This window comes from Buttiauxella sp. WJP83, from assembly GCF_027594725.1.
GTDB classification, from domain to species: domain Bacteria; phylum Pseudomonadota; class Gammaproteobacteria; order Enterobacterales; family Enterobacteriaceae; genus Buttiauxella; species Buttiauxella selenatireducens.
On record NZ_CP110080.1, the window covers coordinates 3510685 to 3568355 of the forward strand.

Genomic DNA, 57671 nt, shown 5'->3' on the forward strand with positions numbered 1-57671 from the left:
TCATCCACGCCACGGTCGCGATTATTCTGATCCACGCCATTCTGATTCATATGTATATGGCGTTCTGGGTGAAAGGCTCGATTAAAGGGATGATCGTCGGCAAAGTGAGCCGCCGCTGGGCGCAGAAACACCATCCGCGTTGGTATCGCGCGATTCTGGCCAAAGAAGCGAAGAAAGAGAGCACTGAAGGGCTGTAATGGTTCAATTCTGCTTCCCCGCCGGGGAAGCAGAAATTTGAATCAGCGGCTATTTTCCCGGACAATGGTTTTTAACAGTCTTACTCATTCCCGGCGAATAATATGAAACACCCTCTGGAAACCCTGATGAGTGCTGGCGGTATTTTGCTGCTGGCCTTTTTCTCTTGCCTGCTGCTGCCAGCCCCTGCGCTGACGCTCGATCTCGCCAAAAAATTGATAGCGACCTTCCATTTGCAGGATTTAAACCAGCTGTACACCATCATCTTTTGCCTATGGTTTTTGGCGCTGGGTGCCATCGAATACTTCGTGATTCGCTTTGTCTGGAAGCGTTGGTTTTCAATCGACAGGGATGCGTAGAGATGAATTTCAGGCGGTGAAATACCGCCTGATTCATGGAGTTTATTGACTGACCATTGGTGCTACACCCTAAATAATTCGAGTTGCAGGAAGATGGCAAAAGAAGGAATCCCGATGAGCTTACTCAAGTAAGTGATTCGGGTGACTGAGAGCCGCCAACGCACCTGCAGCTTGAAGTATGACGGGTGCGGATGTCGTTGCCGGTCGGTGCCTGATGAATACGCAATCCAAACTCATCGACTACAGCAAATATATGCTCGAAGATATCAGCCTGAATGGCTTCATATTCCAGCCACACAACCGTATTGGTGAAAGCATAAATCTCGATGGGTAAACCTTCTGCGCCCGGCGCTAACTGACGCACCATTAAGGTCATGTCTTTACGAATACGCGGATGGTTTTGCAGATATTCTGTCAGGTAAACCCGGAATGTCCCGACGTTTGTCATGCTACGCGCGTTAAGTACAGAAACCCCATCGCTATTATGTGTACGGTTATAATCTTCAATTTCTTTCGTGCGCGAGTCCATATAAGGTTTCAATAGTCTCGCTTTCATTAATCGTGCAATTTCATCTTCAGACAGAAAATGAATACTGGTGGTATCAATATTAATACTGCGTTTAATACGACGGCCACCCGACTGCGACATGCCACTCCAGTTTTTAAAGGCATCTGAAACCAGGGCATAAGTGGGGATCGTGGTAATGGTATTATCCCAGTTACGGACTTTGACGGTGGTCAAGCCAATATCGGTAACCGCACCATCCGCGCCATACTTAGGCATTTCCAGCCAGTCGCCCAATTTCAACATGCGGTTTGCTGAAAGCTGAATACCGGCAACCAGCCCCAGAATCGGGTCCTTAAATACCAACATCAGTACCGCAGCCATCGCGCCCAGACCGCTTATCAGAATAGCGGGTGACTGGCCAATGATGCGTGAGACAATCATGATACCAATAACGATAGAGGCGATCAGTTTCACGCCCTGGAATATTCCTTTCAGCGGGATATTCGACGAAATAGTAAATTTTTGTGATAAATTATAAATAACATCCAATAGAGAAAATAGCGACAGCAAAGAATACAGCATAATCCACAGCTGAGCGCAGATAATCAATATTGTGCTGATGTCGCTGCCTGCCTGCATCCACAATACGACCTGGATATTGACAATTACCCCTTGCAGGGTTAACGCAACTCGTTGAAATAACTTATTTTCTGTAATAATTTGCAGCCATAAATGCTGGCTGGATTTGGCACGTTTCTCAAAGGCTCGTAACACTATTCTGTGAAGAATAAAATGCACAACCAATGCGATGGTAAAAATAATACCCAGCACTACTAATATCGATGTCGTCGGATCAAGAACAACCCCAAAATGACTTAAAAATGAAACCAAATCTTTCATAATAACTCCTTACTAAACAGGGCATATAATGCTGGGGGATAAATTCATCTGCAACCCTTATTGCATTTTTAATTTCCTGAATATTCTTTACAAGATTTTTATTGCTTTGATGTAAAAGACAATTATTAAACCAAATAATCGCAATATAAAGCCGCCTGGTTGATTGGGGTGAATTCCACACGGCTGGCTATACTAAACGCACGAATGCACTCAGCGCGGGTGCAAAAAGCGAGATGACAGTATGCCACTCAGTGATTTTGCCCATTCTGACCCCTACACTCTCGGTATTGAGCTGGAATTGCAAATCATCAGCCCGCCTGCCAACGATCTCAGCCAGGACTCATCGCTGTTGGTTGACGCGCTCAAGGGCGTTGTGACCGAAGGCGAGGTCAAACATGACATCACTGAAAGCATGTTGGAAATAGCCACTGGCGTATGTACTGACATCGCGCAGGCAAGTTCGCAGCTTGCAGGCTTACGCCAGCACGTATTGCAGGCGGCAAGCCAACATCATCTGGCAATTTGCGGTGGGGGAACACATCCGTTTCAAAAATGGCAGCGCCAGGAAGTGTGCCAAAGTGAACGTTATAACCAGACACTTGAGCTATTCGGCTATTTAATGAAGCAGGCCACTGTTTTTGGCCAACACGTTCATGTTGGATGCGAAAACGAAGAAGACGCTATCTATTTAATGCATGGACTATCGCGCTTTGTTCCGCATGTTATCGCCCTCGCTGCATCGTCGCCTTATATTCAGGGCAGTGATACCACTTATGCTTCATCACGCCTGAATATTTTTTCCGCCTTCCCGGATAACGGCCCAGCCCCGTTCGTCAGCAACTGGCAAGAATTTAAATGGATGTACCAGCGCCTCGAGTCCAGCAGCATCGTGCAGTCGATGAAAGACCTGCATTGGGATATTCGCCCCAGCCCGCACTTTGGCACGGTTGAAGTGCGTGTGATGGATACACCTTTAACCATCACGCGTGCAATTAATATTGCCGGTTTTATTCAGGCGCTGGCGCATTGGCTGCTTAGCGAACGTCCGTTTGTTCCACGTTCCGAAGATTATCTGTTGTATCGTTTTAACCGTTTTCAGGCCTGTCGTTTTGGCTTTGAAGGGATGCTGACTGATGTCCGCAACGGTGAACAACGCACGTTGGCAGAAGACATTTTGCCACTGCTTGATACTCTCGCACCTTACGCCGCGCCACTACAGGCAACCTCGGCGTTAGAAGCGATTGAGGGCTACGTTCGCCACAACGACAGTGACACTCGTCGCATCCGTCGATTTATTACCGAAGGCGGACTGTTAACCGAGTTGGTGCGCGAACATTGTGACATCTGGGAAAAAGAGTAAATTTATTTTCCTGATTTAAAACTATGGAGGGTAATTATTACCCTCAAAGTAATTGAGATATAAATATAATTAGCCACCCTAAATTATTCTTTAATCAATACTTAATGAAGAGATGATTTACTTCCTGAAAAACCATGTTAAAGTTGCGCGAAATAATCACCACCTCATTGATAACAAAAATACCACAACATTCCATTATTGAATGTCTTATTAAAAGGATTTAGAGCATGACTCACTCATCAAATTTCCTGATGAAGAATGTTTTTATATTGAGCGACAACCATTATTTATTACCTGGGGTAAAACACCTCTTATCCACCTTTTGTCAGGATGACGTCACGTTCAATGTTAAGCACATCGCTAACAATAAGTTAAACGAATTCTTTGAGGAATTAAGCTCGCAAGAAAATAACCCCCACTCAGTTAATTATTTCATCGTTGAAAAACAGGTATTTTATATCCTGAAGTTAAATAACATTTCACTTGCTGGCATTCTTATCCCACCCACGGTGGCAATAAGTGAACTGCATAATATTTTGCTAAAGCACAATAAAAAAGATAAATTCCTGAATTCCGAATTTTACTATCGAAATACACATTCACATCGTGAAGTTGAAGTGGTATCGATGCTGCTGGAAGGCATTCAGCCCAAAAACATCGCAGACACGCTAGGGATCTCAATAAAAACGGTGAGCCACCACAAACAAATTGCGATTAAAAAAAGTGGTTTCTCAAACTTTAATGAATACTACATGCGTAATTTAACCATCCATCCTTTCATCCATCAGCGTTGATTTATGAATTTGGCTCATAGCTCCTTTCGTATTGAGCTGGCTAATCGCCAAATTGATGGGGTGGTAGAGTTCCATTTTCGGATAACACGGCAATCCTGAACGAGTTTCCTATACTTCAGAGTCACTGTTGTCCATTTAACCCCGGCAGCAAACGCCGACGTGGAGGAAAAAATGGAAGAAATGCTGAAAATCACCCCGGCGGGCTCCCAGCCCTCTCAATCGGGTCCGGAAAGTTACTTCACAGGTAGAGTCCGTATTGACGCACCTTTCCAGACCACTCCCCCAGCACGCGCTGGCGGCGCAACCGTCACTTTTGAACCCGGTGCGCGTACTGCCTGGCATACCCATCCCCTTGGCCAAACCCTGATTATTACCCACGGTCATGGCTGGCTACAGGAATGGGGTGCAGAAATTCGTGAAATCAACCAGGGCGATATTGTCTGGATACCCGAAGGCGTAAAGCACTGGCACGGTGCGACGCCCGACAATGCCATGACCCATATTGCAATCGCTGAGTCCCTGAACGGCACCCCCGTTGAGTGGATGGAGCATGTCAGCGACGATCAGTATAAAAAAGATACCCTTCATTCTTGAAGTTGCTTCTGCGTTGGCTTCACTCACTCACCCCAGTCACTTACTTGAGTAAGCTCCTGGGATTCATGAGTTTGCCGCCTTGAAGAAACTTCAATTATTTTGGGTATCGCATCCCAATTCGGAGAACAATCATGACGATGAAAGTGCTCGGTTATGCTGCCCAATCCGCAGATGCTCCCCTTGCTCCATTCGAATTTATGCGACGAACACCGCGCCCTGATGATGTTGTCATTGAAGTGATGTACTGCGGTGTCTGCCACTCCGACCTTCACCAGGCGCGTAACGACTGGGGCTTTAGCCAGTACCCGTTAGTGCCAGGCCATGAAGTGGTGGGCCGCGTGGCTTCAGTTGGCAGCAACGTGACCAAATTCAAGCCAGGCGATTACGCAGGAATTGGCTGCATGGTGGACTCCTGTCGCATCTGCCATCCCTGTAAAGAAGGACTTGAGCAATATTGCGAAGAGGGCAACGTGCAGACTTACAATGGCGTCGACCGCCATGACCACCAGCCGACTTATGGCGGCTATTCGCAAACCATTGTCGCTTACGAAGATTTTGTCCTGAAAATGCCGGACGGTATGGACCTGAAAGGTGCAGCACCGCTGCTGTGCGCCGGTATCACCACCTGGTCACCGCTGCGCCACTGGAACATTGGTGAAGCCAGTAATGTGGCCGTTATCGGGCTGGGGGGTTTAGGCCATATGGCGCTGAAACTGGCGAGCGCTATGGGTGCAGAAGTCACGCTGTTCACCCGTTCGGCCAGCAAAGAGGCGGATGCTCGACGCCTGGGGGCGCATCACATTGTGCTCTCCACGGATGAAACACAAATGGCGTCGGTGAAGAACCAATTCGATTTAATCATCGACACCGTTCCTTACGCTCACGACATCAATCCCTATATGCCGACACTGACGCTGGATGGAACGCTGGTGTACGTCGGGCTGTTGGGCAGCATTGAGCCGCCTGTCAGCACCTTGCCGTTGATTCTGGGACGGCGTTCGGTTGCGGGTTCATGTATTGGCGGCATCAAAGAGACACAAGAGATGCTGGATTTCTGCGGCGAGCATGGGATTGTTTCGGATATCGAAATGGTCAACATCCGGGATATTAACGAAGCCTATGAACGGATGTTAAAAAGCGATGTGAAGTACCGTTTTGTGATTGATATGGCATCGCTCAAGGCCTGATGCTGTTGGAAAGCGGAACGATTCCGTTCACTAGAGGGTGAACGGAACGTCTGCGAGACGTACACCACATTTTACCTCATCTAAATTTTTAACAATCACCTCATTCCATGTACAATCGCGCAACAATAAATTACCAGAGTAGTTTGCCCGATTGCCGTCACTTTTCACTCTTTCACGCCATAAAGGGTTATCAGCGCTCGCGTTACTGGCGATGCTGATGCTTTTTATCGCCCCTGTGATTTCCAAATCACTGGAGCACTCGAAAGTTGCGAAAGACGGTGAGCATCAGATGGCAGGCCACTCAAGTGGCATGATGATGGAAATGGGGGCGATGAAAATGTCCGCCACTTCTCATCTGATGCCGGATGCAGGCGCATCATTGATGGACGATATTGCCTGCGGATACTGCCAGTTGCTGTTGCATATCCCGCTGATTGTCTGGCTGTTTATTCCATTTATCTGGCTCGCATGGCGCATTTCAGGTGCGCTGCCTCCGCCCGTTATCGCCCCAGTTTTGGCTCAGCATAACGATGCTGACGCCCTGCCCCGCGCACCTCCTTCTGTTGTGCTGTTTCGTTAAAAAATCACATTTACTAACGACACTGTTCTTCAGAGGTTAACCATGTCTGTGAATCACTCTCAGCTCGCCTGTCGCGGTGCGCTGCTGACGCTTGTGCGTCGTCTGCATTTTTACATTGGCCTGTTTATCGGCCCGTTTATTTTCGTCGCCGCCCTGACGGGTACACTCTACGTACTGACACCACAAATTGAGAATGCGCTTTACCATCAGGCATTGCACACCGACAGCAAGGGCGAAAACCAACCCCTTTCACAGCAGATTGCCGCAGCACGTCAATATATCGGCGAAGATGCCGCTATTTACGCGGTACGCCCTGCCCCGCAAACTGGCGATACAACACGCGTGCAGTTTGTCGACCCGACATTAGGAGAGTCCGAATCAAGAGCTATTTTTGTCGCCCCTGACACGCTGGCTATTCAGGGAGAGTTGACGGTATATGGCACCAGCGGCGTGCTCCCGCTGCGGACCTGGATTGACCAATTCCATCGCGGTTTATTGCTGGGAGATGTGGGCCGAATTTACAGCGAACTGGCGGCTTCGTGGCTGTGGATTGCCGCATTAGGTGGCGTGATTCTGTGGTTAACGTCACGTCCAAAAAGAAAACTAAAAGTACGACAAACCCCGCAAAGAAAAGCGCGCCACTGGCACATTACGCTGGGTGCTACCCTGCTGCTCGGGCTGCTCTTTTTCTCCGCAACCGGGCTGACCTGGTCACAATGGGCGGGAAATAATATCGACAAGATGCGCAGCTCGTTGGGTTGGATGACGCCGCAGGTGAATACCGCGTTAACCCCGCAAACGAGCCACCAGCACGCCGATCCCCACGCAGAACATCACGCTATGATGCCGGGAATGGTGATGCCAGATGCGAATGACAGCAACTGGGACAAGGTGCTCCATGCCGCTCGCACTGCGGGAATTGAATCTGACAAGGTGGAGATCCGCGCGCCACGTGCAGCAGGAAAAGCCTGGACTGTGACTGAAATTGACCGCGCGTGGCCGACTCACGTCGATACGGCGGCGATTGATCCGAATGGCTTTAAGGTCATCGACCGGACTTATTTCGCTGATTTCCCAATGGTTGCCAAACTCACACGTTGGGGAATTGATGCTCACATGGGGGTGTTATTCGGGCTGCCTAATCAGCTGTTGCTGGCGGCGTTTGGTTTTGGTCTATCCGGGATGATCCTTCTGGGTTACCGCATGTGGTGGCTCAGACGCCCAGCCATGACTGCGAGCCATCCCGCACAAACACTCAGCGAGGCGTGGCTTGCGCTGCCTCTCGTCTGGCGCTGCGCCATGGTGATTATTGCCCTGCTACTGGGCTTTGCGTTGCCGGTGATGGGCGTCAGTTTGCTGTTATTCATCGCCACTGATTTTGCCCGCTGGCGGATGCAAGCCCTTAAGCCGCAGATCTCATAAAGCGAACACTCAACATGCCATCCGCCGGTAGCAAGGTAAAACCGGTGGGTGGTGCTGACCATTCTGTCTCAAATCCCCCTCAAATATTGGTCCTACCAATCCCGCCAAAAATGTGACTGGTTTACCCATACCAACAAAATTAGTTACACGCTTATTGCCATTGGTTAACAAAAGATTAACCTTTACGCATTACTTCCCCTACATCGCCAGATTGGTCCTACCAATAAAGCGAAAAATAATAAGTACATCACTTTCTGGAGAGTCCTGCATGCAAGCCTGGCAACAAGTCTACGACCCGGCAGGGAACATCTGGCTATCAAGCCTCATCGCTGCTATTCCGATTATTTTCTTCTTTTTTGCGCTGATTAAATTGCGCATGAAAGGTTACACCGCCGCCACCATCACTGTTGGCCTGGCATTGCTCGTTGCCCTGTTTTTCTACCGCATGCCGGTTGACCGCGCCTTGTCGTCAGTGGTTTACGGCTTCTTTTACGGATTGTGGCCGATTGCGTGGATTATTATCGCAGCGGTATTCGTCTATAAAATCTCGGTGAAAACCGGGCAGTTCGACATTATCCGCTCGTCGATTCTCTCCATTACGCCCGACCAACGTCTGCAAATGCTCATCGTCGGTTTCTCATTCGGTGCGTTTCTGGAAGGGGCTGCCGGGTTCGGCGCACCCGTGGCGATTACCGCCGCATTACTGGTCGGTTTGGGCTTTAACCCGCTCTACGCCGCAGGTCTGTGCTTGATTGTGAACACCGCGCCGGTCGCGTTTGGTGCGATGGGCATTCCTATTATCGTTGCGGGCCAGGTTACCGGCCTCGATAGCTTTGAAATCGGCCAGATGGTAGGCCGCCAGTTGCCGTTCCTGACGATTATTGTGCTGTTCTGGATTATGGCGATTATGGACGGCTGGCGCGGCATTAAAGAGACGTGGCCTGCGGTGATGGTAGCGGGCGGCTCGTTTGCTATCGCACAGTATCTCAGCTCTAACTTCCTTGGCCCGGAACTGCCGGACATTATCTCGTCGCTGGTTTCTCTGGTGTGTTTGACGGCATTCTTGCGCGTCTGGAAGCCCGTTCGCATCTTCCGCTTTGGCGATATTGGCGCATCGGTTACCGACCAGACGCTGGCCCGCCAGAACTACTCTTTAGGCCAGGTGGTACGCGCCTGGATGCCGTTTATCTTCCTGACGGCAACCGTCACTCTGTGGAGTATTCCACCATTTAAAGCGCTGTTCGCACCGGGTGGCGCCATGGCTGACTGGGTGTTTAACATCTCCGTGCCGTTCCTCGACAAAATGGTTGAGAAAATGCCACCCGTCGTGGCGCACAGCATGGCCTATGCCGCGGTCTACAAGTTTGACTGGTTCTCTGCAACCGGCACGGCGATTTTGGTCGCCGCACTGATCTCCATTGTTTATCTGCGCATGAAACCGAAAGCGGCAATCGAAACCTTCGGTGAAACAATCAAAGAACTGGCTCTGCCTATTTACTCGATTGGCATGGTGCTGGCGTTCGCGTTTATCTCAAACTATTCCGGTCTGTCGGCAACGCTTGCTCTGGCCCTGGCTCATACCGGCCACGCATTTACCTTCTTCTCGCCGTTCCTGGGCTGGCTGGGGGTGTTCCTGACTGGTTCAGATACCTCCTCTAACGCGCTGTTTGCGGCATTACAGGCAACAACCGCACAACAAATTGGCGTGTCCGATCTGCTGCTGGTTGCGGCTAACACCACCGGTGGCGTAACCGGCAAGATGATTTCGCCGCAGTCTATCGCCATCGCCTGCGCAGCGGTTGGCCTGGTGGGTCGCGAATCTGACCTGTTCCGCTTCACCGTCAAACACAGCCTGATTTTCACCTGCATGGTCGGCGTTATCACTACGCTTCAGGCCTATGTCTTAACCTGGATGATATCCCTTGATGAGCAACCCACCGCGCCTGGCCGACCATTTGGTTGAGCGCGTAAAAGCATTAATTAACGAACGCAAGCTGGAGGCGGGCATGCGGTTGCCCGCCGAACGCCAGCTGGCCGCGGAGATGGGCGTTTCACGCTCATCCCTGCGTGAAGCCATTCAAAAACTGATCAGCGAAGGCGTTTTAATTAGCCGTCGGGGTGGTGGTACGTTTGTGCGTTACGAAATTCAGGCCTGGTCTGAGCAACGCATCGTGCAGCCACTCAAAACGCTGGTTGAGAATGATCCAAACTATCGCTACGACATTCTGGAAGCGCGCCACGCCATCGAGGCCAGCACCGCCTGGTACGCTGCGATGCGGGCAACTCCGGCGGACAAAGAGAAGCTCATCGCCTGCTTTGACGCGACGGTGAAATTCAAAGAAAGCGACGATCCTGACCTGGCCGCCCAGGCCGATGTGCGCTTTCATCTGGCGATTGCCGAAGCCTCGCATAACATCGTGTTACTTCAGACGATGCGCGGCTTTTTCGACCTGCTGCAATCCTCGGTCATGCACAGCCGCCAACGCATGTACACCGTGCCCGCTATTTTTGCGGGGCTCACCGAACAACATAACGAACTGCTGCAGGCTATTTTGGCCGGCGATCCTGAACGCGCACGCCTCGCGGCGAAAACCCACCTCGGGTTTGTCCATACCACCATCAAAAACCTGCATGAAGACGAAGCTCGGCAGGCGCGGATTAGCCGCCTGCCCGATGAAGATACCGACGTAATAAGGGACGAAATACCATGATTATCTCTGCTGCAACTGATTACCGCGCCGCTGCACAACGCATTCTGCCACCATTCCTGTTCCATTACATTGACGGTGGGGCTTATGCCGAACATACATTGCGTCGTAACGTTGACGACCTGGCGCAGGTAGCGTTAAAGCAGCGCGTGCTGAAAAACATGTCCGCACTGAGCCTTGAGACCAAACTGTTTAATGAGACGCTGTCGATGCCGGTTGCCCTGGCACCCGTGGGTTTATGCGGGATGTACGCCCGCCGTGGCGAAGTTCAGGCGGCGAAAGCAGCTGCCGCTAAAGGGATTCCGTTTACGCTTTCTACGGTTTCCGTCTGCCCGATTGAAGAGGTAGCACCTGCGATTGACCGCCCAATGTGGTTCCAGCTTTACGTGCTCAAAGATCGTGGCTTCATGCGCAATGCGCTGGAGCGCGCCAAAGCCGCAGGTTGTTCTACGCTGGTCTTTACGGTGGATATGCCCACTCCCGGCGCGCGCTACCGTGACGCGCACTCAGGCATGAGTGGGCAACATGCCGCACTTCGTCGCTACTGGCAGGCAATGACCCATCCGCAATGGGCATGGGATGTGGGGCTCAATGGCCGCCCGCACGATTTGGGGAATATCTCAACCTATCTGGGGAAACCCACGGGCCTTGAGGATTACATTGGATGGCTTGCGAATAACTTCGACCCGTCGATTTCCTGGAGCGACCTGGAGTGGATCCGCGAGTTCTGGGATGGCCCGATGATCATCAAAGGTATTCTCGACCCGCAAGATGCCAAAGATGCGGTACGTTTCGGGGCTGATGGGATTGTGGTTTCCAACCACGGTGGCCGCCAGCTCGACGGCGTATTGTCGTCATGCCGCGCCCTGCCCGCCATTGCCGATGCGGTAAAAGGGGATATCGCGATTCTTGCCGATAGCGGCATTCGAAATGGTCTGGACGTGGTGCGCATGATTGCACTCGGTGCTGACACCGTGTTGTTGGGGCGCGCTTATTTGTACGCGCTGGCGACTCATGGCCAGGCGGGTGTGACCAATCTGCTCAACCTGATTGAAAAAGAGATGCGCGTGGCGATGACGTTGACCGGCGCTAAATCTATCGCTGAAATCAGCCCTGAGCTGTTGGTGCGTGAAGGCCTGAAAGAGATTCTGTCGCCGCAGGCAATGGCTGCAGGTTTCTAGACTTGCTATACGGTAATGCGGCGCTGCCGCCGGGAATCACCGGGGACAGCGCTTGCTGAGTATTAGTTGAGTTTGTAGTCGAGGGTAATTTCAGCTTTTAGCAGTTGCGATACCGGGCAACCGGCTTTGGCTTTCTGAATAATTTTATCGAACACCGCGCTATCCGCGTTCGGCACTTTGACGTTGCTGGTTAACGCAATTTTGGTAATGGCAAAGCCACCGTCGGTTTTATCCAACGAGACATCGGCTGTCGTATCGATACTTTCCGCCGTGTAGCCCTCTTCGCCAAGCATTAGCGAAAGTGCCATTGAAAAACAGGCTGCGTGCGCCGCACCAATTAACTCTTCCGGATTGGTACCGGCTACGCCTTCAAAACGCGTGTTAAAACCATAGGGCTGTTCTTTTAACGCACCGCTCTCGGTGGAAACAGTCCCTTTACCGCGCTTAATGTCACCTTCCCAGTGAGCCTGCCCTTTCTTATGAATGGTCATGTAATCGCTCCTCTTATATTGACACGAACATCAAGTATAGAAGTTGAATACGGGCTTGCCCGGCAACTCAGAACAATCCTTGCAGCGAAGAAAAATAAAACGAATAAATTCGCGGCCCCGAGTGTTTACGGGTTACCGAACACCACGAGGGTACTACCATGAAGCGTTTATACCGCCAACTTCTTCCCGCTATTGCGACCAGTTTTCTGCTGTTTTCCGGCTACGCTCAGGCAATGGGAGGTAGCAACGACGAACCGGTTCCTCCAACTTGCCCTAAAGGGCAAATTTATGACTCGAAAACCAAAACATGTATGGTCGATAAAGGTGGGATGATTGGGGATGAATCCCGCACCGATTATGCGTACGCACTGGCAAAAGCGGGCCGCTACCAGGAAGCGCTGGATATGCTCAACACCTTGAAAGATCAAAACACTGCAGAAGCCCTGAACTATCGCGGCTATGCCACCCGCAAACTGGGCCGTACTGACGAAGGGATCAGCTATTATTTAAAATCTGTCGCGCTTGATCCGAAATACCCCAAAGTCCGCGAATATCTAGGGGAAGCGTACATGATAAAAAATCGTCCCGATCTCGCTCGTGAACAGCTTGCCGCCATCAAATCCCTGTGTGGCACCAGTTGTGAGGAGTATCGCGATTTGTCCGCAGCCATCGACGGCCATCCCGAATCCTGATCCGTAAGCACATGGAGGCAAAAATTAGCAGCGAAGCGATACGCCGGGATCTTGCGCAATACCTTTCACGCCTGTGGCGTTATGGGCTGGTGCTCTCCCATCAGCGAGATATTGCCGATGATTTAGTGCAGGCCACCTGTGTGCGGGCTATTGAACGCGCCGCACAGTTTGAAGTGGGCAGCAGGATGGATAGCTGGCTCTTTTCCATCCTGCACTCCATCTGGCTCAATGAGGTTCGCTCGCAGCTTATCCGCCGCGGGCAAGGTTTTGTGGATATCGACGAACTCACGGGAAGCGAAAGCTGCGACGACCCTATCTGGACAAACGACGTGATGAAACGAGTGGCTCGTTTACCCGAAGCCCAGCGTGACACGGTATTTCTGGTGTATGTGGAAGAGTTGTCCTATCGCGAGGCGAGTAAAATTCTCAATGTTCCCGTCGGAACCGTGATGAGCAGGCTCGCCACCGCACGGCTGACATTATCTCAGGATCGAGCGCTTCAGCCAGATTCGCGCTCTGTAAAAGGAGAAGGTTCATGACGATGACTGTCAATACCGATGAGCTGCTAGTGGCGTATCTGGATAATGAACTCAGTGAAACCGAGCGCCTGGCGCTGGAAGAACGTTTGAGTCATGATGCGCAGTTGGCTGAACGTTTGGATTTGCTGGAGCGCAGCAGTCTACCGTTTAAAACCGCGTTCGCCCCCCTGTTGCATGCGGCACCTGCCCCTCGTTTGCAGGCTTATCTCACGCCTAAAACGGCGGCAGTATCAAGACGCCAGCTTATTGCCGCTGCGGTCAGTTTCCTGGCCTTAGGGGTAATTGGCGATCGTGTTTTTCTGCACTTCTCTCAACCTGAAGAGAATTGGCGCGAATTAGTCGCCCAGTATATGGCGTTGTATACCCCAGAAACACTGGTGGACACGCCATTGCCTGAAGCACTGGAAAACCAACTGCACTCGACTGGTCAGCAATTAGGACTCGTACTAACGAGCGAAAAAATGATGTTGCCTGACGCAACACTGAAAAACGCACGGACGCTGGCTTACGATGATCGTCGTATCGCACAAATTACCTGGCTTGATTCTGCCAGCGGCCCATTAGCCCTGTGCATTACAGGAAACGCAGGCCAACCCATGGCTGCCAAAAGTGAACAAAGACTGGGCATGAACATTGTGTTTTGGGCCGATAAAAGCCATCAGTTTATGGTGATTGGGCATGGATCTGCGGGAGAGATGAGTGCGATAGCTCAACGATTGCAGCGCCAACTCAGCGCCTGATTGGGGCGCTTGCCTCCCTACAAGCCACTAAACCGTCCAGTCTTGTACCTGCAACCCTGCGACACCATAGAATGCGCGATCGCTGGTAATCAGAGTTGTTTTTTCACTTAGGGCATGGGCCGCGATAAGCATATCGAGAGCCCCCATAACGTGCCCTTTCTTTTCCATGCTCGCCCTTAATTTACCGTAGGTTTGCGCAGCAGCACTGTCCCATTCATATATCGATACTGCATCAAGAAACCCCATTACAGCGGTTTTAAGCGCTTTATTTCGCCGTTTCTCCACACCAAAAAGCAGCTCCGCTTCGGTAATACTTGAAATCGAAATACTCGACGGAGGGACTGCGGATATCCTGGCAACAATTTGCGGATGCTGGCGCAAAAAATAGCTCACCGTATTGGTATCCAGCATGTATGCCATCATTTAATTCCCGCAAAAGGATCTCTGTCAGCAGGAGGCTGATTGCGTTCCTCTGCATCCAGGAAATTATCAGGAACACGGGCCTTTTTTATCAGTGAAATCACGTTATCCCAGTTGTCTGGTTTTGCTGGCCTTTTTGAAAGAATCACATTCCCCTCCTTGTCTTGTCGGATATATACCCTGTCCGTATCGAACTCAAATTCCACCGGTAACCTCACCGCCTGGTTTCTGCCATTTTTAAAAAGCTTAGCAATGCGCTCCATAACCTTCTCCCGATACAATTCTGGCCTATGCCAAAGCATAGGCCTTTTATTGACGTTAGCCAACATACCAGAAAGAAGAGACCGTAAAATAGCCAGAGAAAAGTAGCGCTTTTTATTGTGTTTCGCCCGACCTTTTTCTACGAAGAGTTTGATTCTGCGAAGCGATTCCACAGGAAATGAAACAAGCATCGAAGTAACAAAAATAACCTGGATGAAACTCGCAATTCGGAACGTTGGCGGAGGAACTCAGCGCCTCCGCCACGTCTTATCTACTGCACAAGCGTAGTCAACTTACCAAACACGCCCGCACCGTCCGCGTCGCGCCTGATTTGCACTACATCTTCGAGTTTGTCGATTTGGCTTATCATTTGCTCAAGACGTTGGTCGTCCGCGACTTGTAGCCAGATACGGCTCTGGTCGCCTTGCGGTAGCGGAAGGCAGAGAATCCCTTCGACGTTAAAAGCACGGCGGGCAAACAGACCGCAAATGTGAGACATCACGCCCGGATGGTTGCTCACCGTAAGTTCCAGAATAACGGTTAGTTGTTGCATGGCTTACTCTCCAATCATCTCAATGTTGGCAGCGCCTGGCGGCACCATCGGGAATACTTTTTCACTGGCATCGATGCGCACATGAATCAGACAAGGGCCAGGGCGTGAAATCGCCTCCTGCAAGGCCGCTTGCGGGTTTTCTGCGGCGTTCAAATCGCAGGTTGCGAGGCCAAAACCTTCAGCAATTTTCAGGAAATTAGTTTGTCCGGAATAGGTCGCCGCAAAGACATTCTGCTGGTAGAAAAGCGTCTGTTGTTGATGCACCAATCCCAGCGCCTGGTTGTTCAGCAGGATAATTTTCACATCCAGATTGTGGTCGGCAGCGGTCGCCATTTCCTGAATGTTCATCATAATGCTGCCGTCGCCGGTGAAGCACAGAACTTTGCGGTTAGGTTCAGCTAATGCCGCACCCACTGCGGCTGGCAGGCCGAAGCCCATGGTTCCCAGCCCGCCAGAAGTCAGCCACTGGCGCGGACGGTTCAATGGATAAGCCTGCGCTACCCACATTTGATGTTGCCCTACGTCGGTGGTGATAATCGCTTCGTCATCCACACACGCAGCCGCCGCATTAATCAGGCCATAAGGGGTTAATGGGTCGTCGGCACCCGGCATATTGAACGGGAATTCCTGCTGTAAGCCCGCGACTTGTTGCAGCCACTGCTGGCGAGGTTGGGCCTCGATTTGTGGCAGCAATTGCTCCAGAACCTCACCAACATCCCCGCGAATCGCCACATGCGCCTGCTTAATTTTGCCCAACTCGGCGCGGTCGATATCCACGTGAATGATTTTTGCGTTCGGGCAGAATTCTTCCGTTTTGCCAATCGCACGGTCGTCAAAACGCGCGCCAAGGACAATCAGCAAATCCGCTTCCTGCAGAATGTAGTTGGTGCTGCGCGCGCCATGCATGCCCAGCATGCCCAGAGATAACGGGTGTTTCGCCGGGATCGTCCCGAGCGCCATCAGCGTCATGGTGGTCGGCAGGTTCGCTTTTTCAGCCAGTTCGCGAGCGCGACGATGGGCATTGATGACGCCACCGCCCAGATACAGCACCGGACGCTGCGCCTGGTTAATCATCGCAACCGCATCAGCTATTTGCTGTGCTTCGCACTGCGGCGCTGGAGTATGGGCTGAGACAGGCGGCAGTGCGCTGATATCGATTTCAGCGGTCTGGACATCTTTTGGGATATCAATCCATACCGGCCCCGGGCGGCCAGATTCAGCAATGCGGAACGCGTCGCAGATGACCTGCGGCAGTTCGGTGATATCGCGGACAAGGTAGTTATGTTTAGTAATGGGAATGGAGATGCCGTAGGTGTCGACTTCCTGGAACGCATCGGTACCAATCATCGATTTTGGCACCTGGCCGGTAATGCACACCAGCGGGATGGAATCCAGGCGCGCATCGGCAATGGCGGTGACCAGGTTAGTCGCACCAGGGCCGCTACAGGCGATACATACGGCCGCTTTGCCCTGCGTACGCGCCATCCCCTGCGCCATAAAGCCCGCGCCTTGTTCGTGACGCGCCAGAATATGGCGGATTTTTTGGCTTTGACTGAGCGCGTTATAGAGCGGCAGGACGGTGCCACCGGGAATACCGCTGATGGTGGTAATGCCATGATGTTCAAGCAGTTGCACAATTAATTGTGCGCCCGTAATACGGTGTGCTTGCGGTGGGTTTTCCGATATTGCCATTGCTCCAGTCCTTCTTCTTATGCCGTTTCGCTTTTGGCCGGGGGACTAAAACAAGAAACCCCGCCCGGTTTGCGCCGGCGGGGTTTTGGAATCGATGCGTTGATTCAGACCCTACGGCGCATTGCCGACGACCACCACCACACGCACGACGACCACCGCGGCTGGTAGCGCGGTTAGTAGTAGGTTAGCGTTGCGAGTGAATGTAGTCATTTGGGTCCTGAATATGTATTGTGCGTTTTTAACGTCGAAATTTATACAAACATACTGCTTCGTTTCGCACAACCGCTTTATGTACCAGAAATCAAAATCGTGCTTAACATCACATTATTGATTTCACGCTTAGATAGTTGTTGCAGCAAACTCCTGACGCAACTCATCAATTGGCAGATATCGACCAATAATCACCAGGCGTGAAACCCGTGATTCGTCTGGGTGCCAGGCCGAGCCATAATCAAAGCCCACCACTTTATGCACGCCTTGTACGATAAGGCGCTGGGGATGGTCGGCAATCGCCAGAACACCTTTGTAACGCAGCATGTCGTTGCCGAAACGGGCGATACAGCTTTCCATAAACGCACCAATTTTTTTCACATCCAGCATTCCGGCATCAAATACGTGGGCCTGAATCGCATCATCCCATGAGCGTTTTGCCGAGGGTTTACGGAACGGCTGGAAGCTAACGAGATGGTTCAAATCTGCGCGGATCACACGGAATCCTGCTGCCATCTCAATGCTATCGGTCAGTTCAAAGGCTTTAAGATCGAGCCAGTGATCTGCCGGGCATTCACCGTTCACAATCTCAAAAAGATCCGCTTTGTTGTTGATCCGATGAATACGTTCCAGCGCCAGCTGTTTGGTTTCATCGTCAACTCTGTCCGCTTTAGTCAGCAATATTCTGTCGGCAAAACCGAGCTGTGCTGCAGCAACCGCATGTTCATCCAACTGGCGAGAGATATGCTCTGCATCCGCCAACGCGATGACGGCATCAAGACGCAACGCTTCACGTAAATAATCATCAACAAAGAAGGTTTGGACGATAGGCGCGGGGTCTGCAAGACCCGTGGTTTCAACAATCAACCGTTCAAATTTCAACTGGCCCGCCGCGCGCTTTGCCAGCAGTTCTCTCAGTGCAGCGGTGAATTCACCACGCACGTTGCAACAGACGCAGCCGTTACTTAATTCCACGACGTTGACGTTTTCACCGCTCTTGAGTAAGGCTCCGTCGATATTTACGGCACCAAATTCATTTTCCAGAATGGCGACAGGTTCGTTACCGTTATGGGCGAGAAAATAGTTGAGAAGTGTGGTTTTCCCTGAGCCGAGAAAGCCCGTTAAGAGGGTGACAGATACCGCTTGATTCATGTCAAATTCCTTAGATTAACAGCAGCGAGCGCCGCCTTTACCGCCGTATCGCGCATCCTGACGCTCGCGGAAAAACTCTTCGTAAGTCATTGGCGTCTGTTCCGGATGCGTCAGACGGATGTGTTGCACATAGTTATCGTAATCAGGCACGCCAACCATCAGTTTAGCGGCCTGCCCGAGATATTTTCCTGCTTTTGCAAGGGTGTCGAACATGGTAACTCCGGTTCTTGTTGGTTCCCCTCACCCCGGCCCTCTCCCTAAGGAGAAGAATCCCCTCTCCCTGTGGGAGAGGGTTAGGGTGAGGGTATACATCAATTAGTGCGCGCTTTTCGCCTGCGCCACAACCTGTTCAACGTCTTCTGGCATTGGCTCGTAAGGGGTTTCCTTCGCGGTTGGCGTATCCGATTTCAACGCTTGCAGCGCAGTTTTAATCGCAAACAAACCAATCACCACCACAACCACCATGAAGAAGATGGTCAGACCCGCATCCAGACGGTTGTTAAACACCAGCTGAGAAAGCTGCGACTCGGTGTATTGCGCCGGGATCTTGCCGCTGTCGATCATCGCCTGGAACTTGTTAGCAATCGCGAGGAAGCCCACTTTGTTGTCCGGGCTGAAGGCTTTCTGCCAGCCCGCTGTCAGAGTACAGAACAGCAGCCAAGCCGTTGGCAGCAGTGCCACCCACGCGTATTTCTGTTTCTTCATCTTGAACAGCACGACCGCACACAGCATCAGCGCCATACCTGCCAGCATCTGGTTGGCGATACCAAACAGCGGCCACAAGGTGTTGATGCCGCCAAGCGGGTCAACAACGCCCTGATGCAGGAAGTAACCCCACGCCATGACACAAAGTGCAGTTGCCAGTAAGTTCGCAGGCAACGAGTCAGTGCGCTTGAGTCCCGGGGAGATAACGCCCAGCAAATCTTGCAGCATAAAGCGTGCCGCACGAGTACCGGCATCCACCGCCGTCAGAATAAACAGCGCTTCAAACAGAATCGCGAAGTGGTACCAGAATGAAACATCCATCAGGCCGCCCAATGCGCCGTGCAGAATGTACGCCATCCCCACTGCAAGCGTTGGTGCGCCACCGGCACGGGAAATAATGCTTTGCTCGCCCACATCATTGGCAATGTTGGTCAACGTTTCCGGAGTAATGTGGAAGCCCCAACTGCTCACCACGCTCGCCGCCGACGCCACCACATCCGCCGTACCAGCCGGAGCCAGTACCGCCATTGGGCTGTTCATCGCGAAGTACACGCCTGGGTCGATAACGCAGGCTGCAACCAGCGCCATAATCGCCACAAACGACTCCATCAACATGCCACCGTAACCGATGAAACAGGCCTGGTTTTCGTTAGCCAGCATTTTCGGCGTAGTGCCGGAAGAGATCAGTGCGTGGAAACCAGAAACTGCGCCACACGCGATGGTGATAAACAGGAACGGGAACAGGTCGCCCGTCCAGACTGGGCCGGTGCCATCAATGAATTTGGTCAACGAAGGCATTTGCAGCGTAGGACGCATGATCAAAATGCCGATGGCCAGACCAATGATGGTGCCGATTTTCAGGAAGGTAGAGAGATAATCACGCGGTGCCAGCAGCAGCCAGACCGGTAAAACCGCAGCCACAAAACCGTAGCCCACCAGCATCCACGTCAGTTGTACGCCGGTATAGTCAAAGTACGGAGCCCAGGTCGGGCTTTCCGCCACCCAACCGCCGGAAATGATGGCGAAAATCAACATCACCAGACCAATCACCGAGACTTCACCAATGCGACCCGGACGCAGATAGCGAATATACACGCCCATAAACAGCGCCAGCGGGATGGTGAACGCGACGGTGTACGTTCCCCACGGGCTGTGGGTCAACGCTTTCACCACGATCATCGCCAGCACCGCAAGGATAATGACCATAATCATAAAACAGGCCACCAGCGCGATAACGCCTGCGGTGTTGCCCATCTCTTCTTTCACCAGTTCACCCAGCGAGCGCCCGTCACGACGGGTTGAGACAAACAGCACCATAAAATCTTGTACCGCACCGGCCAACACCACACCCGCCAGCAGCCAGAGCATGCCAGGCAAGTAACCCATCTGCGCGGCAAGCACCGGCCCAACCAGCGGCCCCGCACCCGCAATCGCGGCAAAATGGTGACCGAACAACACTTTTTTGTCCGTCGGGACATAATCCAGCCCATCGTTATGGCGCACGGCTGGCGTCATACGAGTGGCATCAACGGTTAAGACACGTTTAGCGATAAACAGGCCGTAGTAACGATAAGCGATGAGGTAAACGCAGATTGCGGCAACCACAATCCACAATGCGTTTATCTGCTCGCCACGATTAAGTGCGATATAGCCGAGCGCGAATGCACCGATAAGTGCAAGTACCGCCCAGACAAGGTGTTTCCCTGGGTTAGTCATAATTGTTTTCCATGTGTCAGGCCAGAAGCAGAGGGTGTTACCGTTTTGTTCTAGAACAATCACGCGGATTTAACAATAATGAAACGTTAGAATACAGTGGTTTGACCAGGTCTTTACACCAGCTTGTTAAGGGGATCACTATGTGGGGAGATTCTGGAGTGCACTCACCCCTGGCTGGTCGAGAAAATCAAAGAATGCCCTCACCCCAACCCTCTCCCCCAGGAGAGGGAGAAACCGTTCCCCTCACCCTCAGGGAGACGGAGGAAATCAAAGCTCGATCGTTCCCCTCTCCCCCAGGAGAGGGAGAAACCGTTCCCCACTCCCTCAGGGAGACGGAGGAAATCAAAGCTCGATCGTTCCCCTCTCCCTCAGGGAGAGGGCCAGGGTGAGGGTGGTTTACCCCAATATCGCCGTCGTCAAACGACTGGTACAGCACCGCTTCTCGCGTGCGTCAAAAATAGCAATTTCCCATACCTGGGACGATTTCCCGAGGTGCAGCGGTTTACACACCCCGCGCACCGAGCCCGATGCCACGGCGCGATGATGGCTGGCGTTTATTTCCGTTCCCACCACACACTGCCCTTCGGCGGTGGTCAGAAATCCGGCCATTGATCCCAACGTTTCTGCCAGCACCACGGATGCGCCGCCGTGCAGCAAACCGAACGGCTGCTGAGTACGGTTATCCACTGGCATTACCGCTTCAAGACTTTCGCCGTCCATGCGCGTGTAGACGATACCGAGATGCTCAACCATCGTCCCTTTGCTGGTTTGGTTTAACGCCTCAAGCGTCATTTCTCGTTTCCAGATGCTCATTTAAGCTCCAAGCGTTGCGCCGCCATCAATCACAATATCCTGCAAGGTGATGTGGCCGGCGAAAGGTGACGCGAGGAACAAAATCGTGCTGGCAATTTCCTGCGGACGGGCGATTTTGCCCAGGGGAATGCCCAGTTTGAACTGTTCAGGGAAGCCCTGAATACGCTGCTGTTCGGCGTCCGGTGTTTTCCACAACGTGCGTTGCATGTCGGTATCGGTCGAGCCCGGCGACACCACATTACAGCGCACGCCGAACGGAGCCAGTTCCAGCCCAACCGATAACGCCAGGCTTTTCAACGCCGCTTTCGACGCGCCATAGGCAGACATTCCAGTGCGCGGCGTGTGGGCCGCGTCAGAAGCCACGGTGACCATCGCCCCGCGACGCTGTTCACGCATAAGCGGCATGACGGCGCGGAACATATTGAATGCGCCACCCACATTCACCGCGAAGGTGTCCTGCCAGTCTTGCAGTGGCAGCGTATCGGTTGCCCCCATGCGCAAAATTCCTGCGGCATTGACCAACACATCCAGTTGCGGTTTCTCACTCAGAATTCGTTGAGTTACGCCCGCCACCTGCTCTGCATCCGCCACGTTCAACTGTTCGGTGGCAAACGGGTACCCCTCCAGCGGGAAGGCAAGATCGAATCCGATAACCTGCGCGCCCGCTTCGCTGAACGCCCGCGCGGTGTGATATCCGATGCCTTTACCCGCCCCGGTTACCCAGACGGTTTTGCCACTAAAGTCGATGTTCATGCCTGCGCTTCCCGTGACAGCAGCGCCCACCAGGCGTCAACGGTCGGGTTTTTCGCCAGCATCACAAAGTCGATATCCGCGTGGATTTTGCGCCATTTAGCCGCCAGCGCCATCATGCGCACCGAATCCAGACCGTAATCAATCAGGTTTTCGTCATCTTCTGGAATGTCAGATTCATCAAGCAGCGGCAGTATCAGTTCGCGTAATTGCGCTTTATTTTGCGGGGCTGATTCTGGCAGCAAGTCGCGAGTCATCACCACGCGCCCGGAACGGCCAGCGGTGTATTTCAGCGCCATCATGTGTTCTTCACGGCTGAAGTCTGCCAGCGCATCGGCCACCATAAACGGTTTGATATCCCGCATAAACGCATCGGTAGCGGTGGTCATGCAGCCGATATGAGCGTACACACCGCAAATAATCAGTTGGTTACGGCCCGTCTCTTTTAAGGCTTGTTCCAGCGGTGAGCGGATAAACGCGCTATAGCGCCATTTGGTCAGCACCGTGTCGTGTTCATCCGGAGCCAATTGCGCTACGACTTTCTGGCGCTCAGGGTGTTTGTTTAAACCTGGCCCCCACATGTCGTTTAATAGCGCACGGTCCTCATCGCTTTGCGCATTAGGCTGCGCGGTGTAATAGACCGGAATATTGTGGCGTTTGCAGTATTCACGCAGCGCGGCAATGTTGGCGATAACCTGCTGGATCATCGGGCAATTGTCGCCCCAAAAATCAATGAAATACTCCTGCATGTCGTGAATCAGCAACGCCGCACGCTCGGGTTCAAACGCCCAGCTCACTTTATTTTCCGGGATGTCGGCAGCCGTCGGTAAGGTGTATGCGTTCAGTTTTGGAATAGCCATAAATTCTCCGTCAATCAGGAAGCCAGTTGCTTATCAGCAATCAACTGGCGCAAACGTTTTTTGTCCACTTTGCCCACGGCGGTGAGCGGAAGATGCTCAACAATTTCAATGCGATCGGGCAGTTTGAAATCCGCAATCCCCAGTTCACGCAAATAGCGGCGAATTTCCACCGCGCGGAATGGGCGGCTGCCGACGATAAACGCGCAGCTTTTCTCGCCCAGCAGGCTGTCTTCCATCGAAACGAGCGCTGCGTGAATGATCTCTTCGTGGCGTAACAGCAGATTTTCGATCTCTTCGGCAGCGATCTTTTCGCCGCCACGGTTGATCTGATCTTTCTCGCGCCCCTGTACCGTGATGTAACCGTCTTCGGCAATAGAAATCAGATCGCCCGAGCAGTAGAAACCGTTGGCATCAAAAACCTGGGCGTTATGTTCAGGGCTGCGGTAATAGCCACGGAAGGTGTACGGCCCGCGCGTCATCAGGCGGCCGACTTCACCGTGCGGGAGCGGGTTTCCCTCCGCATCCGCAACCCAGACTTCGTCGTCCGGGCACATTGGCTTGCCCTGAGTTTTGAAGATATGGTCGTTGTCATCGTCAAGGCGCGTGTAGTTCACCAGCCCCTCCGCCATGCCAAACACTTGCTGTAGCTGGCAGCCGATTTCAGCAGGAATACGCGCTGCGAGCGCTTCGCTCAACCGTGCGCCACCCACTTGCAAAAGCTGTAACGACTCAAGAGCCTGATTGCTCCCCCACTCGCCAATCGCTTGTAGCCACAGGCTGACCGCAGGCGGCACCAGCGCGGTGACGTTAATCTGATGACATTCGATAAGCGGGAAGCACAGCGTGGCGCTCGGGTCGTTTGCCAGCACCACGCGCCCGCCGCCGTAAAACACTCCCAGAGAGCCCGGCGAACTGAGCGCGTAGTTATGCGCAGCTGGAATCGCGCACAGAAAACGGGTATTCGCATCAAAGCGACAGATTTCAACGCTGCGACGAATGCTGTAGTAGTAATCGTTGTGCGTACGTGGGATGAGTTTTGGCGTGCCGGTGCTGCCACCAGAAAGCTGGAAAAAGGCCACTTCATCTGCCGCCGATGGCGTGGCAACAAAGTTTTCTTCTGGCTCATTGATCAATGCGCTCAGCGACCGTTCCCGATCGTTTTCGTTGAGCAAAACCGCCATACGCAGCGACGGATTTTGTTGGCATAGCGCATCCAGGAAATCGTCATGGGCGAACAAATTATGTTTGCGGTCGGCAATCACCACCACCGGCTCAATTTGCTTTGCGTAGGCTTCCATTTCGGTGCGTTGGTGGCTGAATAGCGCGTTCACCGGCGCCACACCAATTTTCAGCAGCGCGAAAAGCGTGATGTACAGTTCCGCCACGTTGCCAAGCTGTACCAGTGCGGTTTCGCCGCCAGCCAAACCGCGGCGTTTCAGTGCGCACGCCAGGCGCGTCGAAGCCTGCTCGAGCTCGCGATAGCTGAAATGGCGCTCGCCATCGATAAGCGCAATCGCGTCATTGTTGGCGTGACGGCTGAGGATATCGGTCAGCGGCAAATCCGCCCAGTAACCTTTTTCGCGATACAGTGCAGCCAGTTCGTGCGGCCAGCGAGTAAAAGGAATAGCCATAAAATCGTCCTTAATTAAGCCCAAATACCCGGAGCATGGTGGAAAGTTTGACGCCGGTTTCGCGCCATTCCGATTCCGGCGACGAAGCAGGCACAATGCCCGCGCCCGCAAACAGGCGCACCTGATTGCCGCCTACGCGTGCGCAGCGTATGGTCACCACCCACTCGCCATTTCCTTCGGCGTCACACCAGCCGACGATGCCGCCAAACAGTTCGCGGTCAAACGGTTCCAGTACGGAAATGAGTTTTCGCGCCACATCATGCGGGAAGCCGCTCAGTGCAGGTGTCGGGTGCAACAAACAGGCGAGCGATAACGCATTGTCCTGGCTGTCTTTAATCTGGCCGTAAATCGGGGTGGCGAGGTGCCATAACGTCGGCGTGGTGATCAGTTCCGGGGTATCAGAGAGCGTCAGCGATTGGCTGTGCGGTTGCAAAACCGTCTGCATCGCCTGCGTCACCAAACCGTGTTCATGGCGGTCTTTAGTGGAACGCAGCAGTTGTGCGCCAATTTCTGCGTCACGCTGGATATTCTCCCGGTCGCGCCGCGCGGAACCGGCCAGCGGTAGCGAACTAAAATTCTTGCCTGATTTGCGTAACAGCAACTCCGGGCTGGCTCCCACCAGTGAACTGCCGTCCGGTAACGGGACATGGAAGTTGTAGCTGGTTGGGTTCTGGCTAATCAAATTATTGAGCAGCCCATCGAGATCAATCGGTGCCTGGGTTTCGATATCAATCAGGCGCGAGAGCACCACTTTGTCGATATCTGGCTGCGCCGTTGCGGCGGCGGCCTGCGCCACCATTTCCATAAATTCGTCTTGTTCGGGAATCGCTTTTCGCGCAGCAATGTTGAGTGGTGTCGAAGCATCCGTATTACGGGCGTCGTTCTGGCGTTCAGCGCGTGAGAACGGCTGCCAGCTTTCGGGGATAAACAGGGCTGATGGTTGACGGGGATCAAACGGAATCGCGCCGACCACAACGGGGTTTTCGATACCGTGTTTTTTGGCGTTTTCAAACGCTTCACGCAACGTGGTTTGCAGTTGCCCATGGGGATTTGCGCCATCCAGCGCCGGGCTGGCAAGGCGAGTGAAGCAGCCGCTTGTCGAAAAACTGCGATATGGCGACATAAAGAAAAAGCTATCTGCACAAGGTATTAGCTGTTTCTCGAGTCGTTCCTCAGCCAGTAACGTTTCCATGAACTCTCCGTAAAAACATGACAAAAGATAGTAATAATGATTATCATTTGCTTTTCGGAGTCGTAACCTAAAGAGAAAAGTACATGCTGTCAACAAAGGTCAAATTTTTTTTAACAATTCCCACCCTTGTATTGTTAAGTTTGAGCCACCTCGCCCATGCCGGTGACTGGCCCCGAACCCTTACCGACAGCCACGGTACACATACCTTTGAGCAAGCTCCTGTGCGCATTGTTTCCACCAGCGTAACGCTGACCGGTTCGCTATTGGCCATTGACGCGCCCGTGGTGGCAAGTGGTGCCACAACACCAGGCAATCGCATGGGGGATTCACAAGGTTTCCTGCGCCAGTGGGGCGATGTGGCTAAAGCGCGTAACGTTCAGCGTTTATATATTGGCGAAGCCAGCGCTGAAGCCGTGGCCGCACAAATGCCTGACCTGATTTTGATAAGCGCCACCGGTGGCGATTCCGCCCTCGCCCTTTACGACCAGCTTTCAGCGATTGCGCCGACGCTGGTGATTAATTACGACGATAAAAGTTGGCAGCAACTGCTGACTCAACTTGGCGAAATAACCGGGCACGAAAAACAAGCGGCCGAGAGAATTGCTAGTTTTGATAAACAGTTAAGCGAAGCTAAACAACGTATGGTGCTGCCTCCACAGCCCGTCACCGCGCTGGTTTACACACCCGCCTCTCACTCAGCGAACCTGTGGACTGAGCAATCCGCGCAAGGGAAATTACTCCAGCAGCTTGGCTTTACACTATCGACGTTGCCTGCGGCTATTCAGGCCAGCAAAAGCATGGGCAAGCGCCATGACATCGTGCAACTCGGCGGTGAAAACCTGGCGACGGGTTTGAATGGCGAGAGTTTGTTCCTGTTCGCCAGCGATGAGAAAGACGCTACGGCGCTGGAAGCCAACCCTTTGCTCTCGCATCTGCCCGCCGTGCAACAGAAGCGTGTTTACGCGCTGGGCACCGAAACTTTCCGTCTGGATTATTACAGTGCCACTCAGATACTCGCGCGTATGACGTCGCTGTTTGCGGGCTCGTAGAATGCAGGACAGTCCCCTCTCCTGTTGGGAGAGGGTTAGGGAGAGGGGATTGCCCGAAAATCAGCGTTGGTTGCCAGCACGGACGCCTTCATCCCTTCCTTCTCCCCCTGGAGAAGGGGAAACCGGAGCGGCTTGCTGATAACGACGTAATTGCACCAGAACCATCGCCAGAACCACCCCGCACACCGTCAATGCCAGGCCGCTCGAACTCGCCGCCGCAACGGGCGTCATTGCCACCGTCAAACTGCCTAAAATCGCGGCCCCCATCGCATCCCCCGTCACGTTTTGCGCCGTCCACAAACCGTTAATGCGACCTAACATCCCGTCAGGCGTCAGCGTCTGAATTAAGGTGTATTGCAACAACGAACTGATCGCACTGAGATACCCAAACAGCGCAAGGCAGGCCAGCCCTAACCCCCAGACCGGCATCAGACTAAACAGGCCAATCGAGATAAACGAAACAATCCCCGCCGCCAGCATAATCATGCCAGGGCGTGCGTGATGAGCGATGCGCCCGCTGGTCAATGCGCCAATGGCCGCCCCCAGAGGAACCGCGGCATACATCAGGCCAATTTGCCCTGCACTCATCTGCCAGTGCCCGGCCAATGCGGGATAGAGAACGCGCACCGCGCTCGCCATCGTCAGCAACGCGCCAACTAACGCAATGCCACCAATAACTGGGTTACCGACCAGAAAACGTAGCCCGTTCCACAATGAAAGCAGCGGGTTTTCACGCGCTTGCGGCGGCGGCGCCAGCTTTGGCAAACTCAGCAACGGCAATAAGGTAATGAAGGTGCCGACTGACGCCAGCGCGTAGTTCCACACCACGCCGCCGGATGCCAACAACAGCCCACCGATCATCGGTGAAATCACTGAACCGAGGCGCACCGTAAGCATGGTAATCGCGCTCGCCTGCATTAAATTCTCACGCCCCACCAGTGCGGGAGTTGCGGCTAATAATGCGGTCACGCCCAGGGCGCCAAAGAAGCCATCCCACACGCCAAGCAGGTAAATCGCGGCAAGCGAGGGTTCCGGCAAAGCGGCGTTAATCGTCAGGCCAATAAAACCCACGCCGCAGGTAGAGCGCGCCAGCAAGATAAGACGACGACGCTCGTGACGGTCTGCCAGTACGCCGCCCATCATCAGGCCGATAAACATCGCGCTGCCTGTTAGCGTCACTGCAAGCCCAACCTGCAAGGAAGAGCCGGTCAGCGTCTGGATTTGTACCGGCACCGCGACGCCGAGTAACCCCAGAGACACAATTGAAATAAAACGGGCGAGGAAAACAGCGCGAAAAGCGGGATGGGTCTTGAGCAAACTCAGATTGAGCAACAAAGAATTGCGGTTCATTACATGGCCTTAAAGCGAATTTTTCTTTCCAGGTGCGAGGCGGCTCATGCTAACATAAACAAATAAGAGTGATAATGATAATAACTATCATTAATTTTACCAGTGGTTCATATCTTATGTTCACAGGCCCCTCACCCTAGCCCTCTCCCCCAGGGAGAGGGGACTGGACGGCACTCCGATTCGGCATGATGCACTTGTTTTCTCCTTCTCCTGAGGGAGAAGGTTGGGATGAGGGTAATTTTTTCAGGGAAAGAACGTATGTCAGTCTCGCGGTTATCAATACTGCTAATCTTATTGTTTTTGCTGTTATTGATGGCAACTCTCAGCCTGCTACTGGGCGCAAAATCACTGCCCGTTGCGGTGGTAATGGATGCACTCAGCGGTCAATGCCAAAGTGCGGATTGCACCATCGTGCTTGATGCACGCCTTCCCCGCACACTGGCAGGCATTCTCGCCGGAGGCGCCCTTGGCCTTGCGGGCGCGTTGATGCAAACGCTGACGCGCAATCCTCTCGCCGACCCCGGCCTGCTTGGCGTTAATGCCGGTGCCAGTTTTGCCATTGTCGTCGGTGCCGCGGTGTGGAGCCTTTCGTCGCCGGTGGCGCTACTTGGGCTGGCGTTTGCTGGCGCATTATCTGCCGCACTGGTGGTGGCTTTTACCGGAAGCCAGGGCGGTGGGCAACTTAGCCCGGTGCGCTTAACGCTTGCGGGCGTGGCGCTTGGTGCGGTGCTTGAAGGCATGAGCAACGGCATCGCGCTGTTAAATCCGGTGGTCTATGACCAGTTACGATTCTGGCAGGCCGGAACGCTGGATATTCGCACCCTCGAAACCCTGAAGATTATCGTGCTGCCGGTACTGACGGGCTGTGGGATTGCACTGTTTATCAGCCGTTCGCTAAACAGCCTGAGCATGGGCACCGACACCGCGACCGCACTGGGCAGCAAAGTGGCGCGTACCCAACTGCTGGGTTTAGTCGCGATTACGTTGCTGTGTGGCAGCGCCACCGCCGCCGTGGGGCCGATTGCGTTTATCGGCCTGATGATGCCGCATCTGGCACGCTGGCTGATGGGTGCTGACCACCGTTGGTCACTTCCCGCCACGTTGATTGCCACCCCGGCCCTGTTACTTTTCGCCGATATTATTGGCCGCATGTTGGTGCCGGGCGAGTTGCGCGTTTCGGTCGTCAGCGCGTTTATCGGTGCGCCGATGTTGATTTATCTGGTGCGCCGCAGCCGCAAAGGAGTCGGGCAATGAATTCCCCTTCCCCTCGCCTGTTAATAAGTTGCCTGTGTTTATTCGTTCTCAGCTGTGCGCTCGGATTATGGAGTTTGGGCAGCGGCGTGTTGCCGCTCTCAGCCCGCCAGGTTCTCGACGCATTGTTCGGGTCTGCGCCACGCAATATCTCTCTGGTAGTGGTCGAATGGCGCTTGCCGCGTGTCATGATGGCGCTATTGATTGGCGCGGCACTTGGCGTAAGCGGAGCCATTTTCCAGTCTTTAATGCGTAACCCCCTCGGCAGCCCGGATGTGATGGGCTTTAACACCGGCGCGTGGAGCGGCGTGTTAGTGGCGATGGTGCTGTTTGGTCAGCATCAAACCGCGATTGCCGGTTCAGCAATGGCTGGCGGTATCATCACCGCGCTAGTGGTGTGGATGCTCGCCTGGCGCAACGGGATCGAAACCTTCCGTTTAATCATTATTGGTATCGGCGTTCGCGCCATGCTGGTGGCGTTTAACACCTGGCTGTTACTGCACGCGTCGCTGGAAACCGCGATATCCGCAGGGCTGTGGAATGCCGGTTCGCTCAACGGTTTGACGTGGGCCAAAATTTATCCTGCCGCACCGCTGATGTTGCTGGCGTTAATCGCAGGCGCGTTACTGGTTCGCCGTATGCGGTTACTGGAAATGGGCGATGACAGCGCCTGTGCACTGGGCGTTTCGGTGGAGCATTCGCGACTGCTGCTGATGTTAACAGGCGTCATCCTGACTGCCGCAGCGACAGCGCTTGCCGGGCCGATTTCGTTTATCGCTCTCGTCGCCCCACACATTGCCCGCCGGTTAAGCGGCACCTCACGCTGGGGTCTGATGCAATCTGCCTTATGTGGTGCCACTTTGTTGCTGGCGGCAGACCTTTGCGCCCAGCAACTCTTCATGCCGTATCAGCTGCCGGTTGGCGTGGTCACAGTCAGCCTCGGCGGCATCTATTTAATTGCGTTGTTGATTCAGGAGTCCCGTAAGAAATGAGTCAGATTTCCTCACCATCGCGCCTGCATGGCGAAAACTTACGGCTTGGATATGGCAATCATGTGGTGGCAGAGGGTTTGACCGTCTCCATCCCCGACGGGCAATTTACCGCGATTATCGGCCCCAACGGCTGCGGTAAATCTACGCTGCTGCGCACGCTAAGCCGCCTGATGAAACCGATGCAAGGCCAGGTCTGGTTAGACGGCAACGAAATTCACCGTTTCGCGACCAAAGAGGTGGCGCGGCGCGTAGGGCTACTGGCGCAAAATGCCAGCGCACCGGGTGATATTAGCGTGGCAGAACTGGTTGCGCGGGGGCGTTATCCGCATCAGCCGATGTTTTCCCGTTGGCGGGAAGAGGACAGCCAGGCGGTGGCGCGAGCGTTGAAAGCGACCAACATCGAAGATTTAGCCGACCAGCCGGTGGACACCCTTTCCGGTGGCCAGCGCCAACGCGCCTGGATTGCCATGGTGCTGGCACAGGAAACGTCTATTTTACTGCTCGATGAACCCACGACCTGGCTTGATATCAGCCATCAAATTGATCTGCTCGAGTTGCTGCGTGAGCTGAACCAAAAACAAGGCTTTACGCTTGCCGCTGTTCTGCACGATTTGAACCAGGCCTGCCGCTACGCCACGCATTTAATCGCCCTGCGCGATGGCAAAATTGTGGCCGAAGGCGCACCGACCGAGATTGTCACCCCGGAACTTATCGAGGCGATTTATGGCCTGCGCTGCATGATTATTGAAGATCCGGTGGCGCATACCCCGCTGGTTGTGCCTTTGGGACGCTGAACAGGCCCTTAAAAAGGGCCTGTTTATGAATTACTCCAACACCAGAACCCGCTGCAAAACCGGCCCTATTTCCTCAAACGCTTTCGGTGAAATAATGTCTACGTGGGCGCAATCCAGACGGAACACGTCCAGTTCACCTATCCACGGCGCCCAGGTCTTATATGGGTCCATCCCTTCGGGTAAAGTGCGCTCCGCCACAAACAGCGTGGCTTTGCCGCTAAATGGCACACTTTGCGCGGTACTTAGCAATCGCACTGCATCACCGTAGTTACCTTCGATGGCCTGGAATAAGGCATCCGATGCCTGCCCTCTTTTTGTATCAACGAATTGTGCCGCAACGAAAGCTTCACGCTCACGGTTGATCTCATCCAGTACGGCCGGATCGAGTTCATTCGCGCCCTTTTCGGCCCAGTTTTGCGTTTCTGGCGGCCAGGTATCGAGCAGACCAAGGAAAGCCACCTCTTCACCTGCCGCTTCAAGGCGTGCAGCAATGCCTTGCGCCAGCGTCCCGCCCAACGAATATCCCATCAGATAATACGGACCATGTGGCTGGAGTTCGCGCAGGGTTTGCAAATGTGTTTCACAAACCTGTGCCAGATTTTCGGCCTGCTGCATCGGGCCTGTTGAGCGTGGCGACTGAATGCCGGTAATCGACCAGCGCGGGTCGAGATAACGCTGCAACACGCTAAATTGCCACGCAAAACCAGAGGCGGGATGGAAGCAGTAAAGCGTCGGGCCGTGGCTTTTACGCAGCGGCAGCACCGTATCAAAACCTGCTTGAGCGGCTTCTTCTTCGCTTTGCTCTTGCGCCAGTGTTTGTGCGAGCTGGCCGACGGTGGAAGAAACCATCACTTGCCCTACCGTCACTGGCCTTACAAGAGTGCGGCGCAGCTCTGCTGCCAGGCGCATCGCCAGCAATGAATGGCCGCCGAGTGCAAAGAAGTCATCATCGACCGACTGAATTTCACAGCCCAGTAGCTGGGAAAAAGCATCTGCTATGACGATTTCAAGGTTCGACTCAGGCGCACGTCCGGAACCACGCAACGCCAGCTCAGGCAGCGGCAAGGTTTTTCTGTCCAGTTTTCCGTTGGCGCTCAGCGGGAACTCATCCAATTGAATCAACGCCACGGGCACCATATGTGCAGGTAACACGGCGCTGAGTTGCTCGCGCAGGGCATCAACGGGCAACACCTTATCCGAAGCCGACACCAGATAACCCACCAGCTGACGTGCATCACCGCCGCTTACCGCCGCCTGATTCAGCACACAGGCATGAGTGACGGCTTGCGCGACATCCGGTAATGCCTGCAAAGCACGGTCGATATCACCCAACTCAATGCGCTGGCCGCGAATTTTCAACTGATCATCGCTGCGCCCGAGATATTCCACGGCACCGTTTTCGAGCCAACGCGCCACATCTCCTGTTCGATACATCCGCTCACCTGCGGCAAAAGGATCGGCGACAAAACGGCTGGCAGTCAGATCCGGGCGAGATAAATAGCCCTGCGCCAGTTGAATACCGGTGAGATAAAGATCGCCTGCAATCCCAACAGGCACCGGGCGCATCGCCGCGTCCAGAATCCGCAAACCGGTATTCCACACCGGCCAGCCAATCGGCACGCTGCTGCCAGTGACTTGAGCTAATTCATCACCAAATGCTGGATACCAACTCACGTCAACGGCGGCTTCCGTTGGCCCGTAAAGGTTGTGCAATGGCGCATGTGTGAGTTGTTCCCACTGGCGACACAACTCAGTCGGCAATGCTTCACCGCTACAGAAAACGCGGCGCAAAGTGGCGCAACTCGCAATCGCAGCATCGTCGGATAATGCCGCGACAAACGCGCTCAACATCGACGGAACAAAATGCGTGGTCGTCACACGGTAGCGAGCGAATAACTGTTGCAACGCTTCCGGGTCGCGGTGCGCTTCTGGCGGTGCCATCACCAGTTGTGCGCCGACGATATACGGCCAGAAAAACTCCCATACCGAGACATCAAAACTGCACGGCGTTTTCTGTAAAACCACATCATCCTGCGTCAATGGGTAATGGTTTTGCATCCACAACAGCCGGTTAACGATGGCCTGCTGCCCCACCATCACGCCTTTCGGGCGGCCTGTGGAACCGGAAGTGAAAATCACATAGGCGGTATGTTCCGGGGCGGAAAGATTCGGGAGATCCGGCAAACGCTCCGCTGGCAGCACATTCTGATAGCAGAAGGTTTGCAGGCCGCTGATGGCGCTAAAGCGCGGCAGTTGATCGTCTGATGCCAGCAGCAAACGCGGAGCCGCATCTTCGAGCATCATATGCAGGCGATCGTCAGGATAACCGGTATCCAGCGGCAACCACGCAGCCCCCACCTCCACAATGGCCTGCAATGCCAGTGATAAAAACACTGAGCGAGGCAGCGCCACCGCAACCACATCGCCGGGTTTCACGCCTCGGGCGAGCAGTTCACCCGCTAATGCACGCACCTGGTCCTGCATCTCGCGATAGCTAAACAGATGGTGTTCATCGGCGAGTGCTGGCTCGTTCGGCGTGCGCAGAACCTGTCTGGCTATCAGCGCACTTAACGTGGTTTCAGGAACGGAAACTTGCGTGGCATTGACGCTTTCGAGTAATGCGCTTTCGCAATCGTGCAACAGTTGAGCATCCACACAACGTAATACGGGGTTTGCCGCAAACTGGCGCAAAAGTAGCGGCAAACGAGCGAGATGTTGCTGCAAAGTATTTGTATCGTAGCGGTCTGAATTTGCCAGCATTTCAAGGGAGAACTCACCTTGTTCGCTGATATAGAGCGCAATTTCGAGGTCGCGAACCGGGCCTGACGCCAGTTGATGCGTGATCCCTTCGATGCCATTGAAATCGAGGCGGTAATCAAACATTTTCAGGTTCAGCACCGGGCCATAAAGCGGTTCACCGCTGGAAATTTTCCCCAGGTCACGCTGGATTTGTTCGGCGTCGTAGCGCTGATAACGGCGCATGCTTTTAAGTTCTTTCGCAATATTTTCCGCGAGCTGTGGCAGCGTAAAGTTCGGTTCGATACTCACGCCAAACGGCAGCACGTTTAGCACCGGGCCGGTTGCGCATAATGCTGCGGAACCCATGCGACGCATAAAGATGAAGCCCGCAGAATAATCAGCGCGGCCGCTTAAACGCCCGAGCCACAAAGCCACTAGCCCTAATGCCATATCGGCGGCAGTCAGGTTGTGAAGACGTGCGCTTTCCACCAGCGCATGGAAATCGGCATTATCAAAACTGAGCGACTGGCGAATCAGTTGCGTGGTGGAGCCCGTGTTCGTTAACGGCTGAGTTGATAGCGTGGCAGGTGGCGGCAACTGTTTCGCACGACTGGCCCAAAATGCGGCATCGCGCTGGAAGGCTGGCGTTGTGCGGTAATGTTCGTATTCCGCAACCACTTCGCTGAAGGGGGTAAACGGGCTGGGTTCCGGCGCCTGATTTTGGCAATATGCGCTATAAATATTGGCAATTCTGCGGGTAATTGCGGTGAAACTGAAGCCATCCACCACCAAATGATGAAAACGTTGATACCAGAACCAGCGAGTTTCGCTGACACGCAACAGTTGATGATGATAGAGCGGCTTACCGCTATTGATGCGTAAATCCTGCTCGAGATCATCGCGCATGAAAGCCAGCGCTACAGCTTCAGGTTCAGCCTCGTCACGCAAGTCGTGGCAAATGGGTGGTGTAAACGTTGCGTTAGCATCCCACCACTGGCGCGCTTCACCGTCCACTTCGCTAAAACGCATACAAAGGGTATCTGCCTCTTTCATGCCTGCGACGATCGCCTGGCATAACAATGGCTCGTTAACGTTGCCGTTCAGTTCGACATAATGAGCCACACTCCACGCATTCGCCTGCGGTGAGAGTTGATCTGCCATCCAGATGCCGGGCTGCGCCGCCACCAGTGGCAGGGTTTCAGTTTGTTGTTCCACCAGGGTTAATTCACTCACCGCTCACCCCTTCTTTCGCAAATGTTACGGGTTGCAGCTGTGTCCAGTTGTCGAGTAGCCAACGCTGGCATTCTTCGTTTGATGCAGGTTCACAAACCACCATCCAGCCATCCGGTAATGCACAATGTTCAGGCCATAAACTGAACTGTCGCGCTTCATTTTCAAGGATAAAAAAACGGCCCTGAGGCGCGTCAAAAGGGTTACTGAATTCCATTTTTTTCTCCAGACCAGAGCCAGGCCAGGCCGTTTGTCAGACCGCCACGCCAGCAAAGTGCATCGTGCCCACCGTCCACCTCGCAGTAGAAAACATCGCGCTGCGTTTGTTGTAACAAGGGGAATAAACGTTGATTGACTTGATGAATGAGAGGTTCTCTGACCCCGGCTTCAAGATAGATGCGCAGCGGTTTGTCACACGCAAACCCCTCTTCGAGTTGCTGGATTAACAGCCCGCCTTGTCGGTTCTCCTCACGACGCGGCCACCAGTAGGAACCTGACTGGCTCAGCACACAGCCAAATTTTTCCGGCCAGTGGAGTGCGGCGTAAAGCGATGAAAGCCCGCCAAAACTTTGCCCGGCCACCACAGTCGTTTCTGGATTTTCATTCCAGAGAATAAGCTCGCGTAACTGCGGGAATAACTCTTCCTGAACCGCTTGCCAGAACTGAGCATTACACGGGAGTTCGTTGCTGCGAGTCGCGTTGTCGATAACATCAATCAGCACGTAAACCGCTGGAGGCAGCGCGCCGGCATCCGTTTGAGCCTGTAGCGCAGGCCACACCGGCATACCTTCCACCCAGAATTGGCCATCAAGCAAAATGGCTAATGGACGTTGCTCGGGCTGTGCGTCACCGGTTGAGAAAATCCAGACTTTGCGTTGATTATCCAGGCGCTGACTTTGCCAGCTAATACAAAGGGGAGCGGCATGCGGGGTGTTCGGTTTGTCCCAACCGGATTGTTTGGGCGCATCAGGAAGATGCAGCGCCGACATCGGATGCCCACGCCCGCCGAGCCAGCTTTCAGGATTAAGCGGATCGGCAATCGCCTGTGGCAACAGCTTGCGCCAGCCTTCACGCAGTGCCATACGTTCGGCCACGATGCCATCGAAGGCTTCCGCCGGGAAATCATCTTCACTGGCTGATGGGATGAAACAATAACTGCCGCGCCACGTGCTGCTGAGTTGAGTTTGCCATTGCCAGACATCCGCTCCGGGGATGCGCACCAGGGTTTGTGGGCGAGAGCGTTGGTGATGGTCGGTGACGCCCGTGACATAAATCCAGACCCGTTTAATCGGCGATGTTTTTTCACAGCCTTGCGGATCTCGCCACAAGAAAGTGACTGCACACTGGCCATCATTTTCGCAGGTAATAAGCGGAATTCCCTGCATCTGCGTTTCCTGCCACCAGCCATCACTTCCTGTAAGCAAAATTGTCACTTCCACATAACCCTATGAAATTAATGATAACGATCAATAAAGCTGAAATATATTGATAATACTATTGATAATTATTTGCATTTGCAATAGCGTATTTCCGCGCTTTGGGCTACCAGCTTCCTGGTGCAAAAACAATAAATTGCCGAACTTGAACGCACAAATCCCTCATTTCGGGACCGTTGCCGGACAGATCTCGGTATCAATACGTGAAATCATGCTGCGCCCGCTCCCTCTGGGAATGGAATGACACCGGGCTCAGCGGAAAAGCAGGCCGCCATAATGAATAAGAAGATCCAGTATTCCCTCGCGATGCTTATCAACATGGGAATTTACAGCGTTGCCCTTCCGGCTTTTGCAGAAGACAACGCTGCTGATAGCAAAACAACAGCACAAATCCCCGAAAATGAAGACACCATGGTGGTGACCGCTGCCGAGCAAAACTTGCAGGCTCCGGGCGTTTCAACCATCACCGCTGAAGAACTGAAAAAGCGCCCACCGGCGCGCGATATCTCCGAAATCGTCCGTACTATGCCGGGCGTAAACCTCACCGGTAACTCCACCAGCGGCCAGCGCGGCAACGGTCGCCAGATTGATATCCGCGGTATGGGCCCGGAAAACACCCTGATTCTCATCGATGGTAAACCGGTCACCAGCCGTAACTCGGTGCGTCTGGGCTGGCGTGGCGAGCGTGATACGCGCGGCGATGCAAGCTGGGTTCCGCCTGAAATGGTTGAACGTATTGAAGTTATTCGTGGCCCTGCCGCGGCACGTTACGGTAACGGTGCCGCCGGTGGCGTGGTGAATATCATCACCAAAAAAGGCAGCGGTGAGTGGCACGGTTCCTGGAACACCTACCTCAATGCGCCTGAGCACAATGATGAAGGCTCAACCAAACGTACCAACTTTAGCCTGAGCGGCCCGCTGGGCGGGGATTTCAGCTTCCGTTTGTACGGCAATCTGGATAAAACTCAGGCCGACGCCTGGGACATTAACCAGGGTCACCAATCTGAACGTACCGGGATTTACGCGGATACGCTGCCCGCGGGCCGTGAAGGTGTAACCAATAAAGACGTGAACGGCGTGGTGCGTTGGGACTTTGCGCCAATGCAGTCACTGGAACTGGATGCGGGCTACAGCCGCCAGGGCAACCTCTATTCCGGCGATACGCAAAACACCAACACCAACCAAATCGTTAAAGATAACTACGGCAATGAGACCAACCGTCTTTATCGCCAGAGCTACTCGCTGACCTGGAACGGCGGTTGGGATAGCGGCCTGACCACCAGCAACTGGGTGCAGTATGAGCACACGCGTAACTCGCGGATGCAGGAAGGGTTAGCAGGCGGCACTGAAGGGATCTTCTCCAGCGATAAATTCAGTGATATCGACCTGAGCGATGTGCTATTGCACAGCGAAGTGAATATTCCGATTGATCTCGTTTTCAACCAGAACCTGACGCTGGGTACTGAGTGGAACCAGCAGAAAATGAAGGATCTGTCTTCGAATAATCAGACCTTTATGGGCGGCGATATTCCAGGCTCAAGCGGGACAAACCGTAGCCCGTACTCCCAGGCCGAGATCTTCTCGTTGTTTGCTGAAGACAACATGGAGCTGACGGACAGCACCATGCTGACGCCGGGCTTGCGTTTCGATCATCACAGCATTGTGGGGAATAACTGGAGCCCGTCTCTGAACCTGTCTCAAGGTTTAGGCGATGACTTCACCCTGAAAATGGGTATCGCCCAGGCGTATAAAGCGCCGAGCCTGTATCAAACCAACCCGAACTACATTCTGTACAGCAAAGGCCAGGGTTGCTACGCCAGCGGGACCGGCGTGGGTTGCTACATGATGGGTAACGAAGATCTTAAAGCTGAAACCAGCATCAACAAAGAGATCGGCCTTGAGTTCAAACGTGACGGCTGGCTTGCGGGGGCGACCTGGTTCCGTAATGACTACCGCGACAAAATTGAAGCGGGTTACGCGCCAATCGGTCAGACCTCTAAAGGCAAAACCAAAACCGATATTTATCAGTGGGAAAATATTCCGAAAGCCGTTGTTGAAGGCCTGGAAGGGACATTGAATGTACCAGTTTCAAACACCGTAAACTGGACCAACAACGTTACCTACATGCTGCAAAGTAAAAACAAGGAAACCGGCGAGCGCCTGTCAGTTATTCCAGCATATACGTGGAACTCCATGCTGAGCTGGCAGATTCGTCAGGATATTTCTGTGCAATCGACCTTCACCTGGTATGGCAAACAGCAGCCGAAGAAGTACAACTACAAAGGCCAACCTGCGACGGGTCCTGAAACCAACGAAGTGAGCCCTTATAGCATTGTTGGCCTGAGCGGAACCTGGAATGCGACCAAAAACGTCAGTCTGACAACGGGTATCGATAACCTGTTCGACAAACGTCACTGGCGCGCGGGTAATGCCCAAACCACGGGCGGCGATGCCGGTTATATGTACGGCGCAGGTGCCGCAACGTATAACGAGTCTGGTCGTACTTACTATGTGAGTTTGAATACCCACTTCTAAGCGTGCAAAACCGCCCTCATCCCGGCCTTCTCCCTGAGGGAGAAGGAGATAACCAAAACCGGCTCGGACTATCCCCTCTCCCCTCGGGAGAGGGTTAGGGTGAGGGCAGCCCTTTCAGGCAGAATATTATGCAAATCCAGGCTTCAAACTTTACTTTCCCCGGCACCACCCAGCGCATTTTCCGCATCGATTTTGACGCATCCACACTTGAGCCCCACGATTTGCTGTGGCTGCCCCATCACCCACGCTTGTCCCACGCGTCGAAAAAGCGCCAGGCCGAGCATCTGGCCGGCAGAATTGCCACCCGTGAAGCGCTGCGTTTTCATGGAGTAACAGATTTTGTTCCCGGAATCGGGTTACATCGTGAGCCTTGCTGGCCACCCGGATTTACCGGCAGTATTACGCACAGCGGCAATGTCGCGCTGGCAACGGTTGTGGCTGACGATCCCCTTTTGCGCGAGGGAATAGGAATCGACTACGAAGAAATAATTGCGCCAGCGGTAGCGTGGGATATTTACGACGGAATTATTGAAAGCGCTGAGAGAGAACTTCTTGCTGCATCCCACCTCCCCTTTAATTACGCGTTAACGTTAGTGTTTTCAGCCAAAGAAAGTTTATTTAAAGCTTTGTTTCGCCACGTCGGGCGCTACTTTGATTTTTCAGCGGCATCCATATGTAAAATTGAACAAGCACACATAATTCTGACGCTCAACCAGCCACTCGGACCCTATCAAAAAGACAGTAAATTCAAAGCAATATGGGAAGGTAACGCTACGCAATTAATAACATTAATACGGTTTGAATGAGGATAAAGAGAAATTACTTGCGGTTCGGTAATAAGTGAATGTTATATTCGAAAGAACACACACATCTATAACATCACTTATAACAAGGACTCATTAATCTATGGAAAATTCGCTTTCTCTGGAATCGTTCCTCTCATCTGTACAACAACGCGATCCACACCAACCTGAATTTGCTCAGGCAGTACGCGAAGTCATGACCACACTGTGGCCTTTCCTCGAACAAAATCCTCAATACCGTCGCTCTGCGCTGCTGGAGCGTTTAGTCGAACCCGAGCGTGTGATTCAGTTCCGCGTGACCTGGGTGGATGACAAAAATCAGGTTCAGGTTAACCGCGCCTGGCGTGTGCAATTCAGCTCCGCGATTGGGCCATTTAAAGGCGGGATGCGCTTCCATCCATCCGTTAACCTTTCCATTCTGAAATTCTTAGGCTTTGAGCAAACGTTCAAAAACGCACTGACCACCTTGCCGATGGGCGGGGGTAAAGGCGGTAGCGACTTTAACCCTAAAGGTAAAAGCGAAGGCGAGATCATGCGTTTTTGCCAGGCGTTGATGCTTGAGCTGTACCGCCATTTGGGGCCAGATACTGACGTCCCGGCAGGTGATATTGGCGTTGGCGGGCGTGAAGTGGGCTTTATGGCGGGGATGATGAAAAAACTCTCCAACAACACCGCTTGCGTGTTCACCGGCAAAGGCCTTTCGTTTGGCGGAAGCCTGATTCGCCCGGAAGCCACCGGTTACGGCCTAATCTATTTCACCGATGCGATGCTCAAGCGTCATGGTCTGGGCTTTGAAGGGATGCGTGTCGCCGTTTCTGGTTCCGGCAACGTGGCGCAGTATGCCATCGAAAAAGCACTCTCTCTGGGTGCTCGCGTAATTACCGCTTCTGACTCCAACGGCACCGTGGTTGATGAAGCAGGCTTCACCACCGAGAAACTGGCACGTCTGACTGAAATCAAATCCAGCCGTGACGGGCGCGTTGCCGATTATGCGAAAGAGTTCGGCCTGCAATACCTCGAAGGCCAGCAACCGTGGAACGTGCCGGTAGATATCGCGCTACCGTGTGCCACGCAAAATGAACTGGATACCGACGCGGCACGCACGCTGATTGCCAATGGTGTGAAAGCCGTGGCGGAAGGCGCGAATATGCCGACTACCATTGAAGCCACCAATCTGTTCATTGATGCGGGCGTGTTGTTTGCACCAGGTAAAGCGGCTAATGCGGGTGGCGTGGCAACATCAGGCCTTGAGATGGCGCAAAACGCCGCTCGCCTGAGCTGGAAATCAGAGAAAGTGGATGTCCGTCTGCATCACATCATGCTGGATATTCACGAAGCCTGTGTGAATTACGGCGGTGAAGATAAGCAAACGCATTATGTTCGTGGCGCGAATATTGCGGGCTTCGTGAAAGTGGCTGACGCAATGGCAGGACAAGGTATTTTATAATATTTAACCATGGCGTTCGGTAGATTACCGAGCGCCATAATTATTATTTCGCAGTTTAATAACATCCATTCTTTAATCCCCCAATCAAAATCAACAATTTAATTACATCAATAAACGGCACCTCAACGCTTAATCGAATTTTATTTATTCCCTCAATCGGCATTCCTGTTTTAAGAATCTTCTCGTTCGGTAGTTTTTTTCTGTCGATATTATTCAGCGCATCTATTTGCATTTGAATATACCTACCAGGAAACACGATGAAAAAACTAACTCTTATTACACTGGCCGTTCTACTGGCGGGGTGCAGCGCCAACAGCGTGAACTCACAGGCTCAACACGTGCGCGTAACCAACAACGAGCCAGGTAAGGAGTGTAAATTCCTCGGCGATGTTACCGGCAGCCAGGGGAATTTCGTGACCGGCGGCTGGACATCAAACAGTAACCTGGAAACCGGCGCGCGCAATGACCTGAAAAACCAGGCGGCTAATATGGGTGGCAACGTGGTGTCTATTTTGACTCAGCGTGCAGGCCAGACCGGCAGCGCCTATAACGGCTCCGGCAGCAGCGAGCAAACTAACGTAACGCTGACCGGGAATGTGTATCGCTGCCCTGAGTGATGCGTCTGTGCTTAGCGAAGCAGGCAGCCCTCTCCCATGCGGGGTAACCGTTTTTCCCCTTCTCCAGGGGGAGAAGGCCGGGATGAGGGCCGTTTTATTCTATGCCGCTGGCACCACTTTAATATCTTCCATTCCAATCCCCAGCTTGCGCGGTTCATGGCCCAGAATATTGCCTTCATTAGATAACTGAGGCTGTGGCGGAATAATTTCCACCAGACTACTGCGCTCAGGATTATCAAAATGCAGCGTAGTGGTACTGAGTTCTTCGCCAAGTGTTAACGTCTGCTGCTGGCTTCCCACTTTTACCGGCACCGGCTGGCCGATATTTGGCCCAAATGCTTTAGCTGTAATGACCAGATCAAATTTCTCCGGCAACGGCTCGGCATATTCGATTTTCACTGCCGGTGCCAGATTGGCATTTGACCAGCGCCCCCAATTTTCAGGACGGGAAATCCCGGTAAACGCTTTCACGTTTTGCGGAGCGCCGGGGATATTGAAAATAAAGCTATCGGCCTGGTAGCGAATCGCGTTTTCATCCAGTTTCAGCAGTGCCACAGTATTTTTAAAACGCGCTTTGTCGGTAGCTTGCTGGGTAAATTGCACCGCATGTTGTTCCTGCGGTTGTTCAATTAAACGCACTGTCGGCTGTCCGCCCATTTGCCCCTGGGCAACACACAGACCGGTGGAAAGTGCCAGTTTGGGTTCCCACAAACGCGCCATTTTGAAGCAGCGGTCGGCCCAAATAAATTTGTCGTTTTCTTTAAAATCAGCCAGTTGGTAGCGCAGCGGTGCAGAGTATTCGCTTTCCGGTAATGGCTCGATTTTCTTATCCAGAATACGCAGCAGCAATGGCATTTTAAAATGCGCCCCAGAATAGCTGAAGGTATTTTTCTGCTGGTTAATCTCATATTGGGTGATGGTTTTCGGGAAATTCCACAGATCAATGACGTCAGGTTTCCACGCCATCACCTTTTCTTTTACGTTAAGAAATACGGCGGCTATCGACTGCCCGGACAAACTGCTGCGCCCTAAGCCAAGATAATTATCGCCCCCCAGAACATCCAGCACTGTTGCTCCGTTATCCAGAGTACTGCGTTTTACCGGCACCAGGTCCGCCTGCGGTTTATCACCACGAAGAATAAAGAACAGGTTATTTCTATCGTGCTGGTTAAGGTATTTGTAGGCGGTGTTATTCATGGCGAGATGATCAGAAGAAACGACAATCACGGTATTTTTAAAATAGGGTGAAGCTTTTATTTTTTCGATTAACGCGGCGATATGTTCCTGGCTACAGGCTACCGCGCCAAAAGACAGGTTTTGTTTGCCGTCAAAATTGTAACTGCGACGCTTGCACGTTTTTGAAATAAAACCGTCTGGATGGTGCGTATCGACGGTTAACGTAAACAGTGAGAATCGTTTGTTTGCTTTCGACAGTTCAATATACTTTTCATAGACTTCATCCAGCACCGTATCGTCGTAGAAGCCCCAGTTATTGCGGTAGTTTGGGTCGGCAACCATGCTTTTCAGCTCTTGAGCCCCGTACATATAGTCGAAACCATGAGACTGTAAAAAGATATCTTTGCCAGCAAAACGTAAATCTGCGCCCTGCATAAAGTAGTTTTCATAACCCGAGGCTTTCAGTATGTCACCCAGGCAGATATTTTTCGGGAAGAAACTCGACATCGAAGCCGATGAGTTCCCTTCGAACGGCGCAAATAATGGAATACCACATTGTGAGGCGACCATTCCGGCTATGGTGTAATCAGTGCCGGGTAATTGGACGGTATGGCTGAAATCTATTCCTTCATTTTTTAGCCCCGTTAATTCCGGCGCTAAGTCAGGGAAGTATTCCGGCTCCAGATAAGTACGTTCAAGACTTTCGCCATAAATATAAACGAGGTTAAGTTTCGGATTATTAATGGTGCCATGGGGGACTTTGTAATAAACATCGAAATCAGAATCACCCGCGCGAGTTTGTGATGTAACCAGTTCTGTCACCTGGCGAAAAGCAGGTGATGCATCGACCGAGGCCAGCGCCAAAACAATTGCCAGCAGGCTATATCCAAAGTGATGGGGATAGCCTTTACGGCGACGCAGAATCCAGGCCAAACCGCCAAATACGGCGACCAGGACAACAAATACCCCAACGCCAGGAAGAATGTACTTGCCTGTTCCGGCGCCCGTCAGGCTGCTGGTCAGGGTATAAAGCACCGCGTCGTTGATGCCTTCACCGGTGAAGTAGTTGCTGGCGACAAACGTCACGTTCAGGACGATATATAATCCCAAAATAAGCAGGATGACACTAAACCACCAAACGTTACGTCCAGCTTTAACGGCATACACGGCAATGGCTGCGACAAACAACACAATTGAAAACATTTCCGACAACGCCTAACCCTCAAAATGAACCCGCGCCATTGCGCAAAAATGTACATAAAAACGCATGTGCGCTAAATCTAGCTGTGTTGTCACACTCCTGCAATTTCTCTGACATGAAAGTGACATGCATTTCGGAATTGTACGTATCCCGGACGTCATCGACGTGCATGATTAATAGCTGCCAGCTATTAGAACCATCGTTAATACAACGCTTGGGTGGATTGACCCGTTCAGCGCATCAGTGATTTAATCCCGCCGCTGTTATGATTTTTTAAAGTGGAATTGTAACGCGCAACATTAAAAGGCCACTCCGCAAGGGGTGGCTTTTTTTATGCCTGTCGTTTCGATTGGTAGGTATTACTTATCAATTCAATACAACCTACCCATTAGAGCGAAACGCGAAATTTCGTTATCTTTCTCCCATCGCAAAACGGAGGAAGTACAGATGTCTTTAATTAATACAAAAATCAAACCATTCAAAAACAGCGCTTTTAAAAACGGTGAATTCATTGAAGTTACCGAGCAGGACGTAGAAGGCCGCTGGAGCGTTTTCTTCTTCTATCCAGCTGACTTCACTTTTGTATGCCCAACTGAACTGGGCGATGTTGCTGACCATTACGACGAATTCCAGAAACTGGGCGTGGATATTTACTCTGTTTCTACAGACACCCATTTCACCCACAAAGCATGGCACAGCAGCTCTGACACTATTGCAAAAATCAAATACGCGATGATTGGCGACCCAACAGGCACGCTGACCCGTAACTTCGACAACATGCGTGAAGATGAAGGTCTGGCAGACCGCGCAACCTTCGTTGTTGACCCACAGGGCATCATTCAGGCTATCGAAGTGACTGCTGAAGGCATTGGCCGTGACGCATCAGACCTGCTGCGTAAAGTGAAAGCCGCTCAGTATGTGGCATCTCACCCAGGTGAAGTTTGCCCTGCTAAATGGAAAGAAGGCGAAGCGACGCTGTCTCCGTCTTTAGATCTGGTCGGCAAAATTTAAACCGCTTCACATTCAGTAACGCTTATCGGCTGCACTTGCAGCCGATTTTTTCTTGCCATTAGGGAGGCACATCATGCTCGACACCAATATGAAAACCCAACTCAAAGCCTATCTTGAGAAAATAACTAAACCTGTTGAGTTAATAGCAACTCTGGATGGCAGCCCTAAATCTTCAGAAGTCAGTGAATTACTGGCAGAAATCGCCGAGCTTTCTGACAAAGTTTCATTCACCATCAATAACGATTTGCCGGTGCGCAAACCGTCGTTTCTGATTACTAATCCAGGTTCCGATAAAGGCCCGCGTTTTGCAGGTTCGCCACTCGGTCACGAATTTACTTCTCTGGTGCTGGCATTGCTGCAGATCGGGGGACATCCGTCGAAAGAGTCGCAAGATTTGCTTGAGCAGATCCGCGAAATCGATGGCGATTTCCATTTCGAAACTTATTACTCGCTCTCCTGCCACAACTGCCCGGACGTGGTACAAGCGCTGAACCTGATGAGCGTGTTGAACCCGCGCATCAGCCATACAGCAATTGACGGTGGTGTGTTCCAGAATGAAATTCAGGAGCGCAACGTCATGGGCGTGCCAGCGGTATTCCTGAACGGTAAAGAGTTCGGCCAGGGGCGTATGACGCTGGCTGAAATCGTCGGTAAAATTGATACCGGTGCTGAAACACGAGCTGCCGAAGCGCTGAATAAACGTGAAGCCTACGATGTGTTAATTGTCGGCAGCGGCCCAGCAGGTGCGGCAGCAGCGGTTTACTCCGCACGTAAAGGCATTCGCACTGGCCTGATGGGCGAGCGTTTTGGTGGCCAGGTATTAGATACCGTTGATATCGAAAACTACATTTCCGTACCGAAGACTGAAGGCCAAAAACTGGCGGGTGCACTGAAAGCACACGTTGATGATTACGATGTGGATGTTATCGACACGCAAAGTGCCAGCAAACTGATCCCGGCGAAAACCGAAGGTGGTTTGCATCAGATCCAAACTGCGTCTGGCGCAACGCTGAGTGCTCGCAGCATCATCATTGCGACCGGTGCGAAATGGCGCAATATGAATGTTCCAGGCGAAGAACAGTACCGCACCAAAGGCGTGACGTATTGCCCACACTGTGACGGCCCGCTGTTTAAAGGTAAACGCGTGGCGGTGATCGGTGGCGGTAACTCAGGCGTTGAAGCAGCAATCGATCTGGCGGGTATTGTCGAACACGTTACGTTGCTGGAGTTCGCGCCAGAAATGAAAGCTGACCAGGTCTTACAGAATAAAGTTCGCAGCCTGAAAAACGTCGACATCATTTTGAATGCGCAAACGCTGGAAGTGAAAGGCGATGGCGCGAAAGTCACCGGTTTACAGTACAAAGATCGCATTACTGAACACGTTCATGAGATTGAACTGGCGGGGATTTTCGTACAAATCGGCCTGCTGCCAAACACGAACTGGCTGGAAGGCAGCGTTGAGCGCAACCGCATGGGTGAGATTATCATTGATGCGAAATGTGAAACGACCGTGAAGGGCGTATTCGCTGCGGGTGACTGCACTACCGTCCCGTACAAACAAATCATTATCGCGACCGGCGAAGGTGCGAAAGCCTCTCTGAGCGCATTTGATTATTTGATTCGCAATTCATAAAACCGTTTATTGATGACAAAAGCCCATCACTTGATGGGCTTTTTTAATAGTCTTTCGGTAAATGTTTAATCGTTACCAGCTTGCCGCGCTTAATCTCGATGTACTCCCCACGCCGTAATTCACTCAAAATTGCCATAATAGTACTGCGCGCCAGTTGAGTGCGTTCCTGAATATAATCCGCCACATTAATAGTGCTAAGGTGATCAGGTGTCAGTATGTTCAATTCAAGCAACTTACTGCGGATCATGACATAAGCTGTCACTCCCAGCAGATGCTCTTCACGCACGGAATAAACCTGTATAAACCAGGCAAGCAGGCTGGCGACGGTTTGCCATAAATTCTGTTGAGTAAAGATTTTAAAGGCTTGTTCCACCGGAACGACTTGCGCTTTACAGGGTTCTTCAATTTTCAAAAACCAACCGCCACGTGGACGCATGCATTCTGCAATGCCGTAAATCATCTCGCCTCTCGCAGACGAAAGCACTAAACCATCACTGGCACGAATAAACGAAAAATGCCCATCAGTGAACAAATAGAGTGATTTATCATTTTCCTGAACGGCGTTAATTTCTTCATTCGAATGAAAAGCGTGCTCTGTTCCCACGCCAGAAAGTGCCTGCCGTAAAGTGGCCATTTCTTCATAAGGACGAGGGGGATACAGAGAAAGAAGCGGTGTTTCACCACTATTACTGATGGCAGCCATGCACCAACCCTTATCAATTTCTATTACCAATATAGTAGTCGATAAAAAAAAGCGGCTTGCGCCGCTTTCTGTATGACTCACTGAATAAAAATTATTTTCTACGCCAGGTTGTTCCCTGCGGGCCATCTTCCAGCACGATACCCATTTCATTCAGACGGTCACGAGCCTGGTCTGCCAACGCCCAATCTTTCGACTGGCGCGCATCGTTACGCTGTTTGATTAGCGCTTCGATTTCAGCCACTTCGCTGTCATCCGCCTGCACGCTGCTTTGCAGGAAAGCTTCGGGTTCTTGCTCAAGTAAGCCCAGCACGGCTGAAAGCTGACGCAACGCCGCCGCCAGGCCGTTTGCTGCGTTCACATCTTCTGTTTTCAGTCGGTTTACTTCACGCGCCATATCAAACAGCACCGAATAAGCTTCCGGCGTGTTGAAATCATCGTCCATCGCTTCGCGGAAACGGGCTTCAAACGCCTCGCCACCGGCGGGTTGAGCGCTGGCGTCCGTACCACGTAGTGCGGTGTACAAACGTTCCAACGATGTCCGCGCCTGCTTCAGGTTTTCTTCGCTGTAATTCAGTTGGCTGCGATAGTGACCGGACATCAGGAAGTAGCGAATGGTTTCTGCATCGTAATACTTCAACACGTCACGCACAGTGAAGAAGTTGCCCAGTGATTTAGACATTTTCTCACGATCGACCATCACCATCCCGGAGTGCATCCAGGTGTTGACGTACTCACCGCCGTGCGCACAGGTTGACTGTGCAATTTCGTTTTCGTGGTGCGGGAACATCAGGTCTGAACCGCCGCCATGAATATCAAAATGATTGCCAAGCTGTTTGCAGTTCATTGCGGAACATTCAATGTGCCAGCCTGGACGCCCTTCACCCCATGGCGATGACCAGCTTGGTTCGCCCGGTTTAGACATTTTCCACAGCACGAAATCCATCGGATTGCGCTTCACGTTGGCTTCAACTTCCACGCGCGCACCGGCTTGTAATTGCTCTAAATCCTGGCGGGAAAGCTTGCCGTAATCCGCATCGGATTCAACGGAGAACATCACGTCGCCGTTGCTGGCAACATACGCATGATTACGCGCGATAAGCTGTTCAACAATTTCGATGATGTCTGGGATATGTTTTGTCGCGCGCGGCTCGCTGTCGGGGCGCAAAATATTCAGCGCGTCGAAATCGGTGTGCATTTCAGCCACCATACGGTCAACCAGCGCAACAAAATCTTCGCCATTTTCGTTAGCGCGTTTAATAATTTTATCGTCGATATCGGTAATGTTGCGCACGTATTTCAGGTTATAACCGAGATAACGCAGGTAGCGCGCGACGACATCGAAGGCAACAAAAGTACGGCCGTGGCCAATGTGACACAAATCGTAAACGGTGATACCACACACGTACATGCCAACCTCTTGGGCATGAATAGGTTTGAATTCCTCTTTTTGGCGACTCATTGTATTGAAGATTTTTAACATCAGGGGATTCCATCTAAGTGTGTGATTTCAAAATTAGCGTCTATGTTACCTCAAAATTTCACACGGAAGCAGCACGCTTTGCAAGGTGATGATCATGAGCAGTTATGCTATAACAACCACCTTGTGTCACGGCACCGTCTGCCTGAACACTGTCTGACTAATATAGGATACACAGCATGGTTACTTTTCATACTAATCACGGCGATATCGTAATCAAAACTTTTGATGATAAAGCGCCGATTACTGTTAAAAACTTCCTCGATTACTGCCGCGAAGGTTTCTACGACAACACCATTTTCCACCGTGTGATCAATGGTTTTATGATCCAGGGCGGCGGTTTTGAACCAGGTATGAAGCAGAAAGAGACCAAAGACACCATTCAGAATGAAGCGAACAACGGCCTGAAAAACACCAAAGGCACGCTGGCAATGGCTCGTACTCAGGCTCCACACTCTGCAACAGCTCAGTTCTTCATTAACGTCGCTGATAACGATTTCCTGAACTTCAGCAGCGAAAGCATGCAAGGTTGGGGTTACTGCGTATTTGCTGAAGTCGTTGAAGGCATGGACGTGGTTGAGAAAATCAAAGGCGTGTCCACAGGCCGCAGCGGTATGCACCAGGACGTTCCTAAAGAAGACGTGGTTATCACTAGCGTAACCGTAAGCGAATAATTCGCCCCATGGCGATGACGCTTTTTATCGCAGATTTACATCTGTGTTCAGAAGAACCGGCGATTACCGCCGGTTTTCTGCGTTTTCTGGCAGGTACTGCGCGGGAAGCTGACGCACTTTATATCCTTGGCGATCTGTTTGAAGCCTGGATTGGTGATGACGACCCCGAACCTTTGCACCGCCAAATTGCCCTTGCTATCAAAGACCTGGTTGATGCCGGTGTGCCCTGCTTCTTTATTCATGGCAACCGCGATTTCCTGCTCGGTAAACGTTTTGCACGCTTGAGCGGAATGACGTTGTTACCCGAAGAACAGGTTGTCGATTTATACGGTCGCAATATGTTACTGCTACACGGCGACACACTTTGTACCGATGACCACGGTTATCAGGCCTTCCGCAAGAAAGTCCACCAGCCCTGGCTGCAATGTTTTTTTCTCGCCCTGCCGCTGTTTATTCGCCAACGCATAGCTGCCAAAATGCGTGCTAACAGCAAAGCATCCAATAGCAGTAAATCGATGGCGATTATGGATGTAAACCCACACGCCGTTGTTGACGCCCTCACCCGCCACCAGGTGCAGTGGATGATCCACGGTCATACCCATCGTCCTGAAATTCACCCGCTAAAGGCTAACGGCAAACCCGCATTTCGCTGCGTTTTAGGTGCCTGGCATACACAGGGGTCGATGATTAAAGTGACCGCTGAAGACGTAGAGCTCATCCCTTTCTCTTTCTAAACAAAATCACCTCTTTTTGCCGTATTCGCAACCACGCAACCGTTTTCCTTGCCCTATGTTCATGCTATTCTCTGAGCCCTTCTGACCGTTCGAGCCACGTTCGGTGATGTTTGCATACCCACAGGAGTTTTGAGACGCATGTCCTCCAACCAGACCCCAGCGCGTATCGCCATTGTCATGGGTTCCAAAAGTGACTGGGCCACCATGCAGTTTGCCGCAGAAATCCTCACCACCCTTGATGTCCCACACCACGTTGAAGTGGTTTCCGCTCACCGCACTCCCGATAAACTTTTCAGCTTTGCCGAACAGGCAAGCGACAACGGTTATCAGGTGATCATTGCGGGCGCAGGTGGTGCGGCACATTTACCGGGCATGATCGCGGCAAAAACCCTGGTTCCAGTGCTGGGTGTGCCAGTCCAAAGCGCGGCTTTAAGCGGCGTCGACAGTCTCTATTCCATTGTTCAAATGCCGCGTGGTATTCCGGTCGGGACGCTGGCTATCGGTAAAGCCGGTGCTGCCAATGCCGCACTGCTGGCCGCCCAAATTCTTGCGCTGCACGACCAGGCACTCAATCAACGTCTGCAAAACTGGCGTCAAAGCCAAACCGACGAAGTGCTGGAAAACCCAGACCCACGGGGTGAAGCATGAAACGAGTTTGCGTGCTGGGTAACGGTCAATTAGGCAGGATGTTACGCCAGGCGGGCGAACCGCTGGGTATCGCAGTTTATCCGGTTGGCTTAGATGCCGAACCCGAAGCCGTTCCGTTTGCACAAAGCGTGATTACCGCTGAAATTGAGCGCTGGCCTGAAACCGCCCTCACCCGCGAACTGGCTCGTCATAATGCGTTTGTGAATCGCGATGTGTTCCCAATCATCGCCGACCGCCTGACGCAAAAGCAGCTGTTCGATAAGCTCGAACTGGCAACCGCGCCGTGGCAATTGCTTTCCAGCCGCGACCAATGGGCCAATGTATTCCAGAATTTGGGCGAACTGGCTATTGTGAAACGCCGCGTCGGTGGATACGACGGGCGTGGACAGTGGCGTTTACGCAGCCAGGAAACCGACCAGCTACCCGATGATTGCTACGGTGAATGTATCGTTGAGCAAGGTATTAATTTCTCGGGTGAAGTTTCTCTTGTCGGCGCTCGTGGCCATGACGGCACAACCGTATTTTATCCGCTGACGCATAACCTGCATCAGGACGGCATTCTGCGCACCAGCGTGGTTTTCCCACAGGTCAATATCGAGCAACAGCAGCAAGCAGAAGCGATGCTGTCGGCCATTTTGCACGAGCTAAACTATGTGGGCGTCATGGCGATGGAGTGCTTTATCACGCCAGCAGGATTGTTGATTAATGAGCTCGCCCCACGCGTGCACAACAGCGGGCACTGGACGCAAAACGGCGCATCCATCAGCCAGTTTGAGTTGCACCTGCGCGCCATCGTTGATCTGCCGTTACCACAACCTGTCGTTAACTCACCTTCAGTGATGATCAATCTTATCGGCACTGACCTGAATTACGACTGGCTGAAACTGCCGTTAGTACATTTGCACTGGTATGACAAAGAAGTGCGTGAAGGCCGTAAAGTGGGCCATCTCAACCTCAATGACAGCGATACCGGCAGACTTGGCGCGTCGCTTGAAGCGCTAGTGCCACTATTACCTGCAGAATACGCCAGTGGGATTTCCTGGGCGCAGAGCAAACTCACCAAATAATCGTAGTAGCGGCTGGCGCTTGCGCTGGCCCGCTCTACAACACAATCCCCGCATAACTTTCTTTTCTTCGTTTCAAGGCGCACAATCCACGGCGTTTCGGCCTCACTTGCTTTAAGGTTTATGTATGCAAAACGCTCGTCCCAATACTCAAAATTATGAACATCTGCTGCGCGCCGATATTCCGCTTATCGACGTGCGTGCGCCGGTTGAATTCACCCAGGGGGCAATGCCTGCTGCGCTGAACTTACCGCTGATGTCAGATGATGAGCGTGCGCAAGTGGGTACGTGCTACAAACAGCGTGGGCAACAAGCAGCGATTGAGTTAGGTCACAGCCTGGTCAATGGCGAAATCCGTGAAGCTCGTTTGCAGAAGTGGCTCGAATTTTGCCGCCAGAATCCGCAGGGATATCTGTGCTGTGCCAGAGGTGGCCTGCGCTCCCATCTGGTTCAGCAGTGGCTGCGTGAAGCAGGTGTCGACTATCCGCTGGTTGAGGGCGGTTATAAGGCGTTGCGCCACTATGCGATGGATGTGATTGAGTCCCGCTCACGTTGGCCTATGGTGCTCGTCAGCGGTAATACAGGCGGCGGCAAAACGATTCTAATCCGTTCACTGCCGACAGGTATCGATCTTGAAGGGCTGGCCCATCATCGGGGTTCGTCGTTTGGCCGCACCATTGTCGAACAACCCTCGCAGACCAACTTTGAAAATAACCTGGCGGTGACGCTGCTTAAAAAAAGTGACGGTTCGCAAAGAAGATGGGTTGTTGAAGATGAAGGCCGGATGATTGGTTCGCGCCATATCCCGGAATGCTTCAGGGAACAGATGTTACGCTCTCCAATTGTGGTGATTGATGAACCCTTTGAGCAGCGTTTAGAGCGCTTAAAAACCGAGTATTTCCAGCAAATGAGCGAAGCGTTTTTGTCGGTACACGACGAAGAAACCGCCTGGCAAAACTACGGCGAGTATCTGCATCATGGCTTATTCGCCATTCGCCGCCGTCTTGGAATGGAGCGCTTTGCACAGTTCACCGCTTACCTGGATGAAGCACTAGATTTACAACGCAAAACCGGTTCGGTAGACGGGCATCTTGCCTGGCTTTCACCGCTGCTCGAAGAATATTACGACCCGATGTATCGTTATCAGCTCAGCAAAAAAGCGGACAACATTGTGTTTCGCGGCAACTATCAGCAGGTGGAAGCCTGGCTGCGTGACGCGACTTAATCAGTAGCTGGGCTGGCGTTTAACACAACGCCAGCCCATGTCGTTGTCAGCCAACAAACTGACGGAATAGCGCTTTACCGTTCAACAGGCGCACACCTAACCAACCACCGCAGAGCGAAAGCAACACCGCGCCGCTCACAGGCAGAATAACCCACAGCCGCCAGTCGGGTTCCCACGGGAAATCAAACACCCGGGTTTGCAGCAGCCCAAGCGCGGTTTCAGCCCCGATGGCAGCAACCAGCCCGGACACCAGACCCAGCACCGCAAACTCGCACCACAATGTCGTGCGTAGCAGGCGTTTCCCAGCCCCGAGCGTGCGGTACACTACCAGCTCTTGATGGCGTTGACGCATGCCGACCTGAACCTGGGCCAGCAGCAGCAAGACACCACAGGCCGTCACCAACACTACCATCACTTCCAGCGCCCGGCTGACCTGCTCCAGCACCTGTCCGACCTGGCGCAGAATTGCACCAATATCCAGCAAGCTGACCGTTGGGAATTCACGGTTAAGCTGCGTCAACATGCCGTTCTTCCCTTCCCAGCGGAAACTGGTTAACCAACTTTGCGGCTGGTTATCAAGTGCTCCCGGCGGGAAGATAAAGTAGAAGTTTGGACGCAGGCTTTCCCAGTCGACTTTACGCAGGCTGGTGACTTTGGCTGAGAAATCCTGGGTATCGCCCATAAACGTGACGGTATCACCCAGTCCTATTTTCAGCCGTTTCGCGACACCTTCGTCCATCGACACTTCACCCGCTTTCGGTGGCCAGGAGCCCGCGAGAATTGGGTTATGCGCCGGTTTCTGGCTCTGCCACGTCAGATTCAGCTCACGATTGAGCGCTTCATCCGGATTCCCTTCCGTCGATTTTCCGTTTATCGCCGTCATACGCACGCGCACAATCGGGTAGAACGATTCCGGGATAATCTGGTGCTCAGCCAAAAACTCCTTCACCGGCTGAACTTGTTCCGTGGCAATGTTTAGCAGGAAATAGTTCGGGCTTTCAGGCGGCAATTGTTGCTGCCAGCGGTCGAGTAAATCGCCACGCAGCACTAACAGTAAAGCCAATAGCATAAACGACAGCGAGAACGCCGCCAGTTGGCTTAACGTGGCCCAAGGCTGGCGCAGCAAGCGGTTCACCGCCAGGCGCAGCGCGAGGTTTTTCAGCGTCAGCTTTTTCAGCAGTTTCAACACGCCCCAGCCAACAATGCCACACAGCGCCGCCAGCACTACCGTTCCTGCCAGTACCGCCCACAGCAGTGTGCTTCCGCCCATCAGTAGCGCTAACAGCGCCACCACGACTATCGAGATAATCGGCAGATAGATTTTCAAAGGCCAGACATTGGCTACCGCGTCACGGCGTAAAACCCTCAGCGGTTGCGTTGCCAGTAATAATCGATAAGGACGCAGACCCACCAACAGCGAAATCACCACCATCGAACCGACTGCCCAAACCCATGGCCAGAGGCTGGCAGGAGGGAGTGCCGCAGGTAAAACAGGCTTCAGCAGGCGCATTAACACCGCCTCAAACACCAGTCCCGCTGCACCACCGGTTATCGCGGCGAGTGCCAGCACCATCAGCCATTGGCCGATAATCAATTTACGCAGTGCGGCACGCCCGGCCCCAAGGGTTTTCAGGATAGCCACTAAATCGTAACGGCTGCGGCAATAATGGTTCATCGCCACAGCAACGGCGGCGACAGCCAGCAGCAGGGTCAAAAGCGCGGACAACAGCAAGAACTGTTGCGACCTTTCGAGGGATTTCCCGAGCGCGCCGTCATCTTGCTCCATGCCGTACCAACGTTGTTCAGGCTTCAGCTTCGGCAGCAGATAGTTTTCAAATTTATCGAGCTGCTGCGCCGTACCGCCAAATTTGTAGCGCCAGGTGATGCGGCTGCCCGGTTGTATCGCGCCGGTTTTTTCCACATCAGCCAGGTTCATCATTAAGCGCGGTGCCATCTGGAACGGGTTAAAACCAGAATCAGGTTCCTGAATAACTTCCCCGGCAATACGCAGCGTGGTGTCACCCACGTCCAGCGAATCCCCGACTTTAAGATTCAGCAATGCCATCAGACGCGGTGCCAGCAGCACGCTTCCCGGCTCCGGCTTCAAACCCGGCGGATTGGTGTCGAGTTGTCCATACATCGGATAGATGTCATCTACCGCTTTGACGGACGCCAGTTGCGGCGTGTCTCCAGCAAATGTCATGGTGGCAAAAGTCAGCTGTTTGCCAACTTTCAAGCCATCTTTTTGCGCCTGATCCAACCATTCTTGCGGAACTTCACGCGCACTACGTAACGCGCGGTCGCCCGCCATAAAGTCGCGACTTTGCTGATTAAGCCCTTGTTCCATGCGATCGCTGATATTCCCCAGCGCCAGTACACACGCCACCGCCAGGCTCAACGCCAGCCAGACAATCAGTAATGATGGCGAGCGCCATTCGCGCCAGAACCAGCGAGCAATCATGCTTCCTCCCACAATTTACCTTCACGCAGACGCAGGCGGCGGTCACAGCGTGCAGCCAGTTGTTCGTCATGCGTGACGAGGATAAGCGTAGTGGCGAAATCACGATTCAGAGAAAAGAGTAAATCTGCGATGCGGTCGCCGGTGTGGCGGTCGAGATTGCCGGTAGGCTCATCGGCAAATAACACCCCAGGACGTCCATTAAACGCGCGAGCCAGCGCCACACGTTGTTGTTCGCCGCCCGAAAGTTGCGCCGGAAGATGATCCATACGTTTGCCAAGCCCGAGCTGTTCGAGCAAAGCTTTGGCCTGCGCGCGGCTGGAAGCATCGTTTTCACCGCGCAGTAGCGCCGGAAGTTCGACGTTTTCCAACGCGTTAAGCGTCGGCACAAGCATGAATGACTGGAACACAAAACCGACGTTTTTCGCCCGTAGCGCCGCTCGTGCCTCTTCATCCATGGTGTGTAACGGCTGGCCGCAGAGGTGAACTTCCCCGTCGCTGCCATCATCCAACCCTGCGAGGATCGCCAGTAGTGTAGACTTCCCGGAACCTGACTCCCCGATTAACGCAATGGTCTGCGCCGGTTTGACAACCAGCTCAACTCCAGTAAGGATGGAGAGCTGATGTTCCCCCTGACCCACGGACTTACTAAGATGATGAACTTCAACAATGTTTTCCGCTGGCATGTGCCCTTCCTGTTTCTGGCTTTCTTGACCATTCGCGCCGCACATGCGGACACGTTGCTGATTTTGGGTGATAGCCTGAGTGCCGGGTACAGAATGTCTGCAACCGCGGCCTGGCCTGCGCTGCTGGATGCGAAATGGCACCAGCAAAATACCAGAGTTGTGAACGCCAGTATTAGTGGCGACACCGCACCGCAAGGGCTGGCGCGGCTACCAACGCTACTGAAACAACATCAGCCTCGCTGGGTCTTAATTGAACTTGGTGGCAACGATGGACTGCGTGGTTTTCAGCCACAAGCCATCGAAAAAAGTCTGCGCCAGATAATCACCGATGTGAAAGCGGCAAAGGCACAACCTTTGCTGATGCAAATACGTCTGCCGGCAAACTACGGTCGCCGTTATAATGAGGCGTTTAGCGCTATTTATCCGCAACTTGCCAAAGAGTTCTCCATCCCTCTACTGCCATTTTTTATGGAGGAGATCTATTTGAAACCGCAATGGATGCAGGATGACGGTATACATCCGAACAGTGATGC

54 protein-coding genes (2 of these 54 only partly in view) are annotated in these 57671 nt (G+C 52.8%); 30 read left to right on the top strand and 24 right to left on the bottom strand.

Going from position 1 to position 57671, the window contains the following annotated elements:
* Together fdnI and OH773_RS16250 are read left to right on the top strand one after the other, a co-directional pair.
* Positions 1-197, top strand: the end of a protein-coding gene (fdnI, locus tag OH773_RS16245; RefSeq protein WP_270145912.1) for a formate dehydrogenase-N subunit gamma. The gene continues 457 nt to the left of window position 1, outside the view; 197 of the gene's 654 nt are visible here — the last part of the coding sequence; the start codon falls outside the window, past its left edge; the stop codon is at positions 195-197.
* Positions 198-299: 102 nt separating this feature from the next.
* Positions 300-554, top strand: coding sequence for a DUF1158 domain-containing protein (locus OH773_RS16250; protein WP_270140004.1), 255 nt, complete (start codon positions 300-302; stop codon positions 552-554).
* Positions 555-678: 124 nt separating this feature from the next.
* Here the strand turns inward: OH773_RS16250 and OH773_RS16255 are convergent, their stop codons facing one another.
* Positions 679-1962 carry a mechanosensitive ion channel family protein gene (locus OH773_RS16255; RefSeq protein ID WP_270140006.1) on the bottom strand — a complete coding sequence of 428 codons (1284 nt, stop codon included), beginning with the start codon at positions 1960-1962 and terminating at the stop codon, positions 679-681.
* Positions 1963-2203: 241 nt separating this feature from the next.
* Here OH773_RS16255 and OH773_RS16260 point away from each other — a divergent pair, with 241 nt between their 5' ends.
* The 9 genes from OH773_RS16260 to lldD all read left to right on the top strand — a co-directional run bounded on the left by OH773_RS16260 (position 2204) and on the right by lldD (position 11788).
* Positions 2204-3322, top strand: a complete 1119-nt coding sequence (locus OH773_RS16260; protein ID WP_270140009.1) for a YbdK family carboxylate-amine ligase — start codon at positions 2204-2206, stop codon at positions 3320-3322.
* A 227-nt stretch (positions 3323-3549) separates the two neighbouring features.
* Positions 3550-4116: a helix-turn-helix transcriptional regulator gene (locus tag OH773_RS16265; RefSeq protein WP_270140011.1), complete on the top strand. Its 567-nt coding sequence runs from the start codon at positions 3550-3552 to the stop codon at positions 4114-4116.
* A 171-nt stretch (positions 4117-4287) separates the two neighbouring features.
* Entirely contained in the window at positions 4288-4710 is a 423-nt protein-coding gene (locus tag OH773_RS16270) for a (R)-mandelonitrile lyase (protein WP_270140013.1), read from the top strand.
* 131 nt (positions 4711-4841) lie between these two features.
* Positions 4842-5897, top strand: a complete 1056-nt coding sequence (locus OH773_RS16275; protein WP_270140015.1) for an NAD(P)-dependent alcohol dehydrogenase — start codon at positions 4842-4844, stop codon at positions 5895-5897.
* 151 nt (positions 5898-6048) lie between these two features.
* Positions 6049-6477 carry a DUF2946 domain-containing protein gene (locus OH773_RS16280; RefSeq protein ID WP_270140017.1) on the top strand — a complete coding sequence of 143 codons (429 nt, stop codon included), beginning with the start codon at positions 6049-6051 and terminating at the stop codon, positions 6475-6477.
* A gap of 42 nt (positions 6478-6519) precedes the next feature.
* Complete coding sequence (locus tag OH773_RS16285) at positions 6520-7899, top strand: PepSY-associated TM helix domain-containing protein (RefSeq protein ID WP_270140020.1); 1380 nt, start codon at positions 6520-6522, stop codon at positions 7897-7899.
* A 268-nt stretch (positions 7900-8167) separates the two neighbouring features.
* The gene (gene lldP, locus OH773_RS16290) at positions 8168-9862 is read left to right on the top strand and encodes an L-lactate permease (protein WP_270140022.1); all 1695 of its coding nucleotides are present in this window, start codon (positions 8168-8170) and stop codon (positions 9860-9862) included.
* Entirely contained in the window at positions 9825-10610 is a 786-nt protein-coding gene (gene lldR, locus OH773_RS16295; RefSeq protein WP_270140024.1) for a transcriptional regulator LldR, read from the top strand. Before lldP ends, lldR begins: the two co-directional genes overlap by 38 nt.
* Positions 10607-11788 (top strand): FMN-dependent L-lactate dehydrogenase LldD, encoded by a 1182-nt coding sequence (gene lldD / locus OH773_RS16300; protein ID WP_270140026.1) that lies wholly within the window; start codon positions 10607-10609, stop codon positions 11786-11788. The genes lldR and lldD overlap by 4 nt, the downstream gene beginning before the upstream one ends.
* A gap of 62 nt (positions 11789-11850) precedes the next feature.
* Here the strand turns inward: lldD and OH773_RS16305 are convergent, their stop codons facing one another.
* Positions 11851-12279 carry an OsmC family protein gene (locus OH773_RS16305; RefSeq protein WP_270140028.1) on the bottom strand — a complete coding sequence of 143 codons (429 nt, stop codon included), beginning with the start codon at positions 12277-12279 and terminating at the stop codon, positions 11851-11853.
* Between the two features lie 158 nt (positions 12280-12437).
* Here OH773_RS16305 and OH773_RS16310 point away from each other — a divergent pair, with 158 nt between their 5' ends.
* The 3 genes from OH773_RS16310 (at position 12438) to OH773_RS16320 (ending at position 14250) form a co-directional block, all read left to right on the top strand.
* A complete protein-coding gene (locus tag OH773_RS16310) occupies positions 12438-12971 on the top strand; it encodes a tetratricopeptide repeat protein (protein WP_270140030.1) in 534 nt (177 codons plus the stop codon).
* Positions 12972-13060: 89 nt separating this feature from the next.
* On the top strand, positions 13061-13510 hold the full coding sequence (locus OH773_RS16315) for an RNA polymerase sigma factor (RefSeq protein WP_270145915.1): 450 nt from the start codon (positions 13061-13063) through the stop codon (positions 13508-13510).
* Positions 13507-14250: an anti-sigma factor family protein gene (locus tag OH773_RS16320; protein ID WP_270140032.1), complete on the top strand. Its 744-nt coding sequence runs from the start codon at positions 13507-13509 to the stop codon at positions 14248-14250. The genes OH773_RS16315 and OH773_RS16320 overlap by 4 nt, the downstream gene beginning before the upstream one ends.
* 27 nt (positions 14251-14277) lie before the next feature.
* Here OH773_RS16320 and OH773_RS16325 read toward each other — a convergent pair whose 3' ends face one another.
* From OH773_RS16325 to entC, 13 genes are all read right to left on the bottom strand, one after another.
* The gene (locus tag OH773_RS16325; RefSeq protein ID WP_270145917.1) at positions 14278-14670 is read right to left on the bottom strand and encodes a type II toxin-antitoxin system VapC family toxin; all 393 of its coding nucleotides are present in this window, start codon (positions 14668-14670) and stop codon (positions 14278-14280) included.
* The gene (locus OH773_RS16330) at positions 14670-14933 is read right to left on the bottom strand and encodes an antitoxin (RefSeq protein WP_270140035.1); all 264 of its coding nucleotides are present in this window, start codon (positions 14931-14933) and stop codon (positions 14670-14672) included. Before OH773_RS16330 ends, OH773_RS16325 begins: the two co-directional genes overlap by 1 nt.
* A gap of 269 nt (positions 14934-15202) precedes the next feature.
* Positions 15203-15484 (bottom strand): acetolactate synthase small subunit, encoded by a 282-nt coding sequence (ilvN, locus tag OH773_RS16335; protein WP_270140037.1) that lies wholly within the window; start codon positions 15482-15484, stop codon positions 15203-15205.
* A 3-nt stretch (positions 15485-15487) separates the two neighbouring features.
* Positions 15488-17176 carry an acetolactate synthase large subunit gene (gene ilvB, locus OH773_RS16340; RefSeq protein WP_270140039.1) on the bottom strand — a complete coding sequence of 563 codons (1689 nt, stop codon included), beginning with the start codon at positions 17174-17176 and terminating at the stop codon, positions 15488-15490.
* 111 nt (positions 17177-17287) lie between these two features.
* Positions 17288-17386 carry an ilvB operon leader peptide IvbL gene (ivbL, locus tag OH773_RS16345; RefSeq protein WP_183271233.1) on the bottom strand — a complete coding sequence of 33 codons (99 nt, stop codon included), beginning with the start codon at positions 17384-17386 and terminating at the stop codon, positions 17288-17290.
* Between the two features lie 129 nt (positions 17387-17515).
* Entirely contained in the window at positions 17516-18538 is a 1023-nt protein-coding gene (locus OH773_RS16350; protein ID WP_270140042.1) for a CobW family GTP-binding protein, read from the bottom strand.
* Between the two features lie 15 nt (positions 18539-18553).
* Complete coding sequence (locus tag OH773_RS16355) at positions 18554-18751, bottom strand: YbdD/YjiX family protein (protein WP_034456870.1); 198 nt, start codon at positions 18749-18751, stop codon at positions 18554-18556.
* Between the two features lie 102 nt (positions 18752-18853).
* The gene (cstA, locus tag OH773_RS16360; RefSeq protein WP_270140046.1) at positions 18854-20959 is read right to left on the bottom strand and encodes a pyruvate/proton symporter CstA; all 2106 of its coding nucleotides are present in this window, start codon (positions 20957-20959) and stop codon (positions 18854-18856) included.
* A 396-nt stretch (positions 20960-21355) separates the two neighbouring features.
* A complete protein-coding gene (gene entH, locus OH773_RS16365) occupies positions 21356-21772 on the bottom strand; it encodes a proofreading thioesterase EntH (protein ID WP_270140049.1) in 417 nt (138 codons plus the stop codon).
* The gene (dhbA, locus tag OH773_RS16370) at positions 21773-22519 is read right to left on the bottom strand and encodes a 2,3-dihydro-2,3-dihydroxybenzoate dehydrogenase (RefSeq protein WP_270145918.1); all 747 of its coding nucleotides are present in this window, start codon (positions 22517-22519) and stop codon (positions 21773-21775) included.
* A 2-nt stretch (positions 22520-22521) separates the two neighbouring features.
* Positions 22522-23382, bottom strand: a complete 861-nt coding sequence (locus tag OH773_RS16375) for an isochorismatase (RefSeq protein WP_270140051.1) — start codon at positions 23380-23382, stop codon at positions 22522-22524.
* A 14-nt stretch (positions 23383-23396) separates the two neighbouring features.
* A complete protein-coding gene (locus OH773_RS16380; RefSeq protein WP_270140053.1) occupies positions 23397-25013 on the bottom strand; it encodes a (2,3-dihydroxybenzoyl)adenylate synthase in 1617 nt (538 codons plus the stop codon).
* Between the two features lie 10 nt (positions 25014-25023).
* Entirely contained in the window at positions 25024-26205 is a 1182-nt protein-coding gene (gene entC / locus OH773_RS16385; protein ID WP_270140055.1) for an isochorismate synthase EntC, read from the bottom strand.
* 83 nt (positions 26206-26288) lie between these two features.
* On the opposite strand from entC, the gene fepB reads away from it, so the two are divergent.
* The gene (gene fepB, locus OH773_RS16390) at positions 26289-27254 is read left to right on the top strand and encodes a Fe2+-enterobactin ABC transporter substrate-binding protein (protein ID WP_270140057.1); all 966 of its coding nucleotides are present in this window, start codon (positions 26289-26291) and stop codon (positions 27252-27254) included.
* A gap of 60 nt (positions 27255-27314) precedes the next feature.
* On the opposite strand, the gene entS is transcribed toward fepB, so the two are convergent.
* Positions 27315-28604 carry an enterobactin transporter EntS gene (gene entS, locus OH773_RS16395; protein ID WP_270140059.1) on the bottom strand — a complete coding sequence of 430 codons (1290 nt, stop codon included), beginning with the start codon at positions 28602-28604 and terminating at the stop codon, positions 27315-27317.
* Positions 28605-28862: 258 nt separating this feature from the next.
* Between entS and fepD the strand changes: the two genes are divergently transcribed.
* The 3 genes from fepD to fepC are packed head-to-tail and all read left to right on the top strand — an operon-like array spanning position 28863 to position 31641.
* Complete coding sequence (gene fepD, locus OH773_RS16400) at positions 28863-29858, top strand: Fe(3+)-siderophore ABC transporter permease (RefSeq protein ID WP_270140061.1); 996 nt, start codon at positions 28863-28865, stop codon at positions 29856-29858.
* Positions 29855-30847 carry an iron-enterobactin ABC transporter permease gene (gene fepG, locus OH773_RS16405; protein WP_270140063.1) on the top strand — a complete coding sequence of 331 codons (993 nt, stop codon included), beginning with the start codon at positions 29855-29857 and terminating at the stop codon, positions 30845-30847. Before fepD ends, fepG begins: the two co-directional genes overlap by 4 nt.
* Positions 30844-31641: an iron-enterobactin ABC transporter ATP-binding protein gene (gene fepC / locus OH773_RS16410; protein ID WP_270140065.1), complete on the top strand. Its 798-nt coding sequence runs from the start codon at positions 30844-30846 to the stop codon at positions 31639-31641. The genes fepG and fepC overlap by 4 nt, the downstream gene beginning before the upstream one ends.
* Positions 31642-31671: 30 nt before the next feature.
* On the opposite strand, the gene OH773_RS16415 is transcribed toward fepC, so the two are convergent.
* The 3 genes from OH773_RS16415 to fes all read right to left on the bottom strand — a co-directional run bounded on the left by OH773_RS16415 (position 31672) and on the right by fes (position 36995).
* Entirely contained in the window at positions 31672-35541 is a 3870-nt protein-coding gene (locus OH773_RS16415; RefSeq protein ID WP_270145919.1) for an enterobactin synthase subunit F, read from the bottom strand.
* A 64-nt stretch (positions 35542-35605) separates the two neighbouring features.
* A complete protein-coding gene (locus tag OH773_RS16420) occupies positions 35606-35827 on the bottom strand; it encodes an MbtH family protein (protein ID WP_270140067.1) in 222 nt (73 codons plus the stop codon).
* A complete protein-coding gene (fes, locus tag OH773_RS16425) occupies positions 35814-36995 on the bottom strand; it encodes an enterochelin esterase (RefSeq protein ID WP_270145920.1) in 1182 nt (393 codons plus the stop codon). Before fes ends, OH773_RS16420 begins: the two co-directional genes overlap by 14 nt.
* 327 nt (positions 36996-37322) lie before the next feature.
* On the opposite strand from fes, the gene OH773_RS16430 reads away from it, so the two are divergent.
* From OH773_RS16430 to OH773_RS16445, 4 genes are all read left to right on the top strand, one after another.
* Positions 37323-39581, top strand: coding sequence for a TonB-dependent siderophore receptor (locus OH773_RS16430; RefSeq protein ID WP_270140069.1), 2259 nt, complete (start codon positions 37323-37325; stop codon positions 39579-39581).
* A 128-nt stretch (positions 39582-39709) separates the two neighbouring features.
* Positions 39710-40387, top strand: a complete 678-nt coding sequence (entD, locus tag OH773_RS16435; protein ID WP_270140071.1) for an enterobactin synthase subunit EntD — start codon at positions 39710-39712, stop codon at positions 40385-40387.
* 100 nt (positions 40388-40487) lie between these two features.
* On the top strand, positions 40488-41831 hold the full coding sequence (gdhA, locus tag OH773_RS16440; RefSeq protein ID WP_183271252.1) for an NADP-specific glutamate dehydrogenase: 1344 nt from the start codon (positions 40488-40490) through the stop codon (positions 41829-41831).
* A 257-nt stretch (positions 41832-42088) separates the two neighbouring features.
* On the top strand, positions 42089-42448 hold the full coding sequence (locus OH773_RS16445) for a DUF4156 domain-containing protein (RefSeq protein WP_183271253.1): 360 nt from the start codon (positions 42089-42091) through the stop codon (positions 42446-42448).
* 99 nt (positions 42449-42547) lie between these two features.
* Here OH773_RS16445 and opgB read toward each other — a convergent pair whose 3' ends face one another.
* A complete protein-coding gene (gene opgB, locus OH773_RS16450) occupies positions 42548-44827 on the bottom strand; it encodes a phosphatidylglycerol--membrane-oligosaccharide glycerophosphotransferase (RefSeq protein ID WP_442865616.1) in 2280 nt (759 codons plus the stop codon).
* A 445-nt stretch (positions 44828-45272) separates the two neighbouring features.
* Between opgB and ahpC the strand changes: the two genes are divergently transcribed.
* Entirely contained in the window at positions 45273-45836 is a 564-nt protein-coding gene (gene ahpC, locus OH773_RS16455; protein ID WP_270140077.1) for an alkyl hydroperoxide reductase subunit C, read from the top strand.
* Between the two features lie 73 nt (positions 45837-45909).
* Positions 45910-47469 carry an alkyl hydroperoxide reductase subunit F gene (gene ahpF / locus OH773_RS16460; protein ID WP_270140079.1) on the top strand — a complete coding sequence of 520 codons (1560 nt, stop codon included), beginning with the start codon at positions 45910-45912 and terminating at the stop codon, positions 47467-47469.
* 43 nt (positions 47470-47512) lie between these two features.
* Here ahpF and OH773_RS16465 read toward each other — a convergent pair whose 3' ends face one another.
* The gene (locus tag OH773_RS16465; protein WP_270140081.1) at positions 47513-48298 is read right to left on the bottom strand and encodes a helix-turn-helix domain-containing protein; all 786 of its coding nucleotides are present in this window, start codon (positions 48296-48298) and stop codon (positions 47513-47515) included.
* Positions 48264-49652, bottom strand: a complete 1389-nt coding sequence (gene cysS / locus OH773_RS16470; RefSeq protein WP_270140083.1) for a cysteine--tRNA ligase — start codon at positions 49650-49652, stop codon at positions 48264-48266. Before cysS ends, OH773_RS16465 begins: the two co-directional genes overlap by 35 nt.
* A gap of 176 nt (positions 49653-49828) precedes the next feature.
* On the opposite strand from cysS, the gene ppiB reads away from it, so the two are divergent.
* From ppiB to mnmH, 5 genes are all read left to right on the top strand, one after another.
* Complete coding sequence (gene ppiB, locus OH773_RS16475; protein ID WP_183271259.1) at positions 49829-50323, top strand: peptidylprolyl isomerase B; 495 nt, start codon at positions 49829-49831, stop codon at positions 50321-50323.
* A 14-nt stretch (positions 50324-50337) separates the two neighbouring features.
* Positions 50338-51057, top strand: a complete 720-nt coding sequence (gene lpxH / locus OH773_RS16480; RefSeq protein ID WP_270145921.1) for a UDP-2,3-diacylglucosamine diphosphatase — start codon at positions 50338-50340, stop codon at positions 51055-51057.
* A 138-nt stretch (positions 51058-51195) separates the two neighbouring features.
* The gene (gene purE, locus OH773_RS16485) at positions 51196-51705 is read left to right on the top strand and encodes a 5-(carboxyamino)imidazole ribonucleotide mutase (RefSeq protein WP_270140086.1); all 510 of its coding nucleotides are present in this window, start codon (positions 51196-51198) and stop codon (positions 51703-51705) included.
* The gene (gene purK / locus OH773_RS16490; protein ID WP_270140092.1) at positions 51702-52772 is read left to right on the top strand and encodes a 5-(carboxyamino)imidazole ribonucleotide synthase; all 1071 of its coding nucleotides are present in this window, start codon (positions 51702-51704) and stop codon (positions 52770-52772) included. Before purE ends, purK begins: the two co-directional genes overlap by 4 nt.
* A 124-nt stretch (positions 52773-52896) precedes the next feature.
* Entirely contained in the window at positions 52897-53994 is a 1098-nt protein-coding gene (mnmH, locus tag OH773_RS16495; protein WP_270140095.1) for a tRNA 2-selenouridine(34) synthase MnmH, read from the top strand.
* A 46-nt stretch (positions 53995-54040) separates the two neighbouring features.
* Here mnmH and ybbP read toward each other — a convergent pair whose 3' ends face one another.
* Together ybbP and ybbA are read right to left on the bottom strand one after the other, a co-directional pair.
* A complete protein-coding gene (gene ybbP, locus OH773_RS16500; RefSeq protein WP_270140097.1) occupies positions 54041-56455 on the bottom strand; it encodes a putative ABC transporter permease subunit YbbP in 2415 nt (804 codons plus the stop codon).
* Positions 56452-57138 carry a putative ABC transporter ATP-binding protein YbbA gene (gene ybbA / locus OH773_RS16505; RefSeq protein WP_183271264.1) on the bottom strand — a complete coding sequence of 229 codons (687 nt, stop codon included), beginning with the start codon at positions 57136-57138 and terminating at the stop codon, positions 56452-56454. The genes ybbP and ybbA overlap by 4 nt, the downstream gene beginning before the upstream one ends.
* Here ybbA and tesA point away from each other — a divergent pair.
* Positions 57106-57671 carry the 5' portion of a multifunctional acyl-CoA thioesterase I/protease I/lysophospholipase L1 gene (gene tesA / locus OH773_RS16510; protein ID WP_270140099.1) on the top strand. 64 nt of this gene lie beyond the right edge of the window, so the window shows 566 of its 630 coding nt (coding positions 1-566); the start codon lies at positions 57106-57108; its stop codon lies beyond the right edge, outside the window. The two genes, ybbA and tesA, sit on opposite strands and share 33 nt — an antisense overlap.

Excerpts from the sequence above, each read along its gene's own strand:
- lldR (WP_270140024.1), top strand. The coding sequence starts at position 9,825 with ATGAGCAACCCACCGCGCCTGGCCGACCATTTGGTTGAGCGCGTAAAA.
- OH773_RS16320 (WP_270140032.1), top strand. The coding sequence starts at position 13,507 with ATGACGATGACTGTCAATACCGATGAGCTGCTAGTGGCGTATCTGGAT.
- OH773_RS16255 (WP_270140006.1), bottom strand. The coding sequence starts at position 1,962 with ATGAAAGATTTGGTTTCATTTTTAAGTCATTTTGGGGTTGTTCTTGAT.
- OH773_RS16330 (WP_270140035.1), bottom strand. The coding sequence starts at position 14,933 with ATGGAGCGCATTGCTAAGCTTTTTAAAAATGGCAGAAACCAGGCGGTG.
- mnmH (WP_270140095.1), top strand. The coding sequence starts at position 52,897 with ATGCAAAACGCTCGTCCCAATACTCAAAATTATGAACATCTGCTGCGC.
- lldD (WP_270140026.1), top strand. The coding sequence starts at position 10,607 with ATGATTATCTCTGCTGCAACTGATTACCGCGCCGCTGCACAACGCATT.
- OH773_RS16465 (WP_270140081.1), bottom strand. The coding sequence starts at position 48,298 with ATGGCCCGCAGGGAACAACCTGGCGTAGAAAATAATTTTTATTCAGTG.
- cstA (WP_270140046.1), bottom strand. The coding sequence starts at position 20,959 with ATGACTAACCCAGGGAAACACCTTGTCTGGGCGGTACTTGCACTTATC.
- purE (WP_270140086.1), top strand. The coding sequence starts at position 51,196 with ATGTCCTCCAACCAGACCCCAGCGCGTATCGCCATTGTCATGGGTTCC.
- OH773_RS16350 (WP_270140042.1), bottom strand. The coding sequence starts at position 18,538 with ATGAATCAAGCGGTATCTGTCACCCTCTTAACGGGCTTTCTCGGCTCA.
- opgB (WP_442865616.1), bottom strand. The coding sequence starts at position 44,827 with ATGTTTTCAATTGTGTTGTTTGTCGCAGCCATTGCCGTGTATGCCGTT.
- fepB (WP_270140057.1), top strand. The coding sequence starts at position 26,289 with ATGCTGTCAACAAAGGTCAAATTTTTTTTAACAATTCCCACCCTTGTA.
- OH773_RS16310 (WP_270140030.1), top strand. The coding sequence starts at position 12,438 with ATGAAGCGTTTATACCGCCAACTTCTTCCCGCTATTGCGACCAGTTTT.
- lldP (WP_270140022.1), top strand. The coding sequence starts at position 8,168 with ATGCAAGCCTGGCAACAAGTCTACGACCCGGCAGGGAACATCTGGCTA.
- ybbA (WP_183271264.1), bottom strand. The coding sequence starts at position 57,138 with ATGCCAGCGGAAAACATTGTTGAAGTTCATCATCTTAGTAAGTCCGTG.
- OH773_RS16325 (WP_270145917.1), bottom strand. The coding sequence starts at position 14,670 with ATGGCATACATGCTGGATACCAATACGGTGAGCTATTTTTTGCGCCAG.
- entH (WP_270140049.1), bottom strand. The coding sequence starts at position 21,772 with ATGAGCATCTGGAAACGAGAAATGACGCTTGAGGCGTTAAACCAAACC.
- entD (WP_270140071.1), top strand. The coding sequence starts at position 39,710 with ATGCAAATCCAGGCTTCAAACTTTACTTTCCCCGGCACCACCCAGCGC.
- OH773_RS16275 (WP_270140015.1), top strand. The coding sequence starts at position 4,842 with ATGACGATGAAAGTGCTCGGTTATGCTGCCCAATCCGCAGATGCTCCC.
- ppiB (WP_183271259.1), top strand. The coding sequence starts at position 49,829 with ATGGTTACTTTTCATACTAATCACGGCGATATCGTAATCAAAACTTTT.
- OH773_RS16380 (WP_270140053.1), bottom strand. The coding sequence starts at position 25,013 with ATGGCTATTCCTTTTACTCGCTGGCCGCACGAACTGGCTGCACTGTAT.
- OH773_RS16265 (WP_270140011.1), top strand. The coding sequence starts at position 3,550 with ATGACTCACTCATCAAATTTCCTGATGAAGAATGTTTTTATATTGAGC.
- fepC (WP_270140065.1), top strand. The coding sequence starts at position 30,844 with ATGAGTCAGATTTCCTCACCATCGCGCCTGCATGGCGAAAACTTACGG.
- purK (WP_270140092.1), top strand. The coding sequence starts at position 51,702 with ATGAAACGAGTTTGCGTGCTGGGTAACGGTCAATTAGGCAGGATGTTA.
- OH773_RS16270 (WP_270140013.1), top strand. The coding sequence starts at position 4,288 with ATGGAAGAAATGCTGAAAATCACCCCGGCGGGCTCCCAGCCCTCTCAA.
- OH773_RS16430 (WP_270140069.1), top strand. The coding sequence starts at position 37,323 with ATGAATAAGAAGATCCAGTATTCCCTCGCGATGCTTATCAACATGGGA.
- OH773_RS16305 (WP_270140028.1), bottom strand. The coding sequence starts at position 12,279 with ATGACCATTCATAAGAAAGGGCAGGCTCACTGGGAAGGTGACATTAAG.
- cysS (WP_270140083.1), bottom strand. The coding sequence starts at position 49,652 with ATGTTAAAAATCTTCAATACAATGAGTCGCCAAAAAGAGGAATTCAAA.
- ivbL (WP_183271233.1), bottom strand. The coding sequence starts at position 17,386 with ATGACTACATTCACTCGCAACGCTAACCTACTACTAACCGCGCTACCA.
- entS (WP_270140059.1), bottom strand. The coding sequence starts at position 28,604 with ATGAACCGCAATTCTTTGTTGCTCAATCTGAGTTTGCTCAAGACCCAT.
- gdhA (WP_183271252.1), top strand. The coding sequence starts at position 40,488 with ATGGAAAATTCGCTTTCTCTGGAATCGTTCCTCTCATCTGTACAACAA.
- ahpF (WP_270140079.1), top strand. The coding sequence starts at position 45,910 with ATGCTCGACACCAATATGAAAACCCAACTCAAAGCCTATCTTGAGAAA.
- entC (WP_270140055.1), bottom strand. The coding sequence starts at position 26,205 with ATGGAAACGTTACTGGCTGAGGAACGACTCGAGAAACAGCTAATACCT.
- ahpC (WP_270140077.1), top strand. The coding sequence starts at position 45,273 with ATGTCTTTAATTAATACAAAAATCAAACCATTCAAAAACAGCGCTTTT.
- OH773_RS16260 (WP_270140009.1), top strand. The coding sequence starts at position 2,204 with ATGCCACTCAGTGATTTTGCCCATTCTGACCCCTACACTCTCGGTATT.
- OH773_RS16285 (WP_270140020.1), top strand. The coding sequence starts at position 6,520 with ATGTCTGTGAATCACTCTCAGCTCGCCTGTCGCGGTGCGCTGCTGACG.
- lpxH (WP_270145921.1), top strand. The coding sequence starts at position 50,338 with ATGACGCTTTTTATCGCAGATTTACATCTGTGTTCAGAAGAACCGGCG.
- OH773_RS16250 (WP_270140004.1), top strand. The coding sequence starts at position 300 with ATGAAACACCCTCTGGAAACCCTGATGAGTGCTGGCGGTATTTTGCTG.
- ybbP (WP_270140097.1), bottom strand. The coding sequence starts at position 56,455 with ATGATTGCTCGCTGGTTCTGGCGCGAATGGCGCTCGCCATCATTACTG.
- OH773_RS16445 (WP_183271253.1), top strand. The coding sequence starts at position 42,089 with ATGAAAAAACTAACTCTTATTACACTGGCCGTTCTACTGGCGGGGTGC.
- ilvN (WP_270140037.1), bottom strand. The coding sequence starts at position 15,484 with ATGCAACAACTAACCGTTATTCTGGAACTTACGGTGAGCAACCATCCG.
- fepG (WP_270140063.1), top strand. The coding sequence starts at position 29,855 with ATGAATTCCCCTTCCCCTCGCCTGTTAATAAGTTGCCTGTGTTTATTC.
- OH773_RS16355 (WP_034456870.1), bottom strand. The coding sequence starts at position 18,751 with ATGTTCGACACCCTTGCAAAAGCAGGAAAATATCTCGGGCAGGCCGCT.
- fes (WP_270145920.1), bottom strand. The coding sequence starts at position 36,995 with ATGCAGGGAATTCCGCTTATTACCTGCGAAAATGATGGCCAGTGTGCA.
- OH773_RS16420 (WP_270140067.1), bottom strand. The coding sequence starts at position 35,827 with ATGGAATTCAGTAACCCTTTTGACGCGCCTCAGGGCCGTTTTTTTATC.
- OH773_RS16415 (WP_270145919.1), bottom strand. The coding sequence starts at position 35,541 with ATGGCAGATCAACTCTCACCGCAGGCGAATGCGTGGAGTGTGGCTCAT.
- OH773_RS16375 (WP_270140051.1), bottom strand. The coding sequence starts at position 23,382 with ATGGCTATTCCAAAACTGAACGCATACACCTTACCGACGGCTGCCGAC.
- fepD (WP_270140061.1), top strand. The coding sequence starts at position 28,863 with ATGTCAGTCTCGCGGTTATCAATACTGCTAATCTTATTGTTTTTGCTG.
- ilvB (WP_270140039.1), bottom strand. The coding sequence starts at position 17,176 with ATGGCAATATCGGAAAACCCACCGCAAGCACACCGTATTACGGGCGCA.